This is a genomic window from Vibrio paracholerae, assembly GCF_037672085.1.
In the GTDB taxonomy this organism is placed as follows: domain Bacteria; phylum Pseudomonadota; class Gammaproteobacteria; order Enterobacterales; family Vibrionaceae; genus Vibrio; species Vibrio cholerae.
The window spans coordinates 704,043-761,713 of record NZ_JBBHLM010000002.1; the positions used below are offsets into that span (position 1 = coordinate 704,043).

Sequence of the window (57,671 nt, forward strand, 5' to 3'; positions counted from 1 at the left end):
TGTTGCTGTTGGTGGCCGTACCGGTTTAACTGCTGTGGTGGTTGGCATTTTGTTCCTTCTTGCATTATTCTTCTCGCCACTAGCGGGTATGATCCCAGCTTATGCGACGGCCGGTGCACTTTTCTATGTTGCTATTCTGATGATGTCGGGGTTAGTGAGCATTGATTGGCGTGATCTGACTGAAGCGGCACCCACTGTTGTTACCTGTTTGATGATGCCTCTGACATTCTCGATTGCCGAAGGTATCTCACTCGGTTTTATTGCTTATGCCGCAATCAAACTTTTCAGTGGTAAAGGACGCAGCGTCTCTCTCAGTGTATGGGTTATGGCGGCCATTTTTGTCATCAAATACATTTTGGCGGCGTAAGAGAAGACATTATAAAAATTCAATTTAGGTTTATCACATGAGCAAAAAATTCGTTATCACCTGGGACAATATGCAGCATTACTGCCGTGAACTTGCACAGCGTCAAATGCCTGCAGAACAATGGAAAGGTATCTTGGGTGTCAGCCGTGGTGGCTTAGTTCCTGCTGCTATTCTCGCTCGTGAGTTGGGCATTCGCTATGTGGATACGGTGTGTATCTCTAGCTATGACCATGATCACCAGCGTGATATGACTGTTCTTAAAGCACCAGAGCATGACGGAGAAGGTTTCCTGATCATTGATGATCTGGTCGATAGCGGCGATACCGCACGTAAAATCCGTGAAATGTATCCGAAAGCGAAATTTGTGACTGTCTGTGCTAAACCTGCGGGGAAAGACTTGGTTGACGAGTACGTGGTTGATATTCCACAAGACACTTGGATCGAGCAACCATGGGACATGGTACTGTCTTATGTTGAGCCAGTTAATCGCAAGCAAAAATAGTCTTTTTGCCGAGAATTTGAAAATGACCCTTTCAAGGGTCATTTTTTTTTACTACTGTTAGCCCAACTTAGCGCAACGCCAGTAAAGAGACTTGTCATGTCAGAAGCGAGCAGCAAAAACCTGTCTGAGACCCTGTTTCAAAATCACAAACAAGCTAAAGAGACATCTTCGCTTACCCAATATATGCCAAGCAGTTTAGAGCTGTTAGACACTCGCCGAGAACAATCATCCCAAGCTTGGTACCGTAATTTGCGCCGTTTACAGTGGATTTGGCAGGGCGTTGATCCGGTTGAGCAGGAAGAGATCCTCGCGCGGATTGCCTCTTCTAAGCATTCGCGCACTCACGATGAGTGGCTTGATACTGTGATGGGATATCGCAGTGGTAACTGGACCTACGAATGGACGCGCGTTGGCATGTTACATCAAAAGCAAGCGGCGGAGCGTCAAGGAGAAGAGGCGGCCGATCAAATGTTTGCGGCGGCACTGTATTTTAGCATTGCAGGTTATCCTCATCTTCGAAATGATAACTTGGCTTTACAAGCCCAAGTGCTTGCAAACAGTGCCTATCAAGAAGCGGCAAAACTGACGGGATTTGTGGTTAAACGTTTAGAGTTTTCCTATCAAAACAAAAAAATTGCTGGTTATTTGCACCTACGTAATACCGATTCTCCAAAGCCTGTGGTGCTGGTCAGTGCGGGGTTAGATAGCTTACAAACCGATATGTGGCGTCTATTTCGTGACTATTTAGCCAAGCGAGATATCGCCATGCTGACCATTGATATGCCGTCACTGGGCGCAAGTTCTCACTGGCCATTGACCGAAGATTCCTCCTGCTTGCATCAAGCGGTACTGAACCAGCTGGCAGATCTGCCTTGGGTGGATCATTTCCGTATCGGGCTGATTGGTTTTCGTTTTGGTGGGAATGCGATGGCGCGGCTGGCTTTTCTTGAGTCGGATAAGGTGAAAGCCTGTGTTTCACTCGGCGCGCCAATCCACGATATTTTCACCTCTCCCAAGAAGTTGGCTGCCATGTCCAAAATGTATCTCGATGTACTGGCGTCACGTTTAGGCAAAAACGTCGTTGATGTGCGCAGCCTATCCGGACAATTGATGGCATGGTCGCTAAAAGTGCAGGGTTTTATGTCCGGACGCAGAACTAAAACGCCGATTTTAGCACTGGGATTGGAAGGGGATCCGGTATCGCCTTATTCAGACAACCAACTCGTGGCACTCTTTAGCCACGGTGGGCAAGCTAAGAAAGTAAAAAGTAAAACCATTTCACAGGGATATGAGCAATCCCTCGATTTGGCAATAAACTGGCTAGAAGATGAACTTTGCAAGTGACATTTTCATAAAAGTCATCAAAAGTAAGCAGTAAGTGGCGAATGTTTGTTCGTCCAATTATTAAATCTCCCCGCCGATAGCTGTCGGTTGAGGGAGATAAAATGGCTCTTAATTGCTGCTTATGGAGATGAACTATGTCAGAGATGACCAAAACCCCTACCCACTACCGCCTGCTCTCGACCTTGAAAGCGATAGGGCCTTATTTACGCGAAGGGCAGTGTAGTGAGCGATTCTACTTATTTGATTGTCTCGCCTCATGTGTGAACGATAAAAAATCCCCTGAAAAACGCGAGTTTTGGGGCTGGTGGATGGAGTTGACGCAAAATGAGCAAGAAATGTCAGCTTGCTACCATATCGGTCGCTATACGCTTGCGGGAGATTGGGTTGCGGAAGCGATACCAGAATCTGCCCATGCGGAGGTTAATCATACTCAAGCGGAATTTCACAAAAAGTTAGTCAAAACGTTACGTGAACGTTTCGAAATCTCTGTCACGGTCTCAACCGAGTCCGCGCCATTTACCTAATTAACCCTGTTCAATCAATAACCCGAAGAAAAAGGTGCTTTTGCACCTTTTTCTGCTTGTGCATTGCAGTGTGGATTGCTAAAACATCGTCTCTTAAAGTTTTTCTCAACAGAAGCAATCATGACCACAAATCAACGAAGCATCAAAGCTCCACAAACGGTTGTTGTGAAGCTGGGAACCAGTGTTCTGACCGGCGGTACTCTTGCGCTGGATCGTGCTCATATGGTTGAGCTCGCTCGCCAGTGTGCTGAACTCAAAAAGCAAGGTCACTCAGTAGTGATCGTGACCTCGGGCGCCATTGCGGCAGGCCGTGAGCATTTAGGTTACCCTGCGCTGCCCAACGCGATTTCCAGCAAGCAACTGCTGGCAGCGGTTGGGCAAAGTCGTTTGATTCAGGTGTGGGAATCGTTATTTGCGATTTATGGCATCAAAATTGGTCAGATGCTGCTCACCCGTGCTGATCTTGATGACCGTGAGCGTTTCCTTAATGCGCGTGACACCATCAATGCGTTAGTTGAAAACGGCATTGTGCCTGTGGTCAACGAAAACGATGCGGTAGCGACCAATGAAATCAAAGTCGGTGACAACGATAACTTATCAGCGCTGGTCGGTATTCTGTGTGGCGCAGATAAGCTGCTGCTGTTGACCGATCAAAAAGGCTTGTTCACCGCCGACCCACGTAAAGATCCCAATGCCCAACTGATCAAAGAAGTGACCACCATTGATGACACACTGCGCAAAATTGCTGGTGGCAGTGGCACTACACTTGGTACGGGCGGCATGGCCACCAAGCTGCAAGCGGCGGACATTGCTCGTCGTGCTGGCATTGAAGTTATCATTGCGGCAGGTCGTGCGCCCAATGTGATTTTTGACTCCTTAAGTCATGAGCCACAAGGCACGCGCTTCTTAGCTTTGGAAGAAGCGTTAGAAAACCGCAAACGCTGGATTTTGGCAGGTCCAGCGGCATCGGGTGATATCGTGATTGACGATGGCGCAGTGAAAGCGGTGCAAACCAAGGGCAGCAGCTTGCTCGCCAAAGGTGTGGTGCGAGTGCAAGGTCAATTTGCCCGTGGTGAAGTGGTGCGAGTATTGGATAAGCAAAGTCATCTGATTGCGCGCGGCATCGCGGCCTACTCCAATGACGAGTTGGCGCAAATTGCTGGTAAGCACAGTAAAGAGATCATCGATATTTTAGGCTACGATCACGGCTCAGAAGTGATCCACCGCGACGACATGGTCGTGATTCAAGAATAAAGGAGAGAATGATGGATTTAACCGTACTCGGTAAAGCGGCCAAAGCGGCCTCTTTCCAACTGGCTACCGCCAGTACCGCGCAAAAAAATCAGGCTCTCGCCATTATGGCCGATCAGTTGGAAGCGCAAAGCGCGAGCATTCTTGCTGCAAACGCAAAAGATATTGCGCTGGGGCGCGAAGCGGGTTTGTCTGATGCCATGCTGGATCGTTTGCTGCTCAATGAGTCTCGCTTGCAAGCGATCGCCAACGATGTGCGTAACGTGATCAAATTGAACGATCCCGTCGGCAGCGAAATTGATAGCCGAGTGTTGGAAAACGGCATGTCATTGGCACGCCGTCGCGTACCCCTTGGTGTGGTCGGCGTTATTTATGAAGCTCGCCCTAATGTCACCATTGATATTGCGGCGCTGTGTTTAAAAACCGGTAACGCCGCGATTTTGCGCGGCGGCAAAGAGACGTTTTTCTCTAACATGGAACTGGTCAAAGTGATCCAGTCGGCGTTGGATAAAGCCGGTCTGCCAGCGGCTTCCGTGCAGTACATTGAAAAGCCGGATCGTGAACTGGTGACGCAACTCCTGAAAATGGATGATTATGTCGACATGATCATCCCACGTGGCGGTGCGGGCCTGCACAAAATGTGCAAAGAAAACAGCACTGTGCCTGTGATCATTGGCGGCTTTGGCATTAGCCATATTTTCGTGGATGAAAGTGCTGATCTGGATAAATCGGTTGCCGTGATTGAAAACGCTAAAGTGCAGCGCCCATCGGCGTGTAATGCGCTAGATACCTTGTTAGTCCATCAAGCGATTGCCAAACCGTTACTAGACAAACTCATCGCAAAACTGAATGGCAAAGTGGCGTTTGTGGCGGAGCCCAAAGCTAAAGCCTTGATGCATGCCGCGGCTGAGCTGCGTGATGCGCAAGTGGGCGATTTTGATACCGAATGGCTCAGCTACACCTTAGGGGTGAAAGTGGTACAGGATGTACAAGAAGCCATTGAGCATATGCGCGAGCACAATGCGAGCCACTCTGATGCAATCATGACCAACGATCTCTATAACGCTGAGCTGTTTGTGAATACGGCAGGTTCGGCGGCGGTGTATGTTAACGCTTCTACGCGTTTTACTGACGGTGCACAGTTTGGTTTAGGCGCAGAAGTGGCGGTCTCAACACAAAAACTGCACGCGCGTGGTCCGATGGGGCTAGAAGAGCTCACCAGCTACAAGTGGGTGGGCAAAGCCAATTACCTGTCACGCAGCTAAAATTCAAGCAAAGATGTGATGTAAAGGGGCTTCGCGCCCCTTTTTCTTTGGCTCTCAACAGCACATCGGCTACACTGGTTGCCTTGTTATGGAGGTAATATGCATTGTCCTTTCTGTTCTGAAAACGATACCAAAGTGATCGATTCACGTCTGGTGGCTGACGGACATCAAGTGCGCCGTCGTCGTCAGTGTCTGGCTTGTAATGAGCGCTTTACCACCTTTGAAACCGCGGAGTTAGTGATGCCGCGCGTGATCAAATCGAATGGTAATCGTGAGCCTTTTGATGAAGAGAAAATGATTGGTGGCTTGCAGCGCGCATTGGAAAAGCGCCCAGTGAGTGCCGATGCGATTGAACTGGCGATCAGCACCATCAAATCTAAGCTGCGTGCCACTGGCGAGCGTGAAGTTCCGAGTAAACTGATTGGTAACTTGGTGATGGAACAGCTGAAAGTGCTGGATAAAGTGGCCTATATTCGCTTTGCATCCGTATATCGTAGTTTTGAAGATGTCCGTGAATTTGGCGAGGAGATCGCCAAACTGCAGGACTAACCGATAGGATTAACTGAAAGCGATTATGCCTATGTTTACCTCTTTTGATCATCAAATGATGTCTCGCGCGATTGAACTTGCGTGGCGCGGGCGTTTTACCACTTCTCCTAATCCTAATGTCGGCTGCGTGATCACTCGCGGTGAGCAGATTATAGGGGAAGGTTTTCATTTTCGCGCGGGCGAACCCCATGCTGAAGTGCATGCGATGCGCCAAGCCGGTGAGCTTACTCGCGGTGCGACCGCTTATGTCACCTTAGAGCCTTGCTCTCATTATGGTCGCACGCCACCTTGTGCTGAAGGGCTTATTAAAGCCGGGGTTGCGAAAGTAATTTGTGCAATGCAAGACCCGAACCCACAAGTGGCGGGGAAGGGCGTTCAAATGTTGCGTGATGCCGGGATTGAGGTAGAAGTGGGGTTATTGGAAGCGGATGCTCGAGCACTCAACCGCGGTTTTCTCAAGCGTATGGAAACCGGCATGCCTTATGTGCAGCTTAAAATGGCGGCGAGTCTCGATGGACAAACTGCGCTCGCTAACGGTAAAAGCCAGTGGATTACCTCTCCTGCAGCACGTAAAGATGTTCAGCGGTTTCGCGCGCAAGCCAGTGCGATTCTCTCCACCAGTCAAACGGTGCTGGCGGATAATGCTTCTCTAGCGGTGCGTTGGCACGATTTACCGCCATCGGTACAGGCGCAATACGCAGAAGCGGATTTGCGTCAGCCACTGCGGGTGATTTTGGATCGTCAACATCAATTGCATCCAGAGTTAGCGTTATACCAAACACCTTCACCCGTGCTGCGAGTTGCCAGCGAGAATGCTGAACTCTGTATCTCTGCTGAGAATGGAAAGCTTGATTTGCGTGAGCTTTTGGCACAACTCGCTCAGCAACACAATGTGAATCAAGTGTGGGTAGAGGCGGGGAGCCAATTAGCGAAATCCTTGATTGAGCAAAAGTTGGTGGATGAAATCATTCTCTATTTAGCGCCGAAACTGATGGGCAGTGATGGCCGTGGTTTATTTGGCGCGCTCGGTTTGACGGAAATGGCTGAGGCCATTGAACTCAAAATAGAAGATTGTCGAATGGTGGGGGCAGATTTGCGGATCATCGCCACCCCAAAAACAAAAGATTAGCATTATGTTTACAGGTATTGTTGAAGCGGTTGGCAAGCTGACCGCTATTATCCCCAAAGGTAGCGACGTCACCATCAGTGTGGATGTGGGTAAGCTGGACATGGGCGATGTTAAACTCGGTGACAGTATTGCCACCAATGGCGTCTGTTTAACGGTTGTGGCCTTCGATCAGCGTAGTTTTAGCGCGGATCTGTCGATGGAAACCCTCAAAAAATCGGGCTTTGCACAGTATCAGGTTGGTGATCGCGTTAACCTTGAAAAAGCCATGCTGCCTACAACTCGTTTTGGTGGTCATATCGTCTCAGGACATGTGGATGGCGTAGGTCAAATCGTCGAGCGTATTCCAGTGGGGCGTGCGGTGGATTTGTGGGTCAATATGCCGGCAGAAATCAGCAAATACGTGGCTGAAAAAGGCTCGATTACCGTTGATGGCATCAGTTTAACGGTCAATGACCTGCGTAAAAACGCGTTTAAACTGACCATAGTGCCCCATACCAGCGCAGAAACCACTATCGATGAATTCCAAGTGGGACGCCGAGTCAATCTGGAAGTGGATGTATTGGCACGTTACATGGAGCGTTTACTGCAAGGTCAACAAGAGAGTGAACCTCAATCGCGTCTGACCATGGCATTTTTGCAACAAAACGGTTTTGCTTAATCTCTGCTCTCAGAGACTTCATAACAATAGGACTGACATCATGCCAATTAGCACCCCACAAGAGATCATTGAAGACATTCGTCAAGGCAAAATGGTCATCCTGATGGATGATGAAGATCGTGAAAATGAAGGCGATCTGATCATGGCGGCTGAGCACATTACGCCAGCAGCGATCAATTTTATGGCAACCCATGGTCGCGGCCTCATCTGCTTAACGCTCACGAAAGAGCGTTGTCGCCGTCTGGGTTTAAATCCCATGGTGCAAGATAATAATGCCCAGTACACCACCAATTTCACCGTTTCGATTGAAGCGGCCGAAGGCGTGACCACCGGTATTTCAGCGGCGGATCGCGCGCGCACAGTACAAGCGGCAGTGGCAAAAGAAGCGAAAGCGGCCGATTTGGTTCAGCCGGGGCATATTTTCCCGCTGGCAGCACAAGATGGTGGAGTATTAACTCGCGCTGGGCACACAGAAGCTGGGTGTGATTTGGCACGCTTGGCAGGTTTAGAGCCCGCGTCGGTGATTGTGGAAATTCTTAATGATGACGGCACCATGGCGCGTCGCCCAGATTTAGAAGTGTTCGCTGAAAAACACGGCTTAAAGTTGGGTACGATTGCAGACTTGATTGAGTACCGCAACCACACCGAAACCACCATTGAGCGTGTCGCGCAGTGTAAACTGCCAACCGAATATGGTGAGTTTGAGCTGGTGACTTACCGTGACATCATTGATAAGCAAATCCACTTTGCTCTGCGTAAAGGCGATATTACCAGCGCGCCAACTCTTGTGCGTGTGCATCTGCAAGATACTTTTACCGATCTGCTGCACAGCAACCGCGCGGCAGAGCGCAGTTGGCCACTTGCGACAGCAATGCAGCGTATAGGGCAAGAAGGCGGGGTGTTGGTGATCCTAGGTCATGAAGAATCGAGTGAGCTATTGCTGCACCGAGTGAAAATGTTTGAGCTGCAAGATAAAGGCGAAGCCCCTGCGATGGCCAAAAAACAAGGCACTTCACGCCGGGTCGGGGTTGGCTCGCAAATCCTTGCTGATCTTGGAGTGAAAGAGATGCGTCTGCTCTCTTCACCAAACAAAAAGTACCACGCATTGGGTGGTTTTGGTCTCAATGTCGTTGAGTATGTTTGCGAATAAATCACGGTAAATTGGCGGTTTGCCGCGTTTCTCCTTGATGGCAGTGCGCGGCTTTAGCCCAAATTTCTGTTAGATATTGCTCACAAATTTGTGCTAGAATCCGGCGATTCTCACTTGATGAACAGAGTTAAAGGAAAGCTTATGAAAGTGATCGAGGGTGGTTTCCCAGCACCAAATGCGAAAATTGCGATTGTGATTTCTCGTTTCAACAGTTTTATCAATGAAAGTTTGCTGTCTGGTGCCATCGATACTCTTAAGCGTCACGGTCAGATCAGTGATGACAACATTACTGTTGTGCGTTGTCCCGGTGCGGTTGAGCTGCCACTGGTTGCGCAACGTGTTGCAAAAACGGGCGACTACGATGCGATTGTCTCTCTGGGTTGTGTGATCCGTGGCGGTACACCGCACTTTGACTACGTTTGCAGTGAAATGAATAAAGGTCTGGCACAAGTGTCTCTGGAATTTAGTATTCCAGTCGCATTCGGTGTGTTGACTGTTGATACTATCGATCAAGCTATTGAACGCGCAGGAACCAAGGCTGGTAATAAGGGTGCTGAAGCAGCACTGAGCGCACTTGAGATGATTAATGTTCTTTCTGAAATCGATTCCTAATGGGGGCCAGTGTGAAACCAGCCGCACGTCGTAATGCACGTCAATTTGCGCTACAAGCAATTTATTCATGGCAAATTACTAAAGAGAATGTTGCGACTATTGAAGAGCAATTTCTAACCAGCGGTAAGTACGATGAAGAAGAACATCGTGCCGCTGAGCCAGCTCTTGCTGCTCCTGAAACCGATGTTTCTTATTTCCGTGATCTGCTGGCGGGTGTGGTTTTAAACCATAATGAACTCGACAGCAAACTGCGTCCTTTTGTTTCTCGTCCGATGCAAGATCTGGACATGATGGAACTGGCGCTACTGCGTTTGGCCATGTATGAAATGACGCGTCGTGAAGACGTACCATACAAAGTGGTGATTAACGAGGCGATTGAACTGGCAAAAGTGTTTGCTGCGGAAGATAGCCATAAATTCGTTAACGGTGTGCTGGATAAAGCCGCACCGCACGTACGTAAGAAAGCGTAATCCGTTTTCCACCAGAAGGTCAGCAGTCGCTGACCTTTTTTCTTGATAAGCTGCGACCTAATGCAGCGTTTCAACCAAAGAGTCTGGATGATGTTTGGTGAATTTAATTTAATCGATAAATACTTTTCCAACCGACAAGCACAACGCAAAGACGTTCACTTAGCATTGGGTGATGACTGTGCCATTGTCAAAGTTCCTGAAAATTCGCGCGTGGCGATCAGCACCGATACCTTAGTTGCTGGAACCCATTTTCTGGCTCAGGCCAATCCGGCTTGGGTCGCGCACAAAGCCTTAGCGTCGAACATCAGTGATTTGGCGGCAATGGGCGCGACTCCGGCTTGGGTTTCGCTTGCGTTGACTCTGCCTGAGATTGATGATGCGTGGCTAACGCCATTTTGCGATGCTTTTTTCGAGTTGGCCAATTACTACAATGTGCAGCTCATTGGTGGCGATACCACCAAAGGGCCACTCAGTATCACATTAACCGTGCAGGGCTTTTTACCCAAAGAGCAGGCTATGCTGCGAAGCGGGGCGAAAGTTGGCGATTGGCTCTATGTCACGGGCGATCTAGGGGATAGCCAAGCCGGCTTAGACGTGATTTTAGATCCGGAAAAGCGCCATTTACCCTTCGCCGATATTCTTGAGCAGCGCCATTACTTATCGACACCGCGTATTGTGGCAGGGCAAGCTTTAGTGCATTTGGCCTCTTCGGCGATTGATATTTCCGACGGCCTGATTGCCGATCTGCAACACATTTTGCGGCGTTCCAATGTTGGGGCGAGTATTGATGTTAGCTTGCTGCCGCTGTCTAAAGAGCTATTGCAGTTTGTAGACAGTGTCACTAGTGCGCAGCAGTATGCCTTGACCAGCGGTGAAGAGTACGAACTCTGCTTCACCATTCCAGAAGAAAACCGAGGCTCGCTGGAAAATGCGCTCGCCCATTGCGGCACTAAAGTGACCTGTATTGGCCAAATTCGCCCGGCCGGTACGTTTGAGCTGCACAATCAGGGGAAAAAGCTCGATTGGCAACTGGCTGGGTATGATCATTTCAAGGTGAAAGCATGAGCGATCCACGCAGTAATCTCTCCTTAAGTAACCCTTGGCACTTGCTTGCTACTGGTTTTGGCAGTGGCTTGTCGCCCATTATACCCGGAACGATGGGCACGTTAGCATCGGTGCCATTTTATCTAATGCTGGCACAGCTCCCTTTGACTCTGTATGCCGTCGTGGTTGTGTTCGCTAGCCTCATTGGCATAAAAATTTGCCAAGTCACCTCAGATGATATGCAGGTACACGATCACGGTTCGATTGTTTGGGATGAATTTGCCGGTTTTTGGATCACTATGCTGATTGTGCCGTTATACCAATTACCGGTTTTCGATTGGAAATGGCTCGTGACAGGTTTTGTGCTGTTTCGCTTTTTCGATATGCTCAAACCTTGGCCGATCAGTTGGTTGGATAAGCGTGTGCATGGCGGTTTCGGCATCATGATTGATGATTTAGTGGCTGGGGTAATGGCCGCGATTAGTTTAGCGGCCATCGGCTACTGGTTAGAGTGGTTGCCTGCTGTGCCTGCTTGAGATTCGCTTGTTTAGGTTCCCCTAGGGGAACCAAACTCAGCTAGTTTAATTTTTGCAAATCGGCTTCAATTTCGGCAATTTTACTGGCAACGACCTTTTCCAAGTGGCGTAAATCATTAAGAATTTTCTGTTTCACGTCCACTTCACCCATGACTTCGGGTTTGGTTATCTTATTCAGCTCATCAATCACCAGCGTTAAATTGCGATTAATTTCAGTGACTTCTTTGTACTGATGACTGCCGCTGTCGACCAATACATTTTTGATCTGCCTTGGATACTTAAACTTGACGCTTTTGGCGAACAGCTCGCCCTTTTGCTTTTTGAAGTAGATCTTTAATACATCTTTATGCGCTTCTTGGCGCAGTGAATAGCGTTCAATTTGCGTAGGTTCATTAATACCCAAGCCAACGAGATGGGGAAACATAGGCAACCTCTTAGTTAAAATAACCCGCCTCTTGATATACATTTTCCAAGATGGCACTCAATTTACTGTAGCAGCTGGTTGATGTGCCTGACAGTTCAATAGGTTAACTTGTGCTCAAGATCGCACCCGCACCTTGACCGTTTCGCTACTGAGCGCTAGGAGCGAGCTCTGCGACATGTTCAATCAATTTCTCGCGCAAGTGCTGCTCCTCCTCTTCATTGAGGCGCGTGCCTTGGGCGTTGGTTAAAATGAATAAGTCTTCTGCGCGCTCACCTATGGTAGTGATTTTAGCTGCATGCAAATCCAAGTTGAGTTCGGCAAAGGTGGCTCCGACGGTAGCCAGTAGCCCCGGCGTATCCAGCGCAACGAACTCCATTAAGGTGCGCTTTTTACTCTTGGTTGGTAGAAAATCAACCTGAGTTTTGACTTTAAAGTGCTGCAAGTTACGAGGAATGCGCCGTGCCTTTTGCGTGGTAGGACGACCATCTTCCAGTACATGCACCAGATGACGAATCAATGCTTGATGGCGATCTTCTTCAATGGCTTGCCCATTTTGGTCAAGTACCATGAAAGTATCGAGTACATAACCGTCTTTACTGGCCATGATTTGCGCGTCATGCACGTTCAGATTACGCCGGTCGAGCTCGGCAACGACAGTCGCAAATAAAGCAGCTTGATCCTTGGTGTAGATAAAAACTTCCGTTCCGCCGCGAGTAGCTTTTTTGCTGAGTAAAACCAAAGGTTTGCTACTGTCTTCATGGCGTAATAAATGGGTGCAGTGCCACGCGATCTGTTTATGAGTATGGCGCAAGAAATAATCGGCTTTAAAGCGCTGCCACAACACCTCAATTTCACGGCTAGAGAAGCCTTCTTTGCGCAGCAGGGCTGAGGCCATTTGCTGGTTATGACGAATGCGTTCACGGACATCGACGGGATTTTCTAGGCCGCGCCGTAGCGCGCGCTGGGTTGAGTAAAAGAGCTCTGCCAACAAAGTCCGTTTCCAGCTGTTCCAAAGCTCAGGGTTGGTGGCGCAGATATCGGCGACGGTTAAACACACCAAGTATTCGAGGCGCTCTTCATCACGCACTTTTTTGGCAAATTCGATGATCACATCTGGATCGTAGATATCACGACGCTGCGCGGTGACCGACATCAGGAGGTGATTTTTGACCAGCCAAGCGACCAATTTCGCTTCCGGTTTAGATAAACCGTGCTCAATACAGAAATCAAACGCTTCATCAGCACCAATTTCTGAGTGATCACCGCCGCGTCCTTTACCGATATCATGGAAAATGGCCGCGAGGATGAGCAGCTCTTTTTTCTGAATTTTAGGGTAAATTTCACAGCAAATAGGGTGGCGATCGTGGTTATTGGCATCACTAAATAGATGGATATGTTTGAGTAGACGAATACTATGTTCATCCACCGTATAGACGTGAAACAAGTCGAACTGCATCTGGCCAACAATCTGGTTCCATTGGGGCAAATAAGCAGCAAGTACACCCAGTTTGTGCATTTGGCTAAACGCTTTATGCAGTGCGTTGGGGTGGCGTACCAGCTCAATAAACTTTTCGCGAGCATTGGGAAGGGTGTGCAGAAATTTATTCAGTCGGCGACGAGCCGTGCGCAATTGGCGCATAGTGGCTGGCGCAACCGATTCGATGGTGGAGTCGCTGGCCATGTGCAAAAACATATCCAGAATGGTTTCTGGACGAGCTTGAAATAGCGCGGGTTTACGCGCTTCAATCATATTGCCACGGCGTTGGAAGTCATCATCAATAATCACGGCTTCGGCTTCTTCACCATTATTGAGGATCGCTTTATCGAAAATTTTCAGCAGCATTTTGTTGAGTTCAGCTACACGACGCAGGGTGCGGAAAAACTCTTTCATCATCATCTCGATGCCACGGTTGCCTTCACCAAAGTAACCGAGATGACGAGCAACTTGCACTTGATGCGCGAAGGTTAAGCGGTTGTCGTAACGTTTCAGCTCAATGTGCAGCGCAAAACGCACGCGCCATAAAAAGTCTTGGCACTCAACCAGCTCACGGTATTCGGCATCGGTCAGAAAACCAAAGCGGCTCATCTCATACAAGGAAGTCGCCCCAAAATGGCGGCGTGCGACCCAACTTAAGGTGTGAATATCGCGTAGCCCACCGGGGGTCGATTTGATGTCAGGCTCTAAGTTGTAGGTGGTGTCGTGATATCGAGCGTGGCGCTCTTTCTGCTCACGCACTTTGGCTTGATAGAAGATTTCACTTGGCCAGAAGGACTCAGAATGGATCACCATTTTGAGATGATGAAAGGTCTCTTCACAGCCGCACAGTAAGCGCGCTTCTTGCAAGTTAGTGGCTACAGTGAGGTCGGATTTACCGATTTCAGCACACTGCTCCACGGTTCGTACCGCGTGGCCAATCTCCAATTTTAAATCCCATAACAGGGTGAGAAATTGACTGATTTTATTAGCGACCTGTTCGCTAAGCACTTGTTGAGATAAGACTAAGAGATCGATGTCTGATAGAGGGTGTAGCTCACCACGTCCATAACCCCCAACCGCGACTAAGCTCACTTCAACCAGCTCATCAAATCCAAAATATTTCCATAAACGGTGTAGCAGTAGGTCCATGTATTCTGAGCGGCCAAGCACTAAGTCGGTCACTGGATGGTGATCGAAAAACTCCTGCTTTTGGTATTCAGTAAAGCTTTCGAGCTGCTGCTTTAAGCTCTCAACCGTGAGTTGGGGTTCTTGAAATGTGATAGGGGATTGATACGGCATAGCGCGTCCATGCAAGCGTTAACACGAATGGAGCCAATCTAGCAGATGGCGACGGATAAAAAAATATCCCTGACCGGCAGGGATATTTTCAATCGAAGGAAAACTTAGGCGTTATTCAGGATGCGTGGCAGGCTTTCTTCATTGCGTAGCGTCAGGATTTCACAGCCATTCGCAGTGACCAAAATCGTGTGTTCCCACTGAGCAGATTTTTTGCCATCGGCGGTGTAGACCGTCCAGCTATCTTCATCATCAAGACGGCAGCCAAATTTACCGGCGTTAATCATGGGCTCAATGGTGAAAATCATCCCTTCACGCAGCACGGTGCGGTCACTGTTTTTGTAGTGCACCACTTGTGGCTCTTCATGGAACTCAGCACCAATGCCGTGACCACAGTAATCACGCACGATAGAGAATTTAAAGCGCGGGTTATTTTTGTTGTTGGTCTTGATGTGCTTTTCAATCGTGGTTCCAATCTCGCCCAATTGAACGCCCGGCTTGACCTGTTTCAGTGCGAGGTAAAGACACTCTTGCGCCACATGACACAGGCGCTTATCTTCAATCGACACATCGCCAATCAAAAACATTTTTGAGGTATCGCCGTGGTAGCCGTCTTTGATAACCGTAATATCGATGTTAAGGATGTCGCCATCACGCAGTACCGCAGGACGTTGGATCTGACCAAAGTAAGTATCTTCACTGGCAGGAATGCCGTGGCAGACAATGTGGTTGATCGACGTGCAGATCGATTTTGGAAAACCGTGATAATTCAGTGGTGCCGGAATCGCGCCTTGAACTTCAGTAATGTACTTATGACATATCTGATCCAGCTCTTCGGTAGTCACGCCTGCTTTCACATGAGGTTCAATCATTTCGAGAACTTCAGCGGCTAAGCGGCCCGCAACGCGCATTTTTTCAATTTCTACGGCATTCTTGATTTTTATAGACATCGGCTTTCTCTACTCACTTGTGAGCACACAAGGTGCTAGTGGCGCTATTGTAACAATGGACAGATGAAGCGCAAGAAAACAGTCGCCCGGCGCTAAAATCGAGTGGCTAAGTCATGGCTTTGCATTGGCTATCGACGAATTTTTTCTAGCCACACAGGGGCGAAATATGATATAAAGCGCGCCGGAATCCGGGTCCTTATTCTCCCTGTTGGCGAAAAGGATTGGGAACCACAAACCTAATTGTTTAAATCACACACATTCCGACACGTATTCCGGGGTGCTCCAAGTGGAGTCGGATATACGGGGGATGTGGAGGCCTAACCCCATAGAGGATTTTAATATGGCATCTGTATCAATGCGCGATATGCTGACAGCGGGCGTACACTTCGGTCACCAAACTCGTTACTGGAACCCAAAAATGAAGCAATTCATTTTCGGCGCACGTAACCGCGTTCACATCATCAACCTAGAAAAAACTGTACCTATGTTCAACGAAGCTCTAGCTGAGCTGGCAAAAGTTGGCGAGAAGAAAGGTAAAGTTCTATTCGTTGGTACTAAGCGCGCTGCATCTGAGTCTGTTAAAGAAGCAGCTCTAGCAAGCAACCAATACTACGTTAACAACCGCTGGTTGGGCGGTATGCTGACTAACTGGAAAACTGTTCGTCAGTCAATCAAGCGTCTGAAAGAGCTGGAAGTTCAATCTACTGACGGTACTTTTGACAAGCTGACTAAGAAAGAAGCTCTAATGCGCACTCGCGAAATGGAGAAACTGGAAAAGTCTCTTGGCGGTATCAAAGATATGGGCGGTCTGCCTGACGCTCTGTTCGTTATCGACGCTGATCACGAGCACATCGCTATCAAAGAAGCGAACAACCTAGGTATTCCAGTATTTGCTGTTGTTGATACTAACTCTAGCCCAGACGGCGTAGACTACATCATCCCAGGTAACGACGACGCGATCCGCGCTGTTCAACTGTACCTGAATGCTGCTGCTCAAGCGATCAACGAAGGTCGTAACAAAGACGTAGCTGCTGTAGCTGAAAAAGACGGTTTCGTAGAAGCGGAATAATCTCGGCTCTGAGTGAAACTTAGGCTATCTGCCATGATTGTGTAGCATAGCCCAAGTTATAGTTAGCATTGGGGGCCGATAATGTAGGCCCTCAATTTTTACCCAATCCAGAATTAACTGAGGAATAGAGAATGGCTGTTACTGCTGCTCTAGTAAAAGAACTGCGCGAGCGTACTGGCGCAGGTATGATGGAATGTAAGAAAGCCCTTGTTGAAACGAACGGTGACATCGAGCTGGCGATCGAGAACATGCGTAAGAGTGGTGCTGCTAAAGCTGCTAAAAAAGCTGGCAACATCGCTGCTGAAGGCACCATCATTATCAAAGAAGGCGAAGGCGTTGCGGCTCTGGTTGAAGTAAACTGCCAAACTGACTTCGTAGCAAAAGACGGCAGCTTCGTAGCATTTGCTAACCAAGTTGCTGACGCTGCTGTTGCTTCTAAAGCCTCTGTAGAAGAACTACAAGCGCAATTCGAAGAAGTTCGTGTTGCTCTAGTTGCGAAAATTGGTGAGAACATCAACATCCGTCGCGTTCAGTACGTTGAAGGCGCAACTCTGGCTACTTACCGTCACGGCGATCGTATCGGTGTAGTGGTTGCTGGTTCTAGTGACGCAGAAACGCTGAAGCACGTTGCAATGCACGTTGCTGCTTCTCGTCCAGAATTCCTGACACCAGATGACGTTCCAGCTGAAGTTGTTGCGAAAGAGCGTGAAGTTCAAGTTGGCATCGCAATGAACGAAGGTAAGTCAAAAGAAATCGCAGAGAAAATGGTTGAAGGCCGTATGAAGAAATTCACTGGCGAAGTTTCTCTGACTGGTCAGCCATTCGTAATGGAACCAAAGAAAACTGTTGGCGAAATTCTTGCAGAGAAAGGCGTAGCTGTAACTGCGTTCGTTCGTCTTGAAGTAGGTGAAGGCATCGAGAAACAAGAAGGCCTGAGCTTTGCTGAAGAAGTAGCACTGGTGCAAAAAGGTTAATCCTAGCGCGATTGCTCAGAAAAAGACCGTGGCCATGGCTGCGGTCTTTTCACGATTAACCGTGATGAATGGATTTTGGCCTAGCACTCAAATCTATTCATGACTGTTAATCCTCAACTCTCTTTGGAAGGTAAACTCCCATGACAACGAACCCTAAACCAGCTTATCAACGTATTTTGTTAAAACTAAGTGGTGAAGCGCTACAAGGCTCTGAAGGTTTTGGTATTGATCCAACGGTACTTGATCGTATGGCTCAAGAAGTAAAAGAACTGGTTGAGCTGGGTGTTCAAGTGGGGGTTGTGATTGGTGGCGGCAACCTATTCCGTGGTGCAGGCCTAGCCAAGGCTGGGATGAACCGTGTAGTTGGGGATCATATGGGCATGCTTGCCACGGTAATGAATGGTTTGGCAATGCGTGATGCGCTGCATCGTGCTTATGTTAATGCACGCCTGATGTCGGCAATTCCTCTTAACGGTGTTTGTGATGATTACAACTGGGCTGATGCGATTCGCGAATTGCGCCAAGGTCGAGTGGTTATTTTCGCTGCGGGTACGGGCAATCCTTTCTTTACTACGGATTCGGCTGCTTGTCTGCGTGGTATTGAAATTGAAGCTGATGTCGTTCTCAAAGCAACCAAAGTAGATGGTGTTTACAGCGCTGACCCGGTAGCCAACCCGGATGCACAACTGTATGATAAGCTGGCTTACAACGATGTGCTTGAGAAAGAACTGAAAGTGATGGATTTGGCTGCGTTTACTCTGGCTCGTGACCATAAAATGCCAATTCGTGTCTTTAACATGAATAAGCCAGGCGCACTTCGTCGTGTCGTTATGGGTGAAGCTGAAGGTACAATGATCAGCGACGTGCAGTGATCCGTTTGCAAACGAAACGCTCTCGAAACGAAAACAAGAATTAAGGTGATATTGTGATTAATGAGATCAAAAAAGATGCGCAAGAGCGTATGGAGAAAAGTGTTGAAGCACTGAAAAATGGCCTGTCTAAGATCCGCACAGGTCGTGCTCACCCAAGTCTGCTGACGGGGATTTCAGTTGACTACTACGGCGCTCCAACTCCACTTAATCAGGTTGCTAACGTAATTGCAGAAGATGCACGTACGCTAGCGATCACCGTGTTTGACCGTGATTTAACTCAGAAAGTTGAAAAAGCGATCCTGATGTCTGATTTGGGTCTAAACCCAATGTCAGCCGGCACCATTATCCGCGTTCCACTGCCACCGCTTACCGAAGAACGTCGCCGTGATCTGGTGAAAATCGTGCGTGGTGAAGCTGAAGGCGGTCGTGTTGCAGTGCGTAACATTCGTCGTGATGCGAACAACGATCTGAAAGTGCTGCTGAAAGACAAAGAGATTTCAGAAGACGATGAACGTCGTGCACAAGAAGAGATTCAAAAGCTGACCGATGCGGCAGTGAAGAAGATCGATGACGTGCTTGCTGCAAAAGAAAAAGAGTTGATGGAAGTTTAATCCACTGACTTAGTGAACAAAACGCTGTGCTCGCAGCACAGCGTTTTTTTATGCTACTCTTGCGCCTCTTTGATTGTTCGTTGTGTTTCTTATGCAAAATCTATCTCTTTCCCAAGATGTATTGCCTAAACATATTGCCGTCATTATGGATGGTAATGGTCGTTGGGCGAAAGCGCAGGGAAAACCGCGTGTGTTCGGCCATAAAAATGGTGTGGCTGCGGTACGAAAAACCATCTCTACTTCTGCTCGCCTTGGCATTAAAGCCGTGACTCTGTTTGCTTTTAGCAGCGAGAACTGGCGTCGTCCGGAAGAAGAAGTGGGCGTGTTGATGGAACTTTTTATGACGGTTCTTTCGACCGAAATTAAGAAATTGCATAAAAACAATCTGCGTTTGCGAGTGATTGGTGATAAAAGCCGCTTTAGTGAGCGTCTGCAAACTAAAATCGCGCAAGCGGAGCAGCTAACCGCTAGCAATACCGGCATGGTGGTCAACATCGCTGCGAACTACGGTGGACAGTGGGATATCTTGCAAGCCACTCAAGCATTGGCTGAAAAGGTTACCCAAGGTGAACTGCAACCGTCGGACATCGATGAAGCCGTATTTAAGCAGCATTTGACTATGGCTGATCTGCCGGATGTGGATTTGTTGATCCGCACCAGCGGAGAGTGTCGCATTAGTAACTTTATGCTTTGGCAACTTGCCTATGCAGAAATGTATTTTACTCCAGTCTTCTGGCCTGAGTTCGATGAAAACTGCCTGATTGAAGCAGTGACTTGGTTTGTTAATCGTGAGCGCCGTTTTGGCTGTACTGGTGAACAAATCAAGGCATTGATGGAAAACTGAATATAGGACTTCTCAATTTGAAGCAGCGAATCATTACAGCGCTTATTCTGGCGCCTTTGGTGATCCTTGGCATCCTTTATCTGCCTTTTGCTTGGTTTATGTTGGCACTCGCAGTAGTGACCTTACTAGGATTCTGGGAATGGACTCAGTTCGTTAACCAACCATCACGCATGTTAGCCATGATTCCCGCCTTATTGGTTTGTGGTATCAGTGTCGCTTTGATCGACTTTCAATTTCCGGCTATCAGCAATATGAATACGGCGCATTTTATTGTGCTGGGTATCGGTAGCCTTTGGTGGCTGGTCTCAAGTGGACTGGCAATCACTTATCCGCGCTCGCGTCCATTATGGGAACACTCTAGCACTGTTCGCCACCTGTTTGGCCTATTTACGCTGCTGCCTTTCTTTTGGAGTGTGTTGTTCTTACGCGCCGATACTTACCTTTCCGATCCTCTTTATGGCGCGAAATTAGTTCTCTTCGTCTGTTTTCTGGTCTGGGCCGCAGACAGCGGTGCCTATTTTGTGGGAAAAAGCTTAGGTAAACACAAAATGGCGCCCGCCGTCAGCCCGAATAAAACGATAGAAGGTTTGGTTGGTGGCATCGTCACCGCCATGCTGGTTGGTTATTGGGTAGCAGAGTGGTTTGGTATTCAATTTAGCTCTATGCCTGTCATGCTGCTGATCATCTTATTGACTGTGGTGATTTCGGTTTTAGGGGATTTGGTCGAGAGCATGTTTAAACGTGTTTCTGGGATCAAAGACAGCAGCAATATAATTCCTGGGCACGGCGGCATTCTAGATCGGATTGATAGCCTAACGGCCGCTTTCCCTGTGTTCGCTCTTCTCTATTTCTTGTTCTAATACTCAGGCTGCTTAGGCAGCCTGATGTGAATAACAGCGATCTTCACTATGCGTAAACTAACCATTTTAGGTGCCACTGGTTCGATTGGAGCCAGTACCCTTAAGGTGATAGCCCAAAATCCACAGCAGTTTTCCATTGTTGCGTTAGTGGCTGGGGTCAACGTGGCCAAAATGTACCAGCTATGCCAACAGTGGCAGCCGAAATATGCCGTTATGGCAACGGCGTCAGCAGCATCTGAGCTACAAGGCTTGCTCAAAAGCCAAGCGATGGCGACCGAAGTACTGTACGGCGAAGAGGCGATGTGCCAAGTCGCGGCGCTGGATGACGTGGATACCGTGATGGCGGCCATTGTTGGGGCTGCAGGCTTGTTACCTACCATGGCGGCGGTGAAAGCCGGTAAGCGGGTGTTACTTGCCAATAAAGAAGCATTGGTCATGTCGGGGCAGCTGTTTATTGATGCTGTCGCACAATCTGGCGCTGAATTAATGCCGGTGGATAGTGAACACAACGCGATTTTCCAATGTCTGCCGACTGAAATCCAAACTCAGTTGGGGCGCTGTGATTTATCTCAACACGGTATCGACTATATTTTGCTCACCGGCTCAGGCGGCCCTTTCCGCTACAGCGACCTTGCGACCTTAGATAGCGTGACTCCTGAGCAGGCGATTGCTCATCCAAACTGGTCAATGGGACCGAAAATTTCGGTTGATTCCGCGACCATGATGAACAAAGGCCTCGAATACATTGAAGCTAAATGGCTATTTAACACGTCACGAGAACAGCTCAAAGTGCTCATCCATCCTCAATCGGTGATCCATTCTATGGTGCAATACCAAGATGGTTCGGTGATTGCTCAGTTGGGCGAGCCGGATATGGCAACGCCAATCTCCTATGCTATGGCTTATCCTGAGCGAGTGACCGCAGGAGTGCCTGCACTCGATTTTACGCGTTTGCAGCAACTGACCTTTATGGAGGTCGATTTTGCGCGCTACCCGTGCTTGCAATTAGCGATGGATGCGTGTTTTCTTGGCCAACATGCGACAACCTCGCTCAATGCGGCCAATGAAGTGGCTGTTGACGCGTTTTTAAAGCGGAAAATACGTTTTACTGACATTGCGCTAATCAATGATCAGGTATTGTCCAAAGTCTGTGCGACCAACACCCAGTTACATTGCCGTGACTTGGAAAGCCTGCTTGAGCTAGATACAATGGCTCGGCATTTTGCCCATCAAGTACTCAAAGAGCGCCAAGCATGACCGACATATTGTGGAATTTTATCGCCTTCATCATTGCGCTGGGCATTCTCGTCGCAGTGCATGAGTTCGGACATTTCTGGGTTGCCAGACGTTGCGGTGTGAAAGTTGAGAAATTTTCTATCGGTTTTGGGAAATCGATTTGGAAACGTGTCGGTCATGACGGTACAGAATACTCGATATCGATGATCCCACTCGGTGGTTACGTCAAAATGCTTGATGGCCGAGTGGATGATGTTCCTGCTGAACAGCAAACCATGGCATTTGATAAGCAATCACTCTGGAAACGCTCTGCCATAGTGAGTGCTGGCCCCATTTTTAACTTCCTCTTCGCGATCTTTGCCTATTGGCTGGTGTTTATAATAGGCGTACCTGCGGTTAAACCTGTGATTGGCGAAGTGACGCCTTACTCGATTGCGGCTCAAGCGGGCCTTGAGCCAGGCATGGAGATCAAAGCGGTTTCAGGCGTCAACACTCCCGATTGGGAATCGGTTAATATGGGCTTAATTGGCCATATCGGCGATGACATTATGACGATCACTGTCTCGTCCGCTGAAGGTGTGGAATTGAATGAAATTAAGACAATAAATCTACGTGAGTGGAACTTTGACCCAGAAACAGAGTCTGCTATGGGGGCGCTTGGCTTTAAACCTTTTACTCCTGAGATTTCCAATCAGCTGACCAATGTTTCTGCGCAAGGTGCTGGTGAGCGTGCGGGGTTACAAGTCGGTGATACTGTATTGCAAATCAATGGGCAAACAGTTGAGGTTTGGCAACAAGTGGTCAATGCGATTCAAAGTCATCCTAACGCGCCTATCGCTGTTTTGGTTGAGCGAGCAGGACAACAAGTTGAGCTCACTTTGATTCCTGATAGCCGTGAGCTTTCGCAAGGAAAAGTGATTGGTTTTGCTGGAATCGCACCAAAAGTCGCAGAATGGCCGCAAAACTATCGATTTGAATTGCAATTTGGTGTATTTGAGTCGCTTGGTAAAGCGGTTGAAAAAAGCGGACAAGTGATTGACCTAACGGTCAGCATGTTGAAAAAACTGTTGGTGGGTGATGTTGGATTGAATAATCTCAGCGGACCAATTTCTATTGCTAAAGGCGCAGGCACCACAGCTGACTACGGTTTTGTGTACTTTTTAGGCTTTCTGGCTCTGATCAGTATCAACCTTGGCATTATCAACTTGGTGCCACTGCCGATGCTCGACGGTGGCCATCTGTTATTTTTCATGATTGAAGCGGTGATCCGTCGCCCTGTTCCGGAAAAGGTGCAGGAAATGGGTTACCGGATTGGTGGTGCCATCATTTTCTCTTTAATGGCCGTTGCAATCTTTAACGATTTTACTCGCCTGTGATTGATAAACATTAGGCAAGAGTTGCAGTAAGGAAGAACTCAAAACAATATGGCGATGAAACAGATTCTGCTCGCGACATTGCTTGCCACGAGCGTGTCGGCGAATGGTGCCGAAAAATTTGTGGTACAGGATATTCAGATTGATGGCCTGCAAAGGGTCGCTTTGGGTGCTGCATTGCTGAAAATGCCCGTTCGAGTCGGTGACAGTGTCGATTCGCAAGATGTAGCAAACATCATCAAAGCGCTCTATTCCTCAGGTAACTTTGAGGATGTCAAAGTATTGCGCGATGGTAATACCTTGATGGTACAAGTCAAAGAGCGCCCGACCATTGCGAGCGTGTCGTTTTCTGGCAACAAAGCGATCAAAGATGAGCAACTCAAGCAAAACTTGGAGGCTTCCAGCATCCGAGTTGGCGAAGCCTTGGATCGCACGACACTTAGCAATATTGAAAAAGGCTTAGAAGATTTTTACTACAGCGTGGGTAAATATAACGCGACCGTGAAAGCGGTAGTAACCCCATTACCGCGCAACCGTGCTGACCTTAAGTTTGTCTTTACTGAGGGCGTTTCCGCTAAGATCCAACAGATCAACTTTATCGGCAACCAAGTGTTTAGCGATGAAGAGTTACTGTCACGCTTTAACCTTAACGTCGATGTCGCATGGTGGAATTTCCTCGCCGATGATAAGTACAAGAAGCAAGTGTTGGCTGGCGATATTGAAGCGCTGCGCACTTACTATCTGGATCGTGGTTATCTCAAGTTTCAGGTTGATAGCACACAAGTGGCCATCTCTCCCGATAAAAAGGGCGTGTACATCACGCTGAACTTGAATGAAGGTGAGCCGTACACGGTGAGCAAAGTGCAGTTCCGTGGTGAATTGATGGGTAAAGAGGCCGAGTTTACTTCTCTTATCCCATTTGAAATCGGCGAAACCTATAACGGTTCTGCGGTGACTAGACTTGAAGAGAGTGTTAAGAAAGTGCTTGGGGAATCTGGCTACGCCTATCCACAAGTGCGCACCATTCCTGAGTTTGATGACGAAAAGCAGCAAGTGTCACTGGTGGTTCATGTCGAAGCGGGTAAACGTGTTTATGTGCGTGATATCCGTTTTGTGGGGAACAACAGCACTCGTGATGAAGTTTTACGCCGTGAAATGCGTCAGATGGAAGGCTCTTGGCTCAACTCAAAAGACATCGAAACCGGTAAGACTCGTCTCAATCGTTTAGGCTTCTTTGAAACAGTAGAAGTACAAACGGTGCGTGTGCCGGGTAGTGAAGACCAAGTGGATCTCGTTTACAGCGTAAAAGAGGCGAACTCAGGCAACGTCAACTTCGGTGTCGGTTACGGCACTGAATCTGGGGTGAGCTTCCAAGTCGGTCTGCAACAAGACAACTTCTTAGGTTCGGGTAACCGTGTTGGTGTCAATGCGATGACCAATAAATATCAGAAAAACTTGACTCTAGAATATCGAGATCCTTACTGGAACCTCGATGGTGTCAGCTTGGGCGGCAAAGTTTTCTATAACCAGTTTGAAGCTTCTGAAGCAGGTATTGTTGACTATACCAACGAAAGTTACGGAACCAGTTTGACTTGGGGTTTCCCATTTGATGAATTGAACCGATTTGAGTTTGGTATTGGGTACACCCACAACAAGATTGGTAACTTAACGCCTTACCTGCAAGTGGAGAACTTCCTTGCTGCGCAGGCAAGTAACATCGATTCTAACGGTAATTTGCTGACCGATGACTTCGATATCAACTTATCTTGGACACGTAATAACCTCAATAGCGGCTACTTCCCGACGGCGGGTAACCATCAGCGTGCTTTCTACAAAATGACAGTGCCTGGGTCGGATGCGCAGTACTTTAAGCTGCAATATGATGTTCGTCAGTATTTCCCGTTGACCAAGAAACATGAGTTTTCCTTACTGCTGCGTGGGCGTTTAGGCTACGGTAACGGCTATGGTCAAACGGATGGAAAAGATAACTTGTTCCCGTTTTATGAGAACTTCTATGCGGGCGGCTTTACCTCATTACGTGGTTTTGGGTCAAACTCAGCAGGTCCAAGATCGGTATACCGTGACTACTCGGGTTCAAACAATGGCTCAGATACAGCGACTAAAGATTCAGTTGGCGGAAACGCGATTGCTTTAGCGAGTGTTGAACTGATTGTCCCAACACCGTTTGCTTCTGATGAGGCTCGTAGCCAAGTTCGGACCAGTGTGTTCTACGATATGGCGAGTGTTTGGGATACTGAATTTGATTACCGTGGTCGAGCAGATTACGGAGATCAATATTATTACGACTACTCAGACCCAAGTAAGTACCGCTCATCTTATGGTGTGGCACTACAATGGGTCTCACCAATGGGTCCTTTAGTTTTCTCATTGGCTAAACCGATTAAAAAGTATGAGGGTGATAAAGAAGAATTCTTCACCTTCACTATTGGAAGAACCTTCTAGGAGAGGAACATATTTTGAACAACATGATTAAAGCAGCAGGCATTGGCCTAATTATTCTTAGCTCATCAATGATTGCGAATGCGGCTGAAGCTGCGCAGAAAATTGGCTACATCAATACTGCGCAAGTGTTCCAAGCGCTGCCGCAACGTGAAGTCGTTTTGCAAAAGATGCAAAATGAGTTCAAAGATAAAGCTGCGGAACTGCAATCTATTCAAGCAGATGCCAAAACCAAAATCGAAAAGCTTAAGCGTGATGGTCAATTGATGGGACAAGATGAGGTAGAAAAACTACGTATCGAAATCGGTCAATTGGACAGCAAATACAAGATCAAAGCGCAAGCTTTAGAAGAAGCGTCTGCTCGTCGTGAAGCCGAAGAGAAGCAAAAACTGTTTAAAGTGATCCAAGATGCAGTGAAAAAAGTGGCTGAGAAAGAAGGCTACGACATCGTGCTAGACACGAGCTCAATGCAATACGGTAAGCCAGAACACAATCTGTCTGAGAAAGTTATTAAAGCCATTAAATAATCGAAAATTATGACCACACTCACTTTAGCCGAATTGGCTACTATCACCGGGGGGGAGTTGTTCGGTGATCCAACAGCACTGGTCAGTGCCGTTGCGCCTATGGATAAGGCACAGCTTGGACATGTGACATTCTTGTCTAATCCTAAATACAGTAAGCACTTAGGTGATTGTAAAGCCACGGTGATCATGGTGAAAGCCAGTGAGCGAGAACTCTGTCCGAGTAACGCTCTGGTGGTTACCGATCCGTATGTTGCATTCGCTAAAGTGGCTCAGGCGCTGGATTCAACTCCTTCTCCTGCACACGGTATTGCACCGAGTGCTGTGATTGCTGAAGATGCAAAGTTAGGCCACAACGTTTCGATTGGGGCAAATGCGGTCATTGAGTCAGGTGTTCAGCTTGGCGATAACGTGGTGATTGGTGCTGGCTGTTTTATCGGTAAACAAGCGCGTTTGGGCGATAACACTAAGCTTTGGGCTAATGTAACGATTTACCACAAAGTGGAAATCGGCTCAGATTGTTTGATTCAATCTGGAACCGTGATTGGTGCTGATGGCTTTGGCTATGCTAATGAGCGTGGCGAGTGGATTAAAATTCCGCAGCTTGGCTCTGTACGTATTGGTGATCGCGTTGAGATTGGTGCTTGCACCACCATCGATCGCGGCGCGCTGGATGATACGGTGATTGAAGATAACGTGATCATCGATAATCAGCTGCAAATCGCTCACAACGTGCACATCGGATATGGTAGCGCGCTGGCGGGTGGTACCATCATCGCCGGCAGTACACGCATTGGCAAGTACTGTATTATTGGTGGCGCTAGCGTGATTAACGGCCATATCGAGATTGCTGATGGCGTGACCATCACTGGCATGGGTATGGTGATGCGCAGTATTGAGGAGAAGGGGATGTACTCTTCGGGTATTCCTCTGCAAACCAATAAAGAGTGGCGTAAAACGGCCGCTCGCGTACACCGTATTGAAGATATGCATAAGCGACTGAAAGCTTTAGAAAAGTTGCTTGAGCAATCCGACACGGTACAGCCCGATAACTCTCAAGCTTAATCAGCTAGTTTCAAAGGCTCGCACATTGCGAGTCTTTTCGCTGTTGGGTATTCCCTTATTTTTCTATTTATAAACAGGATGATGACTTTGACTACTGATAAGAAAACGATGAATATCACTGAAATTCAATCGCTTCTGCCTCACCGCTATCCATTTTTACTGATTGATCGCGTGACCGACTATGAAGAAGGTAAATACCTGATTGGTTTGAAAAATGTTTCAGTGAATGAGCCTCAGTTTACGGGTCACTTTCCACAACTGCCGGTTTTCCCCGGTGTATTGATTTTAGAAGCCATGGCTCAAGCCACTGGTCTGTTGGCGTTCAAAACCTTTGGTGCGCCAAAAGAGAATGAACTGTACTATTTTGCCAGCATTGATGAAGCTAAGTTCCGTAAGCCAGTGACACCGGGAGATCAACTGATGATTGAAGTTGAATTCCTTAAAGAGCGTCGTGGTATCGCGCTGTTTAACGGCGTGGCCAAGGTCGATGGTGATGTGGTCTGCTCTGCTCAACTGAAATGCGCACGTCGAGAGTTTTAAGATGATTCACGAAACTGCACAAATTCACCCAACTTCTGTCGTGGAAGAGGGCGCTATCATTGGTGCCAACGTTAAGATTGGTCCTTTCTGTTTTGTCGACAGCAAAGTCGAGATCGGTGAAGGCACTGAGCTGCTGTCGCACGTTGTGGTCAAGGGGCCAACTAAAATCGGTCGCTTCAACCGGATTTTCCAGTTTGCTTCAATTGGTGAAGCGTGTCAGGACCTGAAATACGCCGGTGAAGATACGCAGCTCATCATTGGTGATCGCAATACGATTCGCGAAAGCGTCACCATGCACCGCGGTACAGTGCAAGATAAAGGCATCACTATCGTGGGTAGCGACAACCTATTTATGATCAACGCTCACGTTGCGCATGACTGTGTGATTGGCGATCGCTGTATTTTTGCCAACAACGCGACCTTAGCGGGTCACGTCAAAGTGGGCAACCAAGCGATTGTGGGGGGCATGTCCGCCATTCACCAGTTCTGCCATATTGGCGATCACTGTATGCTGGGTGGCGGCTCTATTGTGGTGCAAGATGTGCCACCGTACGTGATGGCGCAAGGTAACCACTGTGCACCGTTTGGTATTAATGTGGAAGGCTTAAAACGCCGTGGCTTTGATAAAGCGGAAATTCATGCGATTCGCCGTGCCTACAAATCCTTGTACCGCAATGGTTTGACTCTTGAAGCAGCCAAGGCTGAGATTGCCCAAGAAGCTGAGCAGTACCCTAGTGTGAAACTGTTCCTCGATTTCCTTGAGAAATCTGAGCGTGGCATTATTCGCTAATTTGTTTAGTGAGTGAGCTAACCAAACTATTTAAAGATCGCTGCTGACTCAGCGATCTTTTGCATTTTTGTACTCTGGCGAGTGTCAAGACAGGGGAGATACCACCCAAGTGGCGAAGGCTTGAGTATCGATCAGCGCATGATGAACTGCGGAGGAAACCGTGAATAGACCATTACGGATTGGCATAGTTGTTGGGGAGCTCTCTGGCGACACCTTAGGCGAAGGCTTTATCAAAGCGATACGTGCTCGTTACCCAGATGCTGAGTTTGTGGGCATCGGTGGGCCGAAAATGAACGCACTTGGCTGTCAATCTCTGTTTGATATGGAAGAGTTGGCCGTGATGGGTTTAGTGGAAGTGCTTGGCCGCTTGCCACGCCTGCTGAAAGTCAAAGCCGAGCTGGTTAAGTATTTCACCGCCAATCCGCCGGATGTTTTCGTGGGTATCGATGCGCCGGATTTTAATTTACGCCTTGAGCTGAGCCTTAAACAAGCGGGGATCAAAACCGTACATTACGTCAGTCCATCAGTGTGGGCGTGGCGACAAAACCGCATTCATGGCATTGCCGCAGCGACGCATTTAGTGCTGGCCTTTCTTCCATTTGAGAAAGCGTTTTACGACAAATTCAATGTGCCTTGTGAGTTTATCGGTCATACCTTGGCGGATTCGATCCCGTTAGCGTCCGATAAGTTAGCCGCTCGCCAACTGCTTGGTCTGGATGAGCAGCGCCGCTGGTTAGCCGTTTTGCCGGGCAGTCGTGGCAGTGAAATGAAGATGCTCGCGGAGCCTTTTATCGCCACCTGTCAAAAACTGCAGGCGCGCTATCCAGATCTTGGCTTTGTGGTGGCTTTGGTGAATGCCAAACGTCGTGCGCAATTTGAACAGGCTTGGCAACAAGTCGCTCCTGAGCTGAATTTTGTGCTGGTGGATGATACCGCGCGCAATGTGATTACGGCAGCCGATGCGGTGATGCTTGCCTCCGGCACGGTAGCCTTGGAGTGCATGCTGCTTAAACGCCCTATGGTGGTCGGTTATCGCGTGAATACCTTTACGGCCTTTTTGGCCAAACGTCTGCTGAAAACGCCGTATGTCTCTTTGCCGAACATCTTGGCTGGAGAGGAACTGGTGAAAGAGCTGCTGCAAGAGCATTGCACCGTCGACAACCTTTACCATGAAGTGAGCCGTTTACTCGAAAGCGACAACCAAGCCTTGATGGACAAATTTACCGAAATGCATCAATGGATCCGTAAAGATGCGGATCAGCAAGCGGCGCAAGCTGTGCTGCATTTGATTCAGAAATAACATTAACCAGATTGAGAACATACCATGGCGAAGAAACCAAGCATTGAGCTGCCTCCCTTTGAGATTCCTGCAGGTTATGCCTTGATTGCTGGAGTGGATGAAGTCGGGCGCGGCCCACTGGTGGGGGATGTCGTCACGGCAGCGGTGATCCTTGACCCTAATCGGCCGATTAGGGGCTTGAATGATTCCAAAAAGCTCAGTGAGAAAAAACGCTTAGCCCTGTTTCCTGAGATTCAGGAAAAAGCCTTAGCTTGGGCTGTGGGGCGCTGTTCACCGCAAGAAATTGATGAGCTGAACATCTTCCAAGCCACCATGGTTGCAATGCAGCGCGCCGTCGCAGGGTTGCGCATTCAGCCTGATTTGGTATTGATTGATGGCAATAAAATTCCCAAGCTCCCAATTGAGGCGCAAGCCGTGGTTAAAGGCGATCTGCGTGTCGCGCAAATCAGTGCCGCTTCGATTATTGCCAAAGTGATCCGCGACCAAGAGATGGAAGCGCTGGATAAGCAATATCCTCAGTTTGGTTTCGCCAAGCACAAAGGTTACCCAACCGCCGCGCATTTTGCTGCCATTGAGCAGCATGGGGTGATTGAGCAGCACCGTAAAAGTTTTGGCCCAGTAAAACGTGCTCTTGGTATAGAATAGAGCGCAATTGCGTTTCCTAAGATTTGGATACTCCTTGCATGTCAGACCCAAAGTTCATCCACTTACGTATACACAGTGATTTCTCTATGGTGGATGGTTTGTCCAAAGTCCCGCCATTGGTGAAAAAAGTGGCGGCAATGGGCATGCCCGCAATGGCCTTGACCGATTTCACCAACCTGTGTGGCTTGGTGAAGTTTTACAGCACCGCGCATAACTGCGGGGTTAAGCCGATCATTGGTGCCGACTTTACTTTGCAATCGGAAGAGTTCGGTGATGAGCTGACCAAACTGACCTTGCTTGCTAAAAACAATGTCGGTTACAAAAACCTCACCTTATTGATTTCTAAAGCCTATTTGCGTGGCCATGTCCAGCATCAACCTGTGATTGATAAAGCGTGGTTGGTCGAGCATGCCGAAGGGCTGATTGTGCTCTCGGGAGGCAAAAGTGGCGAAGTGGGGCGCGCATTACTCAAAGGCAACCAACAACAAGTAGAAAGATGCATTGAGTTTTACCAAACTCACTTTGCCGATCATTTCTATCTAGAGCTTATCCGCACTGGCCGTGCCGATGAAGAGAGCTACTTACATTTTGCGCTGGATGTGGCAGAGCAGTACGACTTGCCCGTCGTGGCAACCAACGAAGTGGTATTTATCACTGAAGAGTCGTTTGAAGCCCACGAAATCCGAGTCGCGATTCACGATGGTTATACGCTGGAAGATCCACGCCGTCCAAAAAATTACAGTCCGAAGCAGTATCTGCGCAGCGAAGCGGAGATGTGTGAGCTGTTTGCGGACATTCCAGAAGCGTTAGCCAACAGTGTCGAGATTGCCAAACGTTGTAACGTGACCGTACGTTTGGGCGAATATTTCCTACCTAACTTCCCAACGGGCGGGATGGCGATTGAAGATTTTCTGGTGATGAAATCTCGCGAAGGGTTGGAAGAGCGACTCGAATTTCTTTTCCCAGATCCAGAAGTTCGTGCCAAGCGTCGCCCTGAATACGATGAGCGTTTGCAAATCGAGCTCGATGTGATTAACCAGATGGGCTTTCCCGGATACTTCTTGATCGTGATGGAGTTTATCCAGTGGTCAAAAGATAACGATATTCCAGTCGGTCCGGGACGGGGCTCGGGGGCGGGCTCATTGGTAGCGTATGCACTGAAAATCACCGACCTTGATCCGCTGGAATACGATCTGCTGTTCGAGCGTTTCTTAAACCCAGAGCGGGTCTCCATGCCCGACTTCGACGTCGATTTCTGTATGGATAAGCGTGACCAAGTGATTGATCACGTAGCGGAAATGTATGGTCGTGATGCGGTATCACAAATCATCACCTTCGGTACTATGGCGGCGAAAGCGGTGATTCGTGATGTGGGGCGCGTGCTTGGTCATCCGTTCGGTTTTGTCGATCGCATTTCCAAATTAGTGCCACCCGATCCGGGCATGACGCTCGAAAAAGCCTTTATTGCTGAGCCTGCACTGCAAGAGCTGTATGACGCGGATGAAGAAGTCAAAGAGCTGATCGACAAGTGTCGTATTCTGGAGGGCTGTACCCGTAACGCCGGCAAGCACGCGGGGGGCGTGGTGATTTCACCCACCGCCATCACCGATTTTGCGCCGATTTACTGCGATGCTGAAGGTAACTTCCCGGTTACTCAGTTCGATAAGAACGATGTAGAAACCGCTGGTCTGGTCAAATTTGACTTCTTGGGGCTGCGTACGCTCACCATTATTGACTGGGCTTTGGGCTTAGTGAACCCACGCTTGAAAAAGGCGGGCAAACCACCAATTCGGATAGAGGCGATCCCGCTCGACGATGCGCGCTCTTTCCGTAACCTACAAGATGCCAAAACCACCGCGGTATTCCAGCTCGAATCGCGCGGTATGAAAGAGCTGATTAAGCGACTGCAACCCGACTGTTTTGAAGACATCATCGCTCTGGTGGCGCTGTTTCGTCCGGGGCCGCTGCAATCGGGCATGGTGGATAACTTTATCGACCGTAAGCATGGCCGAGAAGCCATCTCTTATCCGGATGAAAAGTGGCAACATGAATCGCTCAAAGAGATCCTAGAGCCGACCTACGGCATCATCCTCTATCAGGAGCAGGTGATGCAGATCGCGCAGGTGCTGTCGGGTTACACCTTGGGTGGGGCAGACATGCTGCGCCGTGCAATGGGTAAGAAAAAGCCAGAAGAGATGGCTAAGCAGCGCGCCGTTTTCCAAGAAGGGGCGGAGAAAAATGGCGTCGATGGTGAGTTGGCGATGAAAATCTTCGATCTGGTGGAAAAATTCGCCGGATACGGATTTAACAAATCGCACTCTGCCGCTTATGCGCTGGTTTCTTACCAAACCTTATGGTTGAAAACCCACTATCCAGCCGAGTTTATGGCGGCGGTAATGACCGCGGATATGGACAACACGGAAAAAGTGGTTGGTCTAGTGGATGAGTGTAAAAACATGGGGTTGACCGTGTTGCCACCGGACATCAACTCGGGTCTTTATCGCTTTAACGTCGATGACAATGGCGCGATTGTTTATGGTATCGGCGCAATTAAAGGGGTGGGTGAAGGCCCGATTGAAGCGATTTTGGAAGCTCGCAACAAAGGGGGATATTTCAAAGATCTGTTTGATTTCTGCGCGCGGATTGATCTGAAAAAGGTCAACAAACGGGTAATTGAAAAACTGATCTTGGCTGGCGCGCTGGATAGATTGGGCCCACATCGCGCAGCCATGATGGCCTCAGTGGATGATGCGGTGCGTGCGGCAAGCCAACATCACCAAGCGGAAGCGTTTGGACAAGCGGATATGTTCGGCGTACTCACGGATGCGCCAGAAGAAGTCGAGCAGAAATACACGCAAGTGCCAGAATGGCCAGAAAAAGTGCGTTTGGAAGGGGAGCGCGAGACGCTTGGGCTCTATCTCACCGGCCATCCGGTGGATGAATACCTGAAAGAGCTCACCAAATACACCAGTTGCCGTTTGAATGAAGCCGCACCAACCCGGCGTGATCAATCCTTAACCGTTGCCGGATTGGTGATTGCAGCGCGGGTGATGACCACCAAACGTGGCACGCGAATTGGTTTAATGACTTTAGATGACCGTTCGGGCCGTATGGAAGTGATGCTTTACTCGGAAGCACTCGATCGGTATGCAGAATGGTTAGAAAAAGATAAAATTTTGGTGGTTTCCGGACAGGTCAGCTTTGATGACTTCAATGGCGGACTTAAAATGTCGGCGCGCGAGGTCATGGACTTGGGCAGCGCGCGTGAAAAATTTGCCCGCGGTTTATCGATCTCGATTTTACAGTCGCAGATTGATCAACAATTTTTTGAGCGTTTTAGTCACATACTAGAACCTCACCGCGCAGGAACCGTACCTGTCAATGTATACTACCAGCGCCCTGATGCGCGAGCGCGCCTGACGTTAGGCACAGAGTGGCGAGTCACGCCAAGCGATACATTGTTAGACGAATTAAAGCAGCTACTTGGTCATGATCAGGTAGAACTCGAATTTAACTAAAATTCAGCCAGTGCGCACTGAGAGTGGCATGGCTGAGTCACAAAGGATCGATAGATGAGCCTCAATTTTCTTGATTTTGAAAAACCGATTGTCGAACTGGAAACGAAAATTCAGGCGCTGCGTGATGTGTCTCGTCACAGCACAAGCGCATCCGTAGATCTGGATAAAGAGCTAGAACAGCTTGAGAAGAAAAGCCTTGAGCTGAAAAAGAAGATTTTCAGTGACTTAGGTGCATGGCAAGTCGCGCAATTGGCGCGTCATCCACAACGTCCTTATACGCTGGATTATCTCAAACACATTTTTACTGAGTTTGATGAACTGGCGGGCGATCGCGCCTATGCCGATGACAAAGCGATCGTGGGCGGTATTGCACGTCTTGAAGGGCGTGCGGTCATGGTGATTGGTCACCAAAAAGGTCGTGAAACTCGTGAAAAAGTGAAACGTAACTTTGGTATGCCAAAGCCAGAAGGCTACCGCAAAGCGCTGCGTTTGATGGAAATGGCTGAGCGTTTCAATATGCCTATCATCACTTTCATTGATACCGCGGGCGCATACCCAGGTGTGGGTGCAGAAGAGCGCGGTCAGTCGGAAGCGATCGCCAAAAACCTTAAGGTGATGTCAGGCCTGAAGGTGCCAGTCATCTGTAACGTGGTGGGCGAAGGTGGCTCTGGTGGTGCGTTGGCGATTGGTGTCGGTGACTATGTGAACATGCTGCAATACTCAACCTACTCAGTGATTTCACCAGAAGGTTGTGCGTCTATTCTGTGGCGTGATTCTGATAAAGCGCCACAAGCGGCAGAAGCGATGGGTCTGATTGCTCCACGTTTGAAAGAGCTGGAATTGATTGACGAAATCATTGAAGAGCCACTGGGTGGTGCGCATCGTGATCATAAACAGACAGCAGAGAATGTCAAAGCCACGCTACTGCGTCAGTTGGCCGATCTGGATGCACTGGATCACGAAAACTTGCTGGAGCGCCGTTATCAACGTTTGATGAACTACGGTTACTGTTGATTATTTCATCGCGCAGTAGCGGTGGAATATCCACATATAGAAAGGGTTGGCTTAGGTCAACCCTTTGGCTTTTCTAGGCTCAAGGGGTAAACTTGAGCCACTTTTCTCAACTCTCTGTGGTTTATGGACGATCTCTATCTCCACTTTGTGCAGCAATTAGCTCACTATCCTTTTCGCAAACTCCTTCTCGCCCTGAGCGGCGGTGTGGATTCGCGGGTACTGCTTGCCCTTCTGGCGTATGGGCGTGATGAGTTTGGTTGGGATGTGGACGCGGTTCATGTTCATCATGGGTTGAGTCCGAACGCCGATCAGTGGGCGCAGCATTGCCAACGCTGTTGTCGTGAAGTTGGAATGGCATGTCAAATCGAATATGTACAGCTGGATGTGGCAAGTGGTGAAAGTATTGAGAAACTGGCGCGAGAGGCGCGTTATCGAGTCCTTGCTCCGCATGTGAATGCGCAGACACTGTTGTTACTTGGGCAGCATGCTGACGATCAACTGGAAACTTTTTTACTCGCATTAAAGCGCGGCAGTGGCCCAAAAGGGCTGGCCGCAATGGCTGCTTATGCCCCGTTTGCCGAGGGACATTTGCTCCGCCCTCTATTAACCGTCTCACGTCAACACATTGAAGCCTATGCCAAGCAGCACAAACTCACTTGGGTTATCGATGAAAGTAATGCAGATATCCGCTACGAGCGCAATTTTCTACGCCATCAGGTGACACCTATACTTACCGAGCGCTGGCCGAGCATTCGCCAAGCTGTGCAACGTAGTGCTGAGCTGTGTGCAGAACAAGAAGCGCTGCTGCAAGAGTTTTTAGCTGAAGCATTAAAAAAGGCGATCACTGCTGAGGGCGGATTGTCGATCGCCGTTCTGGCTGAGGGCAGTGAGGGGATGCGCCGACAACTGATCCGAGCTTGGTTTGCACACCATAGGCTACCGATGCCGAGTCGTCAGCACACGGAACGTATTTGGTGTGAAGTGGCGCTGGCGAGTGAGGATGCCAATCCAAAATTAAAGTTGAACAAGATTGAGGTGCGCCGTTTTCAGCACTGTCTGTACCTTGTGCCACCAGAGATTGATCTCTCTGGTTGGCGCAGTGGCTTGGTGCCTGAGCAATATTTGCTATTGCCGCAAGGTCTAGGTCATATTCAGTTGACCAGCAAGGCGGGTGGCAACATCAAGCTGCCCGATGATCAGAGTCAATTATGGGTTAGCTTTGATCCACAAGGGCTAGAGGCTTGTCCGGTTGGGCGGGTGGGTTCGCGCAAACTCAAAAAACTGTTTCAAGAATATGGTGTGCCGAGTTGGCTGCGACGGCAAACCCCCATCCTCATGTACCGAGATAGAGTGGTGTGTGTCGCGGATTTATTCGTAGATCGTGATTGGAGTGGGCAAGATTGTGAGTTGGTTTGGTTCAAATCTCATGATTATGTGCCAAAATAAATTCATAACCACACATAATCTATAGGGATAATTACATGGGTAAAGCAATGAACAAAATGGTTATAGCCCTCGCTTTGGGTGGCTGTGTTGTGTCTGGTGCCGCTTTGGCGGGGGATGTGGCTGCTGGGCAAGCGAAAGCCGCGGTTTGCGCAGCGTGCCACGGCATGGATGGTATTGCCGTTATTCCCGGCTACCCAAATCTTAAAGGGCAGAGTGAGCAATACTTGATTAGCTCCGTTAAAGCTTACAAAAATAAAGAGCGCACAGGTGGCTTGGCTGCAGTGATGCAAGCGCAATCCATGATGCTCAGTGATGAAGATATTGCTAATCTGGCTGCTTATTACGCCAGCTTGAAGTGATCATTATCCGCTTCGTACTTAAAGCGGCAGCGGTGTTGGCTAGGTTCGTTCATCTCTATCACATAGTGTGCCTATGCTCATGGAGATGAACCGACTTACTGCCTACCTGCAGTGCCAAGTCGTTCGGGAATAACTTCTATTATGCTTCGTTTGGCACCTATCAATGAATACGTGCCCACACCTAAAGTTCGCGAGTGTTATCTGCGGACTTTTTGCCTTTTTCAGCCTTCACTCTTTTTATCCGTGCATTTTATCTGTGCATTGTTGTGGCACAGCATACAAATCTCACATTCATTTCACTTTTGATTGCAACCAATCTCAATAATTTATGCTCTCAATGCGTGGGAATGATCCCGATCGTCATGATGACCTGTCGTAGAGGAGCGGCCATGAGATTTGAACGAAATGATTTAAGTGGATTTTTAGGGAAGAGTTTTATCTATAACTATGATCAGGGTTGGCGTTATGAGCTGTATGTGAAAAATGCGACCACCATAGATTATCGAGTCCATTCTGGGATTGTTGGTGGGCGATGGGTGAAAGATCAAACCGTGCATATCTCACGAGTTGGGGCGGCCATTTATCGGGTTTCTTGGGCTGAGCCAACCGGAACCAGCGTCGCTCTCACCTTAAACTTAGAGGATTATGTCGTGCATGGCGCTATTTACTTTCCTCGTTGGATTGTTGATGAGCCTGAAAAAATTGCTTGCTATCAAAATGACCATCTCCCGCTCATGGAAGCGTACCGTGATGCCGGGCCTATCTATCCAACCCATGTGATCGATAGCTTTGCGACCTTGATTTATATGCGTGATTGCGGCCTCAATAATGAACAAGTGATTAACTGCCCACCCAGTGAGCTTGCTGAGGATTATCCTTTCTGTTTAGCCGATAAAAACTTACTGCCAGCCTAAGTGTCGTCATGGCGTAAGCTGATGAAGATGGCTTTAGGAGCAAGGAAAAGTCTATAGTGGCTTGAGTAACAAAAGGAAAAATTACTCAAGCACTTTGGTTGATTGTTGGTTATGGCTGACAGATAATGCCGAGCACTGACAGTCGTTTAAGGGATGAACATGAAAAAAATCGAAGCCATCATCAAGCCGTTTAAACTCGACGATGTCCGCGAGGCGTTGGCCGAAGTCGGCATCACAGGTATGACAGTGTCTGAAGTCAAAGGATTTGGCCGTCAGAAAGGACACACTGAACTGTACCGCGGTGCTGAGTATATGGTCGATTTCCTGCCTAAAGTGAAGCTAGAAATTGTGGTCACCGATGATGTGGCGGATCGCTGTGTCGACACCATCATTGAAACGGCTCAAACCGGTAAGATTGGTGATGGTAAAATCTTCATCACTAACGTTGAGCGTGTGGTACGTATTCGTACCGGTGAAGAGGATGAAGATGCAATTTAAGCATCCGTCCGATTACTTAATAATAAGGAGCTAAGGCTCCTTATTTTGTTTTGAGGGTAACTGAATGAAAAAACGTTACTGGATGGCTCCATTGTTGATAGCGGCGGCGGGACTGACCGCTTTCTGGTCTATCTTCACGATTCCTACTCAACCTGAATTAGTCACTATAGGGCGTAATCAGCAAGGCGAACCGCTGTTGTGCTATCAACATCCGCAGTCTGAAGTTTTGGATCTTGATGGAGAGCTCAATCTGCTCGTTTGGAATATCTATAAACAAAATCGTGCCAATTGGTCAACGCAGCTCACCGAATTGAGTCGTGACCAGCAATTACTCTTGCTGCAAGAGGCCAATATGACGCCTGCGTTTAAAGAGTGGATTCATCAATTAGGGTGGGATGGCACCCAAGCTCGAGCTTTTGAAGCGTTCGGAGAGGCGGCTGGAGTAATTAATCTCGCTAAAGTGATGCCAACCATGGCTTGTGCTTATACTCAGCTTGAACCGTGGTTGAGGCTGCCTAAATCGGCGATCTACGCACGTTATCGTTTAAGTGATGGGCAAGAGTTAGCCGTAGTCAATCTGCACGCAGTCAACTTCACTTATGGCACCCAAGAGTATCAACAGCAGTTGACCGCACTACTGGATGAGCTGCGTGATTTTACTGGCCCTGTGATTGTGGCGGGCGATTTTAACAGTTGGAGCGAGGCGCGTATGGCGCTGCTGAGTACTCAGCTTGCCTCCGTAGGATTGCAAGAAGTGCGCTTTTCGCCAGATAACCGCACGACGTTTATCAATGGCTTGCCATTAGATCATGTCTTCTATCGTGGATTGCAGCTTGAAAAAGCAGAAGCGCCCATATCGGACGCTTCTGATCATAATCCAATGTTAATCAGTTTCACCTTAATCAACTAGCATGGGATCTACGACTGGGCTGGTAAAGTTTGCCATATCGACTTGAATTTTTAGCTTTTGGCCCACTTTAAGCTGGTTTGTGGACAGTTCATTCCACTTACTAATGTCGCTGGTTTTAACTTTAAAACGTTTTGCAATACCGTTCAGCGTATCTCCAGAGCGAACTTGATAGACGACAGAGCGTATCGAGTTCTGCTTTGTCTCTTTCCAGATAACCAGTTTTTGTCCTTTTCGTAGTCCTTCTTTGGTTGATAAGTTATTCCACTGCGCTAACTGTTGAGATGAAACATTATACTGCTTGGCTAGGCTCCACAAACTCTCCCCTGAGGCGACAGTATGGTTAACTTGGTATTGCCCACGCGGAGTTTTGGTTGAATTTGTGGCGGGTGCTGCCGCAAGACGTTGAGCGTTTTTATTAGTGCTAATTGAAGTTGGTACTAATAATGAGTCTCCAATCTTAACTTGGTTGCTCTTGAGTTGGTTGGCCTGCTTTATTACGGCCATGTTAGTATTGTACTTAGCGGCAATCGTACCGAGAGTATCGCCTGATTTGACTTTATAGCGGACTAAACGAATATCTTTTCCGCGATTCTCTTCCACTGCCTGTTCAAAACGACCTGCATTATTTAATGGAATTAGTAAATGGTGGGGGCCTGTTGGGGCGGTAGCCCATTGACGATAAGCCGGATTTAGGCTCTTCAATTCTCTAGCTGTCATACCAGCATAATGAGCAGCAATCGCGAGATCTAGAGGCTCTTTGGGATCTACGCGCCTAAGGGCTGGGCTATTATCAATCGTTGGTAAACTGATGCCGTATTTCTCACTATTGGCTATCACATCTGCCAAAGCTAATACTCTGGGAACGTAATCCATGGTTTCTTTCGGTAGATTGAGAGAAAATAGATCGGTTGGTTTACCAGCTTTTTTGTTGGCTTGAATGGCTCTATCGACACGTCCTTCACCACTATTATATGCGGCAAGCGTTAGATACCAGTCACCATTAAAATGTTTGTTAAGCCGAGTAAAATAATTTAGAGCAGCATCCGTTGACGCTTCTACATCCATGCGCCCGTCATACCAAAAGTTCTGTTTTAAGCCATAAAGTTTGCCTGTTGAAGAGATAAATTGCCAAAGACCCGCTGCATTACTCGGCGACTGAGCTGATGGGTCAAAGGAACTTTCTAAAAATGGAATAAGGATCAATTCGAGTGGTAAACCCTTCTGCTCCATTTTTTCAGACAATAAATAGAGGAAAGGCTCAGCGCGAGCTGTGACGGACTCAATATGGTTAGTATTTTTAATAAACCATTGGCGATGCTTTTCTACGCTTGGATTATCGGGCACCTTGAGTTGAAACTGCATAACAATTCTCTGCCACATGTCCCCTTGCTGTTGTGGCGAGAGTGCTGCCTTTTCTGCCATACTCTCAGGCTCTTTAGCCTGTGCAGCAAGTGTAGCAGTTGAAGGCGGCTTACGCTTTGGCTTAACCTGTACAGACTCCGTTGATGGGGTCTCTACTTGGTAGTCATCTGATGTGGTCGTATCCACAGGTTGGGGGGATTGACAGCCGACGAGCAGCAATGCCAATACCCAACTGAATTTAACTCGCATGTAACACAGCCCTTAATCTTCTTAGCTGCTGATAATACTTGCCACTTTATCTTGGTGACAAGCTGCAAAAGTCAAAATTCATTCTTCCATTCACGTAATGCAGTAAATATTGTGAGCGAATCCAGTGTTGACACTTGGCTAGCCACTGAGCGAATGACGCTCGCCTCTTGCGTGCGTAAAAAAGGATTAACCCGTTTTTCACGCCCCAATGTGGTGGGCAATGTTGGCTGATTTTGTGCGCGTAAACGACTCACTTCATCACGATAAATATGCAGCTGTTCGTTTTCGGGCTCTACCGCTAATGCAAAAGCGACATTGGCGGCTGTGTATTCGTGTGCGCAGTAAACTTGAGTCTCTTCGGGGAGGCGGAGTAACTTATTCAATGAAGAAAACATCTGTTCCATCGTGCCTTCAAACACCCGCCCACAGCCTGCAGAAAACAGCACATCGCCACAAAACAGCTTGCCATCGCCAACGTAACCGATATGCCCTATGGTGTGCCCCGGCAGACCGAGAACCATAAATCGTTCATCAAACAGTTCGATCTGGTCGCCATCTTCTACCGGATGAGTCAGCGTTGGAATTGGCTCTTGCGCTGGTCCTACGACATGGATTTCGGGAAACTGATGTACAAGCTCAGCAACGCCACCAATGTGGTCGTGATGGTGATGGGTGATCAACACGGCTTTTAAGTTTAAGTCATGCTGTTTAAGGTAAGCGAGGACAGGTTCGGCACTGCCTGGGTCGACTACAGCACAGTCGCTATCGCGATTTTGAATCAGCCAGATGTAATTGTCGTCAAATGCGGGTATGCTTTTGATCTGTAACATGAGTTGTCTCCGGTTACCTTGATGAAGCGGGTGAGCAATGAAACCAGCACGCAGTGATAAAGCGTTTGAAAATCCACACTCATGGTCACAATTGAAAAATGGCCAATGGGTGAGCGAATCTATTCAGACCCGTTTAGATGAATGGTGCCCCAAACTTTTTGGTTACCATATGTTAAAGCTCGGCGGTCTGAGCTGTGAGCTTGCCAGTTGTTCTTGCAATATTCAACACCAAGTACACCTCGATATTGAAAATCCGTTGCATACGGTGATCGCAGATAAATATGAACTGCCATTTCTAGAGAAGAGTATTGATGTGGCGATTTTGGCGCATCAACTCGACTACAGTAACGATCCTCACCGTTTATTGCGGGAAGTTGATCGAGTGTTGATTGATGATGGTTATCTGATCATCACCGGTTTTAACCCCATCAGTTTTATTGGTTTAGCTAGTCTGATGCCTTGGCGCAGAAATAATTTGCCTTGGAGTGGGCGGATGTTTACCCCTAATCGAATTAAAGATTGGCTAAGCGTACTCAATTACCAAGTGGTTGCTTGCGATCAGTACGCCTTGTTTCCGATGCAGAAATACCGACCTTTTTGGACTTGGCTGGAAAACGGCTTAGGTGGCTCAAATTCACCTTTTGGCAGTCTGTATTTTATTGTTGCGCGCAAACGTACTTGCCCACTCAAGCCGATTCGTTCTAAATGGCGTTTGAAGCGAAGATTATCGCCGATTGGGGTCAACTATCGAGTTAATAGTAAGTCTTAATAGTAAGTCGCAGTTGTGACGCTCTTTTGAACTCTCATTCTAAGTCTCTGTGGTGCAAAACGAGTGCCGTTTTGCTGATTGAGCTTCTGTTATTTGGTTTCAGGTTGATAGCCGATGTCGTCTTCGGTGGGATTTTCGGCCGCTTGGCGGGCAAGCTCATCACACATTTCGTTTTCACGGTGTCCCGCGTGGCCTTTAACCCAGCGCCATTCGACTTGGTGGCGAGCGGTTTCTCTGTCAAGGGCTTGCCATAAGTCGGCATTTTTCACCGGTTTTTTGTCGGCAGTTTTCCAACCTCGCTGCTTCCAGTTGTGGATCCACTGGGTGATCCCTTGACGAACATACTGACTATCGGTTGTCAGGATCACGCGACAGGGTTCTTTAAGCGCCTGCAGAGCCATGACGGCGGCCAGCATTTCCATTCGGTTGTTGGTGGTGAGGCGATAACCGCGAGCAAGGGTCTTCTCGACTTGCTTATAACGCATCACGACGCCATAACCACCGGGACCTGGGTTGCCGAGGCAAGAACCATCTGTGAAAATTTCCACCTGTTTGTTCATGATTTGATACTATTGGGTCACGCAAAGAATTGGCATAGTCTGACATAGATATCCTGATGAATACTAGCAACAATGCAGAATACCAACGCATCGTGGTACTCGATACCGAAACCACAGGTATGAACCGCGAAGGCGGCCCCCATTATGAGGGGCATCGAATTATTGAGATCGGTGCAGTTGAAATCATCAACCGTAAACTCACCGGACGGCATTTTCACGTCTATTTAAAGCCGGATCGTGATATTCAATTAGAGGCAATTGAAGTTCACGGTATTACCGATGAGTTTCTAAAAGATAAGCCCGAGTACAAAGATGTCCATGAGGAGTTTTTAGACTTCATCAAAGGGGCTGAACTGGTTGCCCACAATGCGCCGTTTGACGTCGGCTTTATGGATTACGAGTTTGCTAAACTCGGTGGTGCGATCGGTAAAACCAGCGATTTTTGCAAAGTGACCGATACTTTGGCGATGGCCAAGCGGATTTTCCCCGGTAAACGCAATAACTTGGATATCTTGTGTGAGCGCTACGGCATCGATAACTCACACCGAACCCTGCACGGCGCTTTGCTCGATGCGGAGATTCTAGCCGACGTTTATCTATTGATGACCGGTGGGCAGACTTCACTGCAATTTTCATCGGCCACGCAAAATAGTGGGGATTTGAGCGCAGAATCGTTAAAACGTGCCCGTTCAGAGCGAAAAGCGTTAAAGGTTTTAGCGGCTAGCGCCGATGAACTACAAGCACATCAAGATCGTTTGGACATAGTGGCCAAAAGTGGCACTTGCCTATGGCGTAGTTAGGAGAGGTTATGTTGAGGATTCTCGCGGCGATAGTGGGATGTTTGATCAGTTTGAGTAGTTTAGCGACACAACAATCTAGCATGTCGCTACTCGATAACCGTTTTCGCGTTGATCCGACCATTACCCAAATCACCTTTGTGATTTACCGAGAAAAAGATTCTCAACCAGTCGTATTAGTTCGCCCTGATGGCAGCAAGTATTATCAGTGGCGTAACCCTGAAAATGTGCGCTGGTATCAAGAATCCTCGATGGACATCATCTCGATAGAGAATCCTATGCCTGGGCCTTGGCAGGCAATTGGTAAAGTCACACCAAAAAACAACATTAAACTAATCTCTAATCTTCAGCTCAAAACAGATGTGTTTCCTAGCCGTGTTTTTCAGGGAGAGGAAATGAAATTTACCGCTCGTTTGATTTCTGACGGTAAGCCTTTGCTATTAAGAGATTTTCTAGATCGAGTTAATCTCAAAGTTACTTTTACCAAATACATCGAAAATGAAGAATCGCTAGCTCGAGAAGCTCGACCAATTCCTGAGGTTTTAGGTGAATTTGCCGATGATGGCACTTTGCTTGATGAAAAGCCCGGAGATGGCGTGTTCACGGTCGCTTTAAAAATGGCGATTGAGCCAGGGAAATACCGTGTACGAATTACCTCAGGAAATGGCGTTTTTCTACGTGCGCAAGAGCAAGAAGTGTTAGTTTACCCAATGCCGATTTCGACCACTTTCATTCAATCGCGCTTAACGGGCGCACCGCATCAGGTGCTGTTTACGGGAGAGCAGGGGATGATTGACCCCGGTTCTGTTGTTGCTCATATTCGCCATCACCATCCTTATCAAGATGACTACATCACACAGGCGCAATCTGGCAAAGAATCTTTGACCGCTAAGTTGACCATTCCCTATGACGGTCAGTTTGGAAACTATTCTTGGGACGGAAACGTGTGGGCAACTGAGCTTGCTTCGCAGCGTGAACTCTATTTCCCGATCTCCGAGCAGACATACAGTGTTGTTGATGAGCTCAATATTGCCGAAGTGCGCCGAATTCAGGAAGAAGAGGAAGCTTTACGCCTTAAACAAGAGCAAGAGCTGCTGATCATTCAGATGCGCGAAGAGCAGCGTAGCCGTAACATGATGTACATCATAGTGGGTAATATCGTGGTACTGATCTTGGCATTAGCCGTTTGGTTTGTGCTGCGTAAGATCAAAATGAAAAAAGCCGCCGTACCGGAAATGCAGCTAAATATGCCGCCTAAGAAGGGTAAGTAAACACTTTTCTATTGTATACCCTTCCTACTTGAAGCTGCAGCGGTGTTGGCTACGTTCGTTCCCCCCAATCACATAGTTTATCTATGCTCATGGGGATTCACTCTCTTGCCGCCTAGCTGCAACTCCAAGTAGTTTTGGTATATAACCTTTTTATCTACAGAGCTTAAACCGCATAATTCATCATAAATACCCATCAATATAGGCTGATGGGTATCTCCCTTGTTGCCTACCTGTAATCCCAGTTTTATGAGTAACTATTTCCTATTTTTTAGCTTTCTGTTTAGTTTTATTAAACGGATAGTAAATTTTTTAAAATATACAAAACATTTATCCCTTAGTTAGGATGAGAGCGTTGCCTTGATGTAGATCAAACTTCTTCTCGTTCGTGTGTATTTTTCATCAAGGCTGACCTTCATTCATAAAATTAAGGTAGCTGAAATGAAAATTCTCACTCCAATAGCGTTGCTCACGCTATTAATATCGAGCCATGGCGTTGCTCATGCGCTAGAGCTAGAACCTTTGGATAAAGACTTTACTTTGCAAATCCTTGGCTCTGGTGGCCCAATTTCAGATGATCTGCGTTCTTCTTCTGCTGAAGTGATTTGGTGGAAGGGAAAGTCGAGAGTGATGATTGATGCTGGCGGCGGTTCATTTTTACGCTTTGGTCAGTCAGGATCCACACTCGAAGATTTAGATTTTTTGGGTATTACTCATTTCCACACCGATCACGTTGCAGACCTGCCGGCGCTGCTCAAAGGCGGCTATTTTTTTAAGCGAGAAGATCCACTTGATATCGCCGGTCCCCAAGCAGGTTCTGCCTTCCCAAGTCTTACCGGTTATATGAATGCTTTGTTTAATAGCAAAGATGGTGCTTATGCTTATTTAAATGGTCTGTATGATGGCAGTGATGGTTTATTCCCAGTGACCATCACCGATGTCCCCTACAAAACCACAACCCCAATCAAAGTCTATCAACAAGATGGTTTAACCATTTACGCGCTTGGTATTCCTCATGGCGATGTGCCGTGTTTAGCTTACCGTATTGAAAGTGATCAGGGCGTTATTGTTATTTCTGCCGATCAAAACGGCAGTAATCCTGCTTTTTATGACTTTGCCCAAGATGCTGACATCTTGGTGATGCCGATGGCGATTCATGAATCAGCGGATGATGTTTCTGCCTATATGCACGCAAAGCCTTCTGTGATTGGCGAAATTGCCGCAAAAATCAATCCTAAGCTTCTCGTGCTTAACCACTGGATGGGGGTTGGCCTGAAACATAAGGCAGAGTCCACCAAGATCATCAAACAGTTTTATCACGGTGAAGTGATTGCTGCCCGTGATCTCTCAAGCTACCCAATGAATTCTGTAAAGGAGATAACCCATGAATAGTAAAATTGCTTTATCGATTGCAATGACTTCCGTTATTGCTTTGCAGCCAGGTATGAGCTTTGCAGAAACATCCACAGAAGCTCCAGTTAGTGCGCAATCTACCTCTGGGCATGGTGGCAAATGCGCGGCTGGTAAATGTGGTACTGAAAAACGTTTTGAAAAGCAGGATTTAAAAAATGATCCCCAAGGGCGTTTAGTTCGTGCTCGTGACGGAAAGTGTGGCTTAACTGGCGAAGGGATAACACCTACCACAGAAACGGTTATTTTAACGAATAGTAAGATTACTGGTGGTGTATGCGGTCAATAGCACACACCTCCAAAGGGATTGGCTTACGTAGTGAACACGTCGATGTGCTGTGTCAGTTGTCTGAACATCCTGATATTGATTTCCTAGAACTTGCGCCAGAAAACTGGATGAACATGGGGGGCTTAAAGCGTGAGCAGTTACAGCAGATCGCTAAGCACTACCCTTTGATCGCGCATGGTCTAAGTTTGTCGATTGGGGATTGTCAGCCACTAAACACCGCTTTTGTGAGAAAAGTGGGGGCATTTTTAGACGAATTTAATATCGAGATTTACAGTGAGCATTTGAGTTTTTCACGTGATGTACAGGGGTACTTATATGAACTTCTGCCCATTCCGCGTTACAAAGAGAGCATCGCTTATTTAGTAGATCGTATTCACTGTGTCCAAGATATTGTGCAGCGTCCTTTGGTATTGGAAAACATCTCCTATTACCACAGTTACGGCAAGGAGATACCAGAAGGCGAATTTATTGCTGAACTGGTTGAGCTTAGTGGTTGTAAATTACTGATTGACATCAATAACTTGTATGTGAATAGTCGCAACCACAGTTACTGCCCGTTCGATATGCTTGCCACTTTACCCAGTGACGCTATCAGCTATTACCATATCGCAGGGCACTCAACAGAGCATGGAAATTTCTTGCTTGATACTCATGGTAAACCGGTGCCACAAGAGGTGATCGAGTTAGCACGTTATGCTTACGCTCATCAAGGATGTCACCCTCTATTACTTGAACGTGATCATCATGTACCTCCTCTTGTCGTTTTAACTGAAGAGTTACGCACTATCCATCACGAGATTATGCATGATGTGGAGTATGCCTATGCTTAAGCCACCGATGCGTATGAGTATGCCGATGCTCGAGCTGACGCGGTCGATTCGCTCTTTAGCTGAGCACAACGAGCCGCCGAGCAGCTATCGAGAGTTTATTCAAGAGAATATCTACTCGGTCATGAAGCATACTTTTCCGCTGTTTTGTGCTCAGTTAAATCAGCAAAGCCTCTGCACTTTGGCGGATGAATGGCTGGTGAGGCATGGCGCTACTGAGCCAGAGTTTCATCAGATTGCGAGCGAGTTGTTGCAGTTTATCCAGCAGCACAATGGCTACCACATCAACATGAATCTCAGTGCAGAGCAGATCGCACTGCTTGAATATGAATGGATCGTTTTCAACGCAGAAATGGATACGGCACATGTGCTGGATTTCAAGGTGTGTTGGGATGATGTTGCTGCGCAGCCACAAGGGTTTTGTTTACAACTGAATCCAACCTTAAAGCTGATTGAAGTGCCTTTTGTTGTTCATCCTGAATCGGTTACTTTTTTCACCCATCCACAAGAAAGGGTCTGTTATGGGGTATTTCGTCATGCCACACATCAGGTGGTATCGCAAAAGCTGAGAGATTTGGATATCGCATTGATTCAAATGATTCAAAGCAACCCAACATGCTCCGTCATGCAATTAGAGCAACAGATTGCTCAATCTCTCGCTAACTTCCATTTTTTGGCATGGGTCCAATCATTCGATTGGAAAGGACTCATTAGCCTACGTTTATTAGGAGAAACTCAATGATTCATACGATCCTTAATCGGTATGACCGCTTGACCGAAAAATGCAAAAAGTGGGATTTTATCGTCCTGTTCTCGGTTCGCCTTTTTCTTGTTCCAGTGATCTTTGTCGGTGCTCGTTCAAAAGTCTTAGGTTTTGCTGGAACCGTTGCCTGGTTTGGAGCCTCAACCGCCGAGGGTGGTTTAAATCTGCCTTTTCCTGAGCTACTGGCGTTTTTGGCGGCAGCAACAGAAGTGGTTGGCTGCATTTGTATCGCGCTGGGTCTCTTTACTCGAATTATGGCGATTCCCATGATTTTTATGATGAGTGTGGCGAGTGCAATGGTGCATTGGAAGCATGGCTGGGATGCGATTGCGACCAGCGGTATGGAAGCTACCATTCGTTTAAATGGCTTCATTGAATGGCTGGCGGTCAATTTTCCGGGCCGATACAACTACATTACCGAACTGGGTGATCCGGTCATGCTCAACAACGGGATGGAATTTGCTGTCACTTACTTTGTGATGTTAATGGTGCTTTTCATCTACGGTGGTGGTCGTTACGTTAGCCTCGATTACTGGCTAAAAAAACCATTCATCCGTACATCTCAAACCGCTTAACGCCTGACAATGCTCGGTGACTTGAAGTTGCAGCCCGCAACTTCAAGTGGCAAACGTCATCATTCGCACATTCATTTCTGATTATCTTACCTGCCATTTGGGTGGTGGGAGGGAGCCTCTATGCTTACAGATGTGGTGGAACTGTCACGGTTCCAGTTCGCCAGTACGGCGCTTTACCATTTTATTTTTGTTCCGTTAACCATTGGCTTGTCATTCTTACTGGCGATCATGGAATCGCTCTATGTGATGACCGGAAAAACCGTTTACAAAGACATGACTCGCTTTTGGGGGAAGTTGTTTGGGATTAACTTCGCCGTTGGCGTTGCCACGGGGCTTACTATGGAGTTTCAATTTGGCACCAACTGGGCGTACTACTCTCATTATGTTGGCGATATTTTTGGCGCTCCACTGGCGATTGAAGCTTTAATCGCTTTCTTTCTTGAATCAACACTCGTTGGATTATTTTTCTTCGGTTGGGATCGCCTTTCTAAGCGTCAGCACTTAAGCGTAACTTGGTTGACGGCTCTAGGCTCCAATTTTTCAGGATTATGGATTTTGATGGCTAACGGTTGGATGCAAAATCCAGTTGGTGCACAGTTTAACTATCAAACCATGCGCATGGAGATGGTTAACTTTACGGAGATCATTTTTAACCCTGTAACTCAAGTGAAATTTGTCCATACCGTTGCAGCTGGTTATACCACCGGTGCACTGTTTATCATGGGAATTAGTGCTTTCTATTTATTGAAAAAGCGCGATCTTCCCTTTGCGCGTCGCTCATTTGCTGTGGCTTGTGCCTTTGGTATGGCTTCTATCACCGCAACTTTACTGCTCGGTGATGAGTCCGGTTATACCTTAGGTGAAGTTCAACAGGTGAAGTTAGCCGCCATTGAAGCAGAGTGGGATACTGAGCAAGCTCCCGCCTCATTCACCTTATTTGGGTTACCCAATCAAGAAACCATGCACACAGATGCGGCGATTAAAATTCCTTATTTAATGGGGATTATCGCGACGCGTTCATTGGATGAGCCTGTCATTGGTTTAAAAGAGTTGATGGAGCGAAGTGAACAGCGCATTCGTAATGGCATCCTAGCTTACGGGTTATTGGAAGCCTTACGCAATGGTGAGGATTCACCGCAAAAGGTTGCTCAGTTTGAAACACTAAAAGGCGATTTGGGATACGGTTTATTACTCAAAAAATACACCGATAACGTGACCGATGCGACTGAAAGCGAAATTAAACAAGCGGTGCAAGATACCATTCCGCGAGTGGCACCTCTGTTTTGGAGCTTTCGCATAATGGTAGCCTGCGGTATGGCGATGTTCGCTGTGATTGGGTTTTGCTTTATCCAAATTTGTCGCCGAAAAATCGGTACTCAGCCTTGGTTACTAAAAGCGACAGTGTGCGCTATTCCCCTTCCTTGGATTGCCAGTGAAGCGGGGTGGTTTGTCGCTGAGTTTGGCCGCCAGCCTTGGGCGATAGGTGAGGTGCTGCCGGTAAATATGGCGGTTTCTCACTTATCAACCAGCGATTTATGGATTTCCTTAGGAGTAGTTTACTTGTTGTACAGCGTATTTTTAGTGATCGAAATGTATCTGATGGTTAAGTTTGCTCGGCGCGGTCCAAGTGCACTGCACACCGGTCGTTACCATTTTGAAACTCAAGATGGGCCCGGTTCTCTATCTCATGTACACCATTAAGGGAGAATACAATGTTTGATTACGAAACCTTACGTCTGCTGACTTGGGCGATTGTCGGTGTGCTATTGATTGGTTTTATCATCACCGATGGCTTTGATATGGGCGTTGCAGCGCTACTGCCCATTTTGGGACGCAGTGATGCTCAACGGCGAGTGATGATCAACAGTATCGCGCCTCATTGGGATGGCAACCAAGTATGGCTGATTGCTGCTGGTGGAGCGATTTTTGCTGTTTGGCCACTGGTTTATGCCACCGCATTTTCGAGTTTCTATTTAGCGATGATGTTGCTACTTGCCGCGTTATGGCTGCGCCCAATTGGTATGGATTATCGCTCGAAAATCGATAACCCGTCATGGCGTAAGGCGTGCGATAACGCACTGTTTATCAGTGGCGTTGTGCCGCCCCTCATCTTTGGCATTGGTTTTGGTAATTTATTGGTAGGAGTCCCTTTTCAGCTCAATAACTTATTGATGCTTGATTACCAAGGCCATTTTGGGGATCTATTCACGCCATTTCCGCTACTGTGTGGCCTGCTCAGCCTTGCGATGGTAGTCACTCAAGGTGCCACCTTTTTACAGCTCAAAACGTGTGATGATTTACGTGAACGATCTCGTAGAGTGTCGATAGTGGGTGCCAGTATGGCTTTGGCTTTATTTCTTCTCGGCGGTTTATTGGCCTCGAATATGGCGGGTTATAGCATACTCAGTCCTGTGACTAGGGATGAGGCTTCGAATCCTTTGCAAAAAGAGGTCGTCGTTGTGGCTCATTATCTACTGCATAATTATCAGGAGCATATGTCCTTATGGCTTATCCCTTGTTCTGGGCTTATCAGTTTACTCGCGAGCATCTGGGTAAATTCAAAAGGTGAGCCCGGATGGGGATTTCTATTCTCGAGTCTTGCAATCATGTGTATTGTTTTGACTGCTGCGATGGCGTTATTTCCTATGGTTATGCCTTCTAGCTTAGTGCCATCACATAGTTTGACGATTTGGGATGCGACATCTAGCCAGAAAACACTCAATATCATCACTATAGTCGCTATTTTCGTCATACCGGTCATTTTGAGTTATACCATATGGAGTTACTACAAGATGCTTGGTCGATTAGACAATGAGTACATTCACAACCACAGTTCTTCACTGTATTAAAGGAGATTATTGATGTGGTATTTCTGTTGGATTCTTGGTGTATTACTGGCATGCTCATTCGGAGTCATTAATGGACTATGGCTCGAAAATGTCGAAAATGAAGAGCAACAGTAATGGGGGGGCTCCCTGAGCTGATTGGCACTAAGTTAGTTTGATGGTATCTCGATAAAGCCGAGACTTTACCGTCTCGGCTTTATGATATTGCAGTACTTAAGCCACTTCAGCTTTACGTTGTGTGCGCTTTTTTGCGGCCAGCTCTTGTGGGGCAAAGTCATCGACATTGATGGTGTAGAGACGATGCGCTTCTGCTTCGCTCAGTAGTGCCGCTTCCTGAATGGTCAGCACTTTGGCTTCTAAGCCCAGCTTGGCGACTTCATCTAGTCCCATAAATGGGCGGCGTTGACCAAGCGCTTTGCACGCTTTTTCAAACAGTGGCTCAGCTTGTAAAATCACATTCAACGCTTGTTCTATCTTACCCGCAGGATTGTTATCACTCGGTGTTAAGTATTGGTGGCGACCAATTCTTGAACGTGTTTCACTCGGGGTTTGCAAGATCTGCGCGAGCTTGCTATCGAGCTTGTCACTTGGCGCTTTACGCACTCGGCCGAAAGGCATCATGAGTACACGTAATGCGCGGCCAATAATCCGATTCGGGAAGTTAGCCAAGAACTCATCAATGGCGATTTCAGTTTGGCGCAAACTATCTTGTAAGCCCCAATGGACCAGTGGTAAATCTTCGGCTGGACGGCCATCGTTTTCAAAACGTTTTAAGGTCGCTGAGCTTAAGTAAAGCTGGCTCAGAATATCCCCTAAACGCGCAGAGAGACGCTCTCTACGTTTGAGTGAACCGCCCAATACTGCCATGGAGATATCCGCAAGCAGGGCCAAGTTAGCACTGTAACGATTAAGCTGTTGGTAGTAGCGCTTGGTCGCATCACGGGTTGGGGCTTGTGAACCATAACCATCAGTCAAACCAAACCATAGACTGCGCACTAAGTTGCTGAGCACAAAGCCAACATGTCCAGCTAAGGCACTATCAAATTTCTCTACCGCATCAGAATGTTGGCTATAAGCCGCTTCCATTTCTCTGAGTACATAAGGATGGCAGCGAATCGCACCTTGACCAAAGATGATCATCGAGCGGGTGAGAATATTGGCACCTTCGACCGTAATGGCAATTGGAGCACCTTGATACCCGCGAGCAAGGAAGTTTGCGGGGCCTAAACAGATGCCTTTGCCGCCGACAATGTCCATCGCATCAATAATTGAGCGTTGTCCGCGGTGAGTACAATGATATTTGACGATTGCAGAAATTACCGAAGGCTTTTCACCGAGATCGATACCCGCGACAGTCAGGTTACTTGCTGCATCCATCACATAAGCGTTACCGGCTAGGCGCGCTAATGGCTCTTCAATCCCTTCCATCTGACCGATAGGTTGTTTGAACTGGCGGCGAATACGCGCATAAGCGCCTGTAGCGAGTGCCGCAGTTTTAATGCCGCCGGTTGAATTGGAAGGCAGGGTAATGCCGCGTCCCACCGAAAGACATTCCACCAACATGCGCCAGCCTTGGCCTGCCATTTTGGGACCACCGATGATGAAATCCAGCGGCACAAACAGATCTTTGGCACGGGTTGGACCGTTTTGGAAAGGCACGTTGAGTGGGAAGTGGCGATTGCCGATCTCCACGCCTTTAAGATGGGTTGGGATCAAGGCACAGGTAATGCCGAGCTCTTCTTTATCACCGAGCAGTCCTTCAGGGTCACGCAGTTTAAAGGCAAGCCCCAGCACAGTCGCCACTGGTGCGAGTGTGATGTAGCGCTTGTTCCACGTCAGGCGCATACCTAGAACTTCTTTGCCTTCCCATTGTCCTTTACAAACTACACCGAAATCAGGGATAGAACCTGCGTCTGAACCGGCTTCTGGACTGGTTAAAGCAAAACAGGGGATCTCTTTGCCTTCCGCTAAGCGAGGTAAGTAATAGTTTTTCTGCTCTTCGGTACCGTAATGTTGCAGCAGCTCACCGGGGCCTAAGGAGTTAGGTACGCCTACGGTTGAGGAGAGAACACCAGAAACACCGGTCAGTTTTTGCAGCACCAAAGATTGTGCATAAGCTGAAAATTCTAAGCCGCCATACTGTTTTTTGATGATCATGGCGAAGAATTTCTTCTCTTTGAGGAAAGTCCACACTTCTGGCGGTAAATCTGCCAGTTCATGGGTGACTTGGTAGTCGCTAACCATGGCACACACTTCATTGACTGGGCCATCTAGGAAGGCTTGTTCTTCAGCAGAGAGCTTCGGAGCTTGGATATTGTGCAGCTTTTTCCAGTCCGGCTTGCCTTTAAACAGTTCGGCTTCCCACCACACTGTACCGGCCTCTAGGGCTTCTTTCTCGGTCTGTGACATCGCAGGCAGTACTTTTTTAAACACTGCTAATGCTTTACCACTGATCAACGATTGGCGAACGGATGGCAGACAGAGCACGACGACGGCCGCCAAGTAGAGCGCCCAACCGAAAAAGCCAACTGGCCCAAACAGTGAAAGCGCTAGCATGGTGAAAGTCAGTGCTGCTAATGAGGTAAATAGGGATGTTCTTTGATACAGGCATGCGCCGAGAATCAAGAGCATGATTAAGGTAGAGAGCAAGATTTCCATACTGTTTTATCCTTTTTCAGACTCGCGTTTTCTATCAGTAGATACGAAAATTGCGACTCTAAGTTTAGTGGTCTAACCAGTTAAAGTGTAACCAAAATATTAATGAAATGTAAAACAGCATTTTGTCCGAAAGTGATCACGCTAGAGTAATCTCTCTACTCTTGCCGCTTCTTTAACGGTTGGATTTGCTAACGAGGAGTAAATCTTGCTTTTTGACTATCGACAGCTTCGCTTGTTTGGGTAAACTCAGGTGGATACTGAATTGAAGTGCCAAGCGCGCGAGTTCGGATAACTAATAATCAATAGAGAGATGCCTCATGTACCAGGATTTAATTAGAAGTGAACTGACCGAAGCGGCAGACGTTTTGCAGAAATTTTTGAGTGATGACCACAACATCGCACAAATTGAAGCGGCGGCTAAGCTGATTGCTGATTCGTTCAAGCAAGGTGGGAAAGTGCTTTCTTGCGGTAATGGTGGTTCGCACTGTGATGCCATGCACTTTGCTGAAGAGTTGACTGGGCGTTACCGTGAAAACCGCCCTGGTTATCCTGGTATTGCGATTTCTGATCCAAGCCATCTGTCTTGTGTGAGTAACGATTTTGGCTATGACTATGTTTTCTCTCGTTATGTGGAAGCGGTCGGAGCGAAAGGCGATGTTCTGTTTGGTCTGTCTACCTCTGGTAATTCAGGCAACATCCTAAAAGCCATTGAGGCGGCGAAAGCAAAAGGCATGAAAACCATCGCGTTAACCGGCAAAGATGGCGGCAAAATGGCGGGTTTAGCCGATGTTGAAATTCGTGTGCCACATTTTGGTTACGCGGATCGTATCCAAGAAGTGCACATTAAGATCATCCACATCATCATTCAGTTGATTGAAAAGGAAATGGCGTAACCCTACGCTCAAGAGCCCGGTATTAACCGGGCTACTGGTTTAAGTAAGGAGTGGTTTAAACCATGTGTGAATTGCTCGGCATGAGCGCGAATGTACCAACCGATATCTGTTTTAGTTTCACTGGCTTGATGCAACGTGGCGGGAAAACGGGTCCGCATCGTGATGGGTGGGGAATCGCCTTTTACGAAGGTAAAGGCTTTCGCACCTTCAAAGATCCCAATCCCAGCAGTCAGTCCAAAATTGCCGAGTTAGTTCAGCAGTATCCGATCAAAAGTCGTGCGGTGATCAGCCACATTCGTCAGGCCAATCGCGGTGGGGTGAATCTGGAAAACACTCATCCGTTTACCCGCGAGTTGTGGGGGCAGTACTGGACGTTTGCCCACAATGGGCAATTGACGGGATATCAAAATCTAGTCACTGGACGCCATCGACCAGTCGGTGAAACGGACAGCGAACTGGCATTCTGTTGGTTGCTGAATCAAATGGAACAGCGTTACCCCGAAGGTCCTCAAGATTGGCCTGAGATGCTGCGCTATGTTGCGCAGTGTTGTGATGAGCTTAGAGCTCTCGGTGTCTTTAATATGCTGCTGTCTAATGGCGAATATGTGATGGCGTATTGCACCAATCACTTGTATTGGATTACTCGCCGAGCCCCATTTGGCCGCGCGGCACTGCTCGATGAAGATGTCGAGATCAATTTCCAAGAAGAAACCACGCCGAATGATGTGGTGTCAGTGATTGCGACTCAACCGTTAACCGGTAACGAAACTTGGCAGCGTATGAAGCCGGGGCAATTCGCATTTTTCCATTTTGGAGAGCGGATAGAAGACAATGCACATGTGTTGATGGAGGTGGATTTTGCGCCGAATCGACCCGGATGTCAGGCACCAAGCCAACCTCTCGACTAAGCGATATACCTTTCCTACTTGAAGCTGCAGCGGTGTTGGCTATGTTCGTTCACCCCAATCACATAGTTTATGTTGTCTGGGAATAAAGAGTGGTACCAAAAGAAAGGGTTGAATGATTTCAACCCTTTTTCGATTGGAGATTATTCGGCCGCGTAACCGTGTATGCCGAGCGCTTCGCCATCTAAATAAGCTTTGCCGTCTTTCATTGCTAAACGCTCTTCGACAAACCATTTCACGACAAGCGGGTAGATGCGATGCTCTTGATCCTGCACGCGAGCCGTGAGCTCTTCGACCGTGTCATCTTCAAAAATCGGTACTTTGGCTTGCAGAATGACTGGACCGCCATCGAGCTGCTCGGTGACAAAATGCACGCTGGTACCATGCTCTTCATCGCCCGCGTGGATAGCTCGTTGATAAGTGTTCAGTCCCGGATACTTTGGCAATAACGAAGGGTGGATATTGATCATGCGCCCCAGATAGTGGCGAACAAATTCGCTACTGAGAATGCGCATGTAACCGGCCAGCACCACTAAGTCAGGAGCAAATTTATCCATTTGCTCCATCAATGCCGCGTCAAAAGCATCACGAGTTTCGTAAGCTTTGGGATCAATAAAACAGGCGGCTGCGCCAGCCTGTTTGGCACGTTCTAAACCGTAAGCTGTTGCTTTATTGGAAAACACAGCCGTCACTTTGCCATCTTGAATACTGGTTGCACAAGCATCAATGATCGCCTGTAGGTTGGTTCCGTTTCCCGAAATTAAAACAACAATACTCTTCATGCTTAGTTGATCTCTACCTGTGCTTCGTTGCTATTGGCGGCTGCGATTTCGCCGATGACCCATGCGGTTTCGCCTTCTGCTTGCAGTAGCGCAACGGCCGCATTGGCTTGATCTTTTGGCAGTGCAATGATCAAACCGACACCACAGTTGAAGGTGCGGTACATTTCGTGAGTGGTCACGTTACCTTTTTCCTGTAGCCATTGGAAAATCACTGGCCATTCCCAGCTCTTACCATCGATCACGGCTTTCGTACCTTCTGGCAATACGCGTGGAATGTTTTCCCAGAAGCCACCGCCAGTGATGTGTGAAATCGCATGAATGTCATGTTCAGCAATCAGCTTTAAGCCAGATTTGATATAAATCTTGGTCGGTGCGAGTAAGTGCTCACCAATGGTTTTGCCTGCTAACCGCTCATTCTTATCGGCTTTAGAGACTTCTAAAATCTTACGTACCAGCGAGTAACCGTTGGAGTGTGGGCCGCTTGAGCCAACCGCAATCAGCGCATCACCCACTTGTAC

The 57,671-nt window shown here is 47.8% G+C and carries 58 protein-coding genes (2 of these 58 cut by a window edge); 49 read left to right on the forward strand and 9 right to left on the reverse strand.

The genetic code is table 11. The features are described from left to right. The 14 genes from R4537_RS08515 to pgpA all read left to right on the forward strand — a co-directional run. On the forward strand, positions 1-367 hold the final stretch of the coding sequence (locus tag R4537_RS08515) for an NCS2 family permease (protein WP_000890419.1). The gene continues 926 nt to the left of window position 1, outside the view; only the last 367 of its 1,293 coding nucleotides appear in the window; its start codon lies beyond the left edge, outside the window; it ends in the stop codon at positions 365-367. A 37-nt stretch (positions 368-404) separates the two neighbouring features. Beyond that, on the forward strand, positions 405-869 hold the full coding sequence (gene gpt / locus R4537_RS08520; RefSeq protein ID WP_000037415.1) for a xanthine phosphoribosyltransferase: 465 nt from the start codon (positions 405-407) through the stop codon (positions 867-869). Positions 870-965: 96 nt separating this feature from the next. Beyond that, positions 966-2,213: an esterase FrsA gene (frsA, locus tag R4537_RS08525; protein ID WP_071179169.1), complete on the forward strand. Its 1,248-nt coding sequence runs from the start codon at positions 966-968 to the stop codon at positions 2,211-2,213. Between the two features lie 134 nt (positions 2,214-2,347). Next, the gene (gene crl, locus R4537_RS08530; RefSeq protein ID WP_069648270.1) at positions 2,348-2,737 is read left to right on the forward strand and encodes a sigma factor-binding protein Crl; all 390 of its coding nucleotides are present in this window, start codon (positions 2,348-2,350) and stop codon (positions 2,735-2,737) included. 120 nt (positions 2,738-2,857) lie between these two features. Then, a complete protein-coding gene (gene proB, locus R4537_RS08535) occupies positions 2,858-3,991 on the forward strand; it encodes a glutamate 5-kinase (RefSeq protein WP_032470797.1) in 1,134 nt (377 codons plus the stop codon). Between the two features lie 11 nt (positions 3,992-4,002). Beyond that, on the forward strand, positions 4,003-5,253 hold the full coding sequence (locus R4537_RS08540) for a glutamate-5-semialdehyde dehydrogenase (RefSeq protein WP_071179168.1): 1,251 nt from the start codon (positions 4,003-4,005) through the stop codon (positions 5,251-5,253). Between the two features lie 99 nt (positions 5,254-5,352). After that, positions 5,353-5,802: a transcriptional regulator NrdR gene (gene nrdR, locus R4537_RS08545; RefSeq protein WP_000543544.1), complete on the forward strand. Its 450-nt coding sequence runs from the start codon at positions 5,353-5,355 to the stop codon at positions 5,800-5,802. Positions 5,803-5,827: 25 nt separating this feature from the next. Further along, entirely contained in the window at positions 5,828-6,931 is a 1,104-nt protein-coding gene (gene ribD / locus R4537_RS08550; RefSeq protein WP_071179167.1) for a bifunctional diaminohydroxyphosphoribosylaminopyrimidine deaminase/5-amino-6-(5-phosphoribosylamino)uracil reductase RibD, read from the forward strand. A 4-nt stretch (positions 6,932-6,935) separates the two neighbouring features. Beyond that, positions 6,936-7,589 (forward strand): riboflavin synthase, encoded by a 654-nt coding sequence (locus tag R4537_RS08555; RefSeq protein WP_071179166.1) that lies wholly within the window; start codon positions 6,936-6,938, stop codon positions 7,587-7,589. A 40-nt stretch (positions 7,590-7,629) separates the two neighbouring features. After that, positions 7,630-8,739, forward strand: a complete 1,110-nt coding sequence (gene ribBA / locus R4537_RS08560) for a bifunctional 3,4-dihydroxy-2-butanone-4-phosphate synthase/GTP cyclohydrolase II (RefSeq protein WP_001122865.1) — start codon at positions 7,630-7,632, stop codon at positions 8,737-8,739. 141 nt (positions 8,740-8,880) lie between these two features. After that, positions 8,881-9,351: a 6,7-dimethyl-8-ribityllumazine synthase gene (gene ribH, locus R4537_RS08565; RefSeq protein WP_000864130.1), complete on the forward strand. Its 471-nt coding sequence runs from the start codon at positions 8,881-8,883 to the stop codon at positions 9,349-9,351. Then, positions 9,351-9,821 carry a transcription antitermination factor NusB gene (nusB, locus tag R4537_RS08570; protein ID WP_000501296.1) on the forward strand — a complete coding sequence of 157 codons (471 nt, stop codon included), beginning with the start codon at positions 9,351-9,353 and terminating at the stop codon, positions 9,819-9,821. Before ribH ends, nusB begins: the two co-directional genes overlap by 1 nt. Positions 9,822-9,911: 90 nt before the next feature. Beyond that, positions 9,912-10,886, forward strand: a complete 975-nt coding sequence (gene thiL, locus R4537_RS08575; protein ID WP_001973101.1) for a thiamine-phosphate kinase — start codon at positions 9,912-9,914, stop codon at positions 10,884-10,886. Beyond that, a complete protein-coding gene (gene pgpA, locus R4537_RS08580) occupies positions 10,883-11,401 on the forward strand; it encodes a phosphatidylglycerophosphatase A (RefSeq protein ID WP_071179165.1) in 519 nt (172 codons plus the stop codon). The genes thiL and pgpA overlap by 4 nt, the downstream gene beginning before the upstream one ends. Before the next feature lie 40 nt (positions 11,402-11,441). Here the strand turns inward: pgpA and R4537_RS08585 are convergent, their stop codons facing one another. The 3 genes from R4537_RS08585 to map form a co-directional block, all read right to left on the reverse strand. Continuing rightward, the gene (locus tag R4537_RS08585) at positions 11,442-11,825 is read right to left on the reverse strand and encodes a DUF3461 family protein (protein WP_000483924.1); all 384 of its coding nucleotides are present in this window, start codon (positions 11,823-11,825) and stop codon (positions 11,442-11,444) included. A 145-nt stretch (positions 11,826-11,970) separates the two neighbouring features. Continuing rightward, positions 11,971-14,601: a bifunctional uridylyltransferase/uridylyl-removing protein GlnD gene (glnD, locus tag R4537_RS08590; protein WP_071179164.1), complete on the reverse strand. Its 2,631-nt coding sequence runs from the start codon at positions 14,599-14,601 to the stop codon at positions 11,971-11,973. Between the two features lie 104 nt (positions 14,602-14,705). Then, the gene (gene map, locus R4537_RS08595; protein WP_071179163.1) at positions 14,706-15,548 is read right to left on the reverse strand and encodes a type I methionyl aminopeptidase; all 843 of its coding nucleotides are present in this window, start codon (positions 15,546-15,548) and stop codon (positions 14,706-14,708) included. 340 nt (positions 15,549-15,888) lie between these two features. Between map and rpsB the strand changes: the two genes are divergently transcribed. The 22 genes from rpsB to R4537_RS08705 all read left to right on the forward strand — a co-directional run bounded on the left by rpsB (position 15,889) and on the right by R4537_RS08705 (position 39,370). Then, complete coding sequence (rpsB, locus tag R4537_RS08600; protein WP_000179228.1) at positions 15,889-16,617, forward strand: 30S ribosomal protein S2; 729 nt, start codon at positions 15,889-15,891, stop codon at positions 16,615-16,617. 131 nt (positions 16,618-16,748) lie between these two features. Further along, a complete protein-coding gene (gene tsf, locus R4537_RS08605; protein ID WP_000301483.1) occupies positions 16,749-17,591 on the forward strand; it encodes a translation elongation factor Ts in 843 nt (280 codons plus the stop codon). A gap of 140 nt (positions 17,592-17,731) precedes the next feature. Continuing rightward, complete coding sequence (gene pyrH / locus R4537_RS08610; protein ID WP_000210546.1) at positions 17,732-18,463, forward strand: UMP kinase; 732 nt, start codon at positions 17,732-17,734, stop codon at positions 18,461-18,463. A gap of 53 nt (positions 18,464-18,516) precedes the next feature. After that, complete coding sequence (frr, locus tag R4537_RS08615) at positions 18,517-19,074, forward strand: ribosome recycling factor (protein WP_000606618.1); 558 nt, start codon at positions 18,517-18,519, stop codon at positions 19,072-19,074. A gap of 91 nt (positions 19,075-19,165) precedes the next feature. After that, on the forward strand, positions 19,166-19,918 hold the full coding sequence (gene uppS, locus R4537_RS08620; RefSeq protein ID WP_001180543.1) for a polyprenyl diphosphate synthase: 753 nt from the start codon (positions 19,166-19,168) through the stop codon (positions 19,916-19,918). A 17-nt stretch (positions 19,919-19,935) separates the two neighbouring features. Next, complete coding sequence (locus tag R4537_RS08625) at positions 19,936-20,778, forward strand: phosphatidate cytidylyltransferase (protein WP_071179161.1); 843 nt, start codon at positions 19,936-19,938, stop codon at positions 20,776-20,778. Positions 20,779-20,826: 48 nt separating this feature from the next. Then, on the forward strand, positions 20,827-22,035 hold the full coding sequence (gene ispC / locus R4537_RS08630; RefSeq protein WP_071179160.1) for a 1-deoxy-D-xylulose-5-phosphate reductoisomerase: 1,209 nt from the start codon (positions 20,827-20,829) through the stop codon (positions 22,033-22,035). Further along, entirely contained in the window at positions 22,032-23,390 is a 1,359-nt protein-coding gene (gene rseP, locus R4537_RS08635) for a sigma E protease regulator RseP (RefSeq protein WP_071179159.1), read from the forward strand. The genes ispC and rseP overlap by 4 nt, the downstream gene beginning before the upstream one ends. A gap of 48 nt (positions 23,391-23,438) precedes the next feature. Next, positions 23,439-25,850, forward strand: coding sequence for an outer membrane protein assembly factor BamA (bamA, locus tag R4537_RS08640; protein WP_001240964.1), 2,412 nt, complete (start codon positions 23,439-23,441; stop codon positions 25,848-25,850). Positions 25,851-25,864: 14 nt separating this feature from the next. Continuing rightward, the gene (locus R4537_RS08645; protein ID WP_071179158.1) at positions 25,865-26,374 is read left to right on the forward strand and encodes an OmpH family outer membrane protein; all 510 of its coding nucleotides are present in this window, start codon (positions 25,865-25,867) and stop codon (positions 26,372-26,374) included. A gap of 9 nt (positions 26,375-26,383) precedes the next feature. Beyond that, positions 26,384-27,436 carry a UDP-3-O-(3-hydroxymyristoyl)glucosamine N-acyltransferase gene (gene lpxD, locus R4537_RS08650; protein ID WP_071179157.1) on the forward strand — a complete coding sequence of 351 codons (1,053 nt, stop codon included), beginning with the start codon at positions 26,384-26,386 and terminating at the stop codon, positions 27,434-27,436. A 108-nt stretch (positions 27,437-27,544) separates the two neighbouring features. Further along, complete coding sequence (gene fabZ / locus R4537_RS08655) at positions 27,545-27,976, forward strand: 3-hydroxyacyl-ACP dehydratase FabZ (protein ID WP_001027757.1); 432 nt, start codon at positions 27,545-27,547, stop codon at positions 27,974-27,976. 1 nt (position 27,977) lies between these two features. Continuing rightward, positions 27,978-28,766, forward strand: coding sequence for an acyl-ACP--UDP-N-acetylglucosamine O-acyltransferase (gene lpxA / locus R4537_RS08660; protein WP_000581103.1), 789 nt, complete (start codon positions 27,978-27,980; stop codon positions 28,764-28,766). A gap of 160 nt (positions 28,767-28,926) precedes the next feature. Beyond that, positions 28,927-30,066: a lipid-A-disaccharide synthase gene (gene lpxB, locus R4537_RS08665; RefSeq protein WP_032481846.1), complete on the forward strand. Its 1,140-nt coding sequence runs from the start codon at positions 28,927-28,929 to the stop codon at positions 30,064-30,066. 24 nt (positions 30,067-30,090) lie between these two features. Further along, on the forward strand, positions 30,091-30,711 hold the full coding sequence (gene rnhB / locus R4537_RS08670; protein ID WP_032481847.1) for a ribonuclease HII: 621 nt from the start codon (positions 30,091-30,093) through the stop codon (positions 30,709-30,711). A gap of 38 nt (positions 30,712-30,749) precedes the next feature. After that, positions 30,750-34,229, forward strand: coding sequence for a DNA polymerase III subunit alpha (dnaE, locus tag R4537_RS08675; protein WP_071179156.1), 3,480 nt, complete (start codon positions 30,750-30,752; stop codon positions 34,227-34,229). Positions 34,230-34,283: 54 nt separating this feature from the next. After that, positions 34,284-35,243: an acetyl-CoA carboxylase carboxyl transferase subunit alpha gene (gene accA / locus R4537_RS08680; protein WP_071179155.1), complete on the forward strand. Its 960-nt coding sequence runs from the start codon at positions 34,284-34,286 to the stop codon at positions 35,241-35,243. 123 nt (positions 35,244-35,366) lie between these two features. Beyond that, positions 35,367-36,689, forward strand: coding sequence for a tRNA lysidine(34) synthetase TilS (gene tilS / locus R4537_RS08685; RefSeq protein ID WP_071179154.1), 1,323 nt, complete (start codon positions 35,367-35,369; stop codon positions 36,687-36,689). Between the two features lie 35 nt (positions 36,690-36,724). Beyond that, positions 36,725-37,048, forward strand: a complete 324-nt coding sequence (locus R4537_RS08690; RefSeq protein ID WP_071179153.1) for a c-type cytochrome — start codon at positions 36,725-36,727, stop codon at positions 37,046-37,048. Positions 37,049-37,437: 389 nt separating this feature from the next. Then, on the forward strand, positions 37,438-37,962 hold the full coding sequence (locus tag R4537_RS08695) for a phenolic acid decarboxylase (protein ID WP_001210057.1): 525 nt from the start codon (positions 37,438-37,440) through the stop codon (positions 37,960-37,962). A gap of 159 nt (positions 37,963-38,121) precedes the next feature. Continuing rightward, the gene (gene glnB / locus R4537_RS08700) at positions 38,122-38,460 is read left to right on the forward strand and encodes a nitrogen regulatory protein P-II (protein WP_000717795.1); all 339 of its coding nucleotides are present in this window, start codon (positions 38,122-38,124) and stop codon (positions 38,458-38,460) included. A gap of 64 nt (positions 38,461-38,524) precedes the next feature. Further along, positions 38,525-39,370, forward strand: a complete 846-nt coding sequence (locus R4537_RS08705) for an endonuclease/exonuclease/phosphatase family protein (RefSeq protein ID WP_002032748.1) — start codon at positions 38,525-38,527, stop codon at positions 39,368-39,370. Here R4537_RS08705 and R4537_RS08710 read toward each other — a convergent pair. After that, the gene (locus tag R4537_RS08710; protein ID WP_002032746.1) at positions 39,359-40,981 is read right to left on the reverse strand and encodes a LysM peptidoglycan-binding domain-containing protein; all 1,623 of its coding nucleotides are present in this window, start codon (positions 40,979-40,981) and stop codon (positions 39,359-39,361) included. The genes R4537_RS08705 and R4537_RS08710 overlap by 12 nt on opposite strands. Before the next feature lie 71 nt (positions 40,982-41,052). Beyond that, positions 41,053-41,811 carry a hydroxyacylglutathione hydrolase gene (gene gloB, locus R4537_RS08715; RefSeq protein WP_071179152.1) on the reverse strand — a complete coding sequence of 253 codons (759 nt, stop codon included), beginning with the start codon at positions 41,809-41,811 and terminating at the stop codon, positions 41,053-41,055. A gap of 37 nt (positions 41,812-41,848) precedes the next feature. Between gloB and R4537_RS08720 the strand changes: the two genes are divergently transcribed. Then, on the forward strand, positions 41,849-42,580 hold the full coding sequence (locus tag R4537_RS08720; RefSeq protein WP_071179151.1) for a class I SAM-dependent methyltransferase: 732 nt from the start codon (positions 41,849-41,851) through the stop codon (positions 42,578-42,580). Positions 42,581-42,669: 89 nt separating this feature from the next. Here the strand turns inward: R4537_RS08720 and rnhA are convergent, their stop codons facing one another. Beyond that, positions 42,670-43,140 (reverse strand): ribonuclease HI, encoded by a 471-nt coding sequence (gene rnhA / locus R4537_RS08725; protein WP_001041877.1) that lies wholly within the window; start codon positions 43,138-43,140, stop codon positions 42,670-42,672. A 56-nt stretch (positions 43,141-43,196) separates the two neighbouring features. Here rnhA and dnaQ point away from each other — a divergent pair, with 56 nt between their 5' ends. The 10 genes from dnaQ (at position 43,197) to cydX (ending at position 52,032) form a co-directional block, all read left to right on the forward strand. Beyond that, positions 43,197-43,940: a DNA polymerase III subunit epsilon gene (gene dnaQ / locus R4537_RS08730; protein WP_071179150.1), complete on the forward strand. Its 744-nt coding sequence runs from the start codon at positions 43,197-43,199 to the stop codon at positions 43,938-43,940. An 8-nt stretch (positions 43,941-43,948) separates the two neighbouring features. Continuing rightward, a complete protein-coding gene (locus R4537_RS08735; RefSeq protein ID WP_071179149.1) occupies positions 43,949-45,208 on the forward strand; it encodes a TIGR03503 family protein in 1,260 nt (419 codons plus the stop codon). A 444-nt stretch (positions 45,209-45,652) separates the two neighbouring features. Beyond that, positions 45,653-46,597: an MBL fold metallo-hydrolase gene (locus R4537_RS08740; protein ID WP_407047519.1), complete on the forward strand. Its 945-nt coding sequence runs from the start codon at positions 45,653-45,655 to the stop codon at positions 46,595-46,597. Further along, positions 46,590-46,904 carry a hypothetical protein gene (locus R4537_RS08745; protein ID WP_001085081.1) on the forward strand — a complete coding sequence of 105 codons (315 nt, stop codon included), beginning with the start codon at positions 46,590-46,592 and terminating at the stop codon, positions 46,902-46,904. Before R4537_RS08740 ends, R4537_RS08745 begins: the two co-directional genes overlap by 8 nt. Further along, positions 46,892-47,734, forward strand: a complete 843-nt coding sequence (locus tag R4537_RS08750) for an MbnB/TglH/ChrH family RiPP precursor modification enzyme (protein WP_071179147.1) — start codon at positions 46,892-46,894, stop codon at positions 47,732-47,734. The genes R4537_RS08745 and R4537_RS08750 overlap by 13 nt, the downstream gene beginning before the upstream one ends. After that, positions 47,727-48,473: an HvfC family peptide modification chaperone gene (locus R4537_RS08755; protein ID WP_071179146.1), complete on the forward strand. Its 747-nt coding sequence runs from the start codon at positions 47,727-47,729 to the stop codon at positions 48,471-48,473. Before R4537_RS08750 ends, R4537_RS08755 begins: the two co-directional genes overlap by 8 nt. Further along, positions 48,470-49,069, forward strand: a complete 600-nt coding sequence (locus tag R4537_RS08760; RefSeq protein WP_071179145.1) for an HvfX family Cu-binding RiPP maturation protein — start codon at positions 48,470-48,472, stop codon at positions 49,067-49,069. The genes R4537_RS08755 and R4537_RS08760 overlap by 4 nt, the downstream gene beginning before the upstream one ends. Positions 49,070-49,189: 120 nt before the next feature. Next, entirely contained in the window at positions 49,190-50,770 is a 1,581-nt protein-coding gene (locus R4537_RS08765) for a cytochrome ubiquinol oxidase subunit I (protein ID WP_000954629.1), read from the forward strand. Positions 50,771-50,781: 11 nt separating this feature from the next. Beyond that, complete coding sequence (cydB, locus tag R4537_RS08770; RefSeq protein ID WP_071179144.1) at positions 50,782-51,918, forward strand: cytochrome d ubiquinol oxidase subunit II; 1,137 nt, start codon at positions 50,782-50,784, stop codon at positions 51,916-51,918. 12 nt (positions 51,919-51,930) lie between these two features. Further along, positions 51,931-52,032: a cytochrome bd-I oxidase subunit CydX gene (cydX, locus tag R4537_RS08775; protein ID WP_071179143.1), complete on the forward strand. Its 102-nt coding sequence runs from the start codon at positions 51,931-51,933 to the stop codon at positions 52,030-52,032. A 96-nt stretch (positions 52,033-52,128) separates the two neighbouring features. Here cydX and fadE read toward each other — a convergent pair whose 3' ends face one another. Beyond that, complete coding sequence (gene fadE / locus R4537_RS08780) at positions 52,129-54,573, reverse strand: acyl-CoA dehydrogenase FadE (RefSeq protein ID WP_071179142.1); 2,445 nt, start codon at positions 54,571-54,573, stop codon at positions 52,129-52,131. A 317-nt stretch (positions 54,574-54,890) separates the two neighbouring features. Between fadE and lpcA the strand changes: the two genes are divergently transcribed. Then, positions 54,891-55,466 carry a D-sedoheptulose 7-phosphate isomerase gene (gene lpcA / locus R4537_RS08785; protein WP_000284054.1) on the forward strand — a complete coding sequence of 192 codons (576 nt, stop codon included), beginning with the start codon at positions 54,891-54,893 and terminating at the stop codon, positions 55,464-55,466. A 62-nt stretch (positions 55,467-55,528) separates the two neighbouring features. Then, positions 55,529-56,374 carry a class II glutamine amidotransferase gene (locus R4537_RS08790; protein WP_000333368.1) on the forward strand — a complete coding sequence of 282 codons (846 nt, stop codon included), beginning with the start codon at positions 55,529-55,531 and terminating at the stop codon, positions 56,372-56,374. Positions 56,375-56,514: 140 nt separating this feature from the next. Here the strand turns inward: R4537_RS08790 and purN are convergent, their stop codons facing one another. Beyond that, complete coding sequence (gene purN, locus R4537_RS08795) at positions 56,515-57,153, reverse strand: phosphoribosylglycinamide formyltransferase (RefSeq protein ID WP_000836541.1); 639 nt, start codon at positions 57,151-57,153, stop codon at positions 56,515-56,517. A 2-nt stretch (positions 57,154-57,155) separates the two neighbouring features. Beyond that, positions 57,156-57,671 carry the final stretch of a phosphoribosylformylglycinamidine cyclo-ligase gene (purM, locus tag R4537_RS08800; protein ID WP_000016423.1) on the reverse strand. Its footprint extends 525 nt past the window's final position, so the window shows 516 of its 1,041 coding nt (coding positions 526-1,041); its start codon lies off the right edge, out of view; it ends in the stop codon at positions 57,156-57,158.

Bases quoted from the DNA above. Each gene is read 5' to 3' on its own strand.
- gpt (WP_000037415.1), top strand. From the start codon at position 405: ATGAGCAAAAAATTCGTTATCACCTGGGACAATATGCAGCATTACTGC.
- frsA (WP_071179169.1), top strand. From the start codon at position 966: ATGTCAGAAGCGAGCAGCAAAAACCTGTCTGAGACCCTGTTTCAAAAT.
- crl (WP_069648270.1), top strand. From the start codon at position 2,348: ATGTCAGAGATGACCAAAACCCCTACCCACTACCGCCTGCTCTCGACC.
- proB (WP_032470797.1), top strand. From the start codon at position 2,858: ATGACCACAAATCAACGAAGCATCAAAGCTCCACAAACGGTTGTTGTG.
- R4537_RS08540 (WP_071179168.1), top strand. From the start codon at position 4,003: ATGGATTTAACCGTACTCGGTAAAGCGGCCAAAGCGGCCTCTTTCCAA.
- nrdR (WP_000543544.1), top strand. From the start codon at position 5,353: ATGCATTGTCCTTTCTGTTCTGAAAACGATACCAAAGTGATCGATTCA.
- ribD (WP_071179167.1), top strand. From the start codon at position 5,828: ATGCCTATGTTTACCTCTTTTGATCATCAAATGATGTCTCGCGCGATT.
- R4537_RS08555 (WP_071179166.1), top strand. From the start codon at position 6,936: ATGTTTACAGGTATTGTTGAAGCGGTTGGCAAGCTGACCGCTATTATC.
- ribBA (WP_001122865.1), top strand. From the start codon at position 7,630: ATGCCAATTAGCACCCCACAAGAGATCATTGAAGACATTCGTCAAGGC.
- ribH (WP_000864130.1), top strand. From the start codon at position 8,881: ATGAAAGTGATCGAGGGTGGTTTCCCAGCACCAAATGCGAAAATTGCG.
- nusB (WP_000501296.1), top strand. From the start codon at position 9,351: ATGGGGGCCAGTGTGAAACCAGCCGCACGTCGTAATGCACGTCAATTT.
- thiL (WP_001973101.1), top strand. From the start codon at position 9,912: ATGTTTGGTGAATTTAATTTAATCGATAAATACTTTTCCAACCGACAA.
- pgpA (WP_071179165.1), top strand. From the start codon at position 10,883: ATGAGCGATCCACGCAGTAATCTCTCCTTAAGTAACCCTTGGCACTTG.
- R4537_RS08585 (WP_000483924.1), bottom strand. From the start codon at position 11,825: ATGTTTCCCCATCTCGTTGGCTTGGGTATTAATGAACCTACGCAAATT.
- glnD (WP_071179164.1), bottom strand. From the start codon at position 14,601: ATGCCGTATCAATCCCCTATCACATTTCAAGAACCCCAACTCACGGTT.
- map (WP_071179163.1), bottom strand. From the start codon at position 15,548: ATGTCTATAAAAATCAAGAATGCCGTAGAAATTGAAAAAATGCGCGTT.
- rpsB (WP_000179228.1), top strand. From the start codon at position 15,889: ATGGCATCTGTATCAATGCGCGATATGCTGACAGCGGGCGTACACTTC.
- tsf (WP_000301483.1), top strand. From the start codon at position 16,749: ATGGCTGTTACTGCTGCTCTAGTAAAAGAACTGCGCGAGCGTACTGGC.
- pyrH (WP_000210546.1), top strand. From the start codon at position 17,732: ATGACAACGAACCCTAAACCAGCTTATCAACGTATTTTGTTAAAACTA.
- uppS (WP_001180543.1), top strand. From the start codon at position 19,166: ATGCAAAATCTATCTCTTTCCCAAGATGTATTGCCTAAACATATTGCC.
- ispC (WP_071179160.1), top strand. From the start codon at position 20,827: ATGCGTAAACTAACCATTTTAGGTGCCACTGGTTCGATTGGAGCCAGT.
- rseP (WP_071179159.1), top strand. From the start codon at position 22,032: ATGACCGACATATTGTGGAATTTTATCGCCTTCATCATTGCGCTGGGC.
- bamA (WP_001240964.1), top strand. From the start codon at position 23,439: ATGGCGATGAAACAGATTCTGCTCGCGACATTGCTTGCCACGAGCGTG.
- lpxD (WP_071179157.1), top strand. From the start codon at position 26,384: ATGACCACACTCACTTTAGCCGAATTGGCTACTATCACCGGGGGGGAG.
- fabZ (WP_001027757.1), top strand. From the start codon at position 27,545: ATGAATATCACTGAAATTCAATCGCTTCTGCCTCACCGCTATCCATTT.
- lpxA (WP_000581103.1), top strand. From the start codon at position 27,978: ATGATTCACGAAACTGCACAAATTCACCCAACTTCTGTCGTGGAAGAG.
- rnhB (WP_032481847.1), top strand. From the start codon at position 30,091: ATGGCGAAGAAACCAAGCATTGAGCTGCCTCCCTTTGAGATTCCTGCA.
- dnaE (WP_071179156.1), top strand. From the start codon at position 30,750: ATGTCAGACCCAAAGTTCATCCACTTACGTATACACAGTGATTTCTCT.
- accA (WP_071179155.1), top strand. From the start codon at position 34,284: ATGAGCCTCAATTTTCTTGATTTTGAAAAACCGATTGTCGAACTGGAA.
- tilS (WP_071179154.1), top strand. From the start codon at position 35,367: ATGGACGATCTCTATCTCCACTTTGTGCAGCAATTAGCTCACTATCCT.
- R4537_RS08690 (WP_071179153.1), top strand. From the start codon at position 36,725: ATGGGTAAAGCAATGAACAAAATGGTTATAGCCCTCGCTTTGGGTGGC.
- R4537_RS08695 (WP_001210057.1), top strand. From the start codon at position 37,438: ATGAGATTTGAACGAAATGATTTAAGTGGATTTTTAGGGAAGAGTTTT.
- glnB (WP_000717795.1), top strand. From the start codon at position 38,122: ATGAAAAAAATCGAAGCCATCATCAAGCCGTTTAAACTCGACGATGTC.
- R4537_RS08705 (WP_002032748.1), top strand. From the start codon at position 38,525: ATGAAAAAACGTTACTGGATGGCTCCATTGTTGATAGCGGCGGCGGGA.
- R4537_RS08710 (WP_002032746.1), bottom strand. From the start codon at position 40,981: ATGCGAGTTAAATTCAGTTGGGTATTGGCATTGCTGCTCGTCGGCTGT.
- gloB (WP_071179152.1), bottom strand. From the start codon at position 41,811: ATGTTACAGATCAAAAGCATACCCGCATTTGACGACAATTACATCTGG.
- R4537_RS08720 (WP_071179151.1), top strand. From the start codon at position 41,849: ATGAAACCAGCACGCAGTGATAAAGCGTTTGAAAATCCACACTCATGG.
- rnhA (WP_001041877.1), bottom strand. From the start codon at position 43,140: ATGAACAAACAGGTGGAAATTTTCACAGATGGTTCTTGCCTCGGCAAC.
- dnaQ (WP_071179150.1), top strand. From the start codon at position 43,197: ATGAATACTAGCAACAATGCAGAATACCAACGCATCGTGGTACTCGAT.
- R4537_RS08735 (WP_071179149.1), top strand. From the start codon at position 43,949: ATGTTGAGGATTCTCGCGGCGATAGTGGGATGTTTGATCAGTTTGAGT.
- R4537_RS08745 (WP_001085081.1), top strand. From the start codon at position 46,590: ATGAATAGTAAAATTGCTTTATCGATTGCAATGACTTCCGTTATTGCT.
- R4537_RS08750 (WP_071179147.1), top strand. From the start codon at position 46,892: ATGCGGTCAATAGCACACACCTCCAAAGGGATTGGCTTACGTAGTGAA.
- R4537_RS08755 (WP_071179146.1), top strand. From the start codon at position 47,727: ATGCTTAAGCCACCGATGCGTATGAGTATGCCGATGCTCGAGCTGACG.
- R4537_RS08760 (WP_071179145.1), top strand. From the start codon at position 48,470: ATGATTCATACGATCCTTAATCGGTATGACCGCTTGACCGAAAAATGC.
- R4537_RS08765 (WP_000954629.1), top strand. From the start codon at position 49,190: ATGCTTACAGATGTGGTGGAACTGTCACGGTTCCAGTTCGCCAGTACG.
- cydB (WP_071179144.1), top strand. From the start codon at position 50,782: ATGTTTGATTACGAAACCTTACGTCTGCTGACTTGGGCGATTGTCGGT.
- cydX (WP_071179143.1), top strand. From the start codon at position 51,931: ATGTGGTATTTCTGTTGGATTCTTGGTGTATTACTGGCATGCTCATTC.
- fadE (WP_071179142.1), bottom strand. From the start codon at position 54,573: ATGGAAATCTTGCTCTCTACCTTAATCATGCTCTTGATTCTCGGCGCA.
- lpcA (WP_000284054.1), top strand. From the start codon at position 54,891: ATGTACCAGGATTTAATTAGAAGTGAACTGACCGAAGCGGCAGACGTT.
- R4537_RS08790 (WP_000333368.1), top strand. From the start codon at position 55,529: ATGTGTGAATTGCTCGGCATGAGCGCGAATGTACCAACCGATATCTGT.
- purN (WP_000836541.1), bottom strand. From the start codon at position 57,153: ATGAAGAGTATTGTTGTTTTAATTTCGGGAAACGGAACCAACCTACAG.